The organism is uncultured Shimia sp., from assembly GCF_947493595.1.
Lineage (GTDB): Bacteria > Pseudomonadota > Alphaproteobacteria > Rhodobacterales > Rhodobacteraceae > Shimia.
Window position 1 is genome coordinate 282,081 of the sequence record NZ_CANLRL010000003.1, and the last position, 57,671, is coordinate 339,751.

General features: G+C 56.4%; 46 protein-coding genes, 1 tRNA gene and 1 pseudogene (1 of these 48 only partly in view). 36 read left to right on the forward strand and 12 right to left on the reverse strand.

Annotated features, from left to right (window positions below; all coding sequences use genetic code 11):
- Window positions 1-97 precede the first annotated feature (97 nt).
- A complete protein-coding gene (rnpA, locus tag Q0955_RS10280; protein ID WP_299423943.1) occupies window positions 98-544 on the reverse strand; it encodes a ribonuclease P protein component in 447 nt (148 codons plus the stop codon).
- A gap of 21 nt (window positions 545-565) precedes the next feature.
- Window positions 566-700, reverse strand: a complete 135-nt coding sequence (gene rpmH, locus Q0955_RS10285) for a 50S ribosomal protein L34 (protein ID WP_005980833.1) — start codon at window positions 698-700, stop codon at window positions 566-568.
- Between the two features lie 407 nt (window positions 701-1,107).
- On the opposite strand from rpmH, the gene Q0955_RS10290 reads away from it, so the two are divergent.
- The 4 genes from Q0955_RS10290 to Q0955_RS10305 all read left to right on the forward strand — a co-directional run bounded on the left by Q0955_RS10290 (window position 1,108) and on the right by Q0955_RS10305 (window position 4,816).
- Window positions 1,108-1,848 (forward strand): TVP38/TMEM64 family protein, encoded by a 741-nt coding sequence (locus tag Q0955_RS10290; RefSeq protein WP_299423946.1) that lies wholly within the window; start codon window positions 1,108-1,110, stop codon window positions 1,846-1,848.
- 3 nt (window positions 1,849-1,851) lie between these two features.
- Window positions 1,852-3,270, forward strand: coding sequence for an FAD-dependent oxidoreductase (locus tag Q0955_RS10295; protein WP_299423948.1), 1,419 nt, complete (start codon window positions 1,852-1,854; stop codon window positions 3,268-3,270).
- Between the two features lie 18 nt (window positions 3,271-3,288).
- A complete protein-coding gene (locus Q0955_RS10300) occupies window positions 3,289-4,677 on the forward strand; it encodes a HAMP domain-containing sensor histidine kinase (RefSeq protein ID WP_299423951.1) in 1,389 nt (462 codons plus the stop codon).
- Window positions 4,678-4,739: 62 nt separating this feature from the next.
- Window positions 4,740-4,816: transfer RNA gene (locus Q0955_RS10305), tRNA-Arg, on the forward strand.
- Window positions 4,817-4,917: 101 nt separating this feature from the next.
- On the opposite strand, the gene Q0955_RS10310 is transcribed toward Q0955_RS10305, so the two are convergent.
- Window positions 4,918-5,826, reverse strand: a complete 909-nt coding sequence (locus Q0955_RS10310; RefSeq protein WP_299423953.1) for a LysR family transcriptional regulator — start codon at window positions 5,824-5,826, stop codon at window positions 4,918-4,920.
- Between the two features lie 132 nt (window positions 5,827-5,958).
- On the opposite strand from Q0955_RS10310, the gene Q0955_RS10315 reads away from it, so the two are divergent.
- The 3 genes from Q0955_RS10315 (at window position 5,959) to Q0955_RS10325 (ending at window position 8,101) form a co-directional block, all read left to right on the forward strand.
- Entirely contained in the window at window positions 5,959-6,951 is a 993-nt protein-coding gene (locus tag Q0955_RS10315) for an alpha/beta hydrolase (RefSeq protein WP_299423956.1), read from the forward strand.
- 65 nt (window positions 6,952-7,016) lie between these two features.
- Window positions 7,017-7,484 carry a nuclear transport factor 2 family protein gene (locus Q0955_RS10320; protein WP_299423958.1) on the forward strand — a complete coding sequence of 156 codons (468 nt, stop codon included), beginning with the start codon at window positions 7,017-7,019 and terminating at the stop codon, window positions 7,482-7,484.
- A gap of 29 nt (window positions 7,485-7,513) precedes the next feature.
- Entirely contained in the window at window positions 7,514-8,101 is a 588-nt protein-coding gene (locus tag Q0955_RS10325) for a pyridoxamine 5'-phosphate oxidase family protein (protein ID WP_299423961.1), read from the forward strand.
- Between the two features lie 56 nt (window positions 8,102-8,157).
- On the opposite strand, the gene Q0955_RS10330 is transcribed toward Q0955_RS10325, so the two are convergent.
- Window positions 8,158-9,075: a LysR substrate-binding domain-containing protein gene (locus tag Q0955_RS10330; protein ID WP_299423963.1), complete on the reverse strand. Its 918-nt coding sequence runs from the start codon at window positions 9,073-9,075 to the stop codon at window positions 8,158-8,160.
- A 149-nt stretch (window positions 9,076-9,224) separates the two neighbouring features.
- On the opposite strand from Q0955_RS10330, the gene ugpB reads away from it, so the two are divergent.
- The 9 genes from ugpB to Q0955_RS10375 all read left to right on the forward strand — a co-directional run bounded on the left by ugpB (window position 9,225) and on the right by Q0955_RS10375 (window position 22,125).
- Window positions 9,225-10,532, forward strand: a complete 1,308-nt coding sequence (ugpB, locus tag Q0955_RS10335) for a sn-glycerol-3-phosphate ABC transporter substrate-binding protein UgpB (RefSeq protein ID WP_299423966.1) — start codon at window positions 9,225-9,227, stop codon at window positions 10,530-10,532.
- Between the two features lie 84 nt (window positions 10,533-10,616).
- Complete coding sequence (gene ugpA / locus Q0955_RS10340) at window positions 10,617-11,498, forward strand: sn-glycerol-3-phosphate ABC transporter permease UgpA (RefSeq protein ID WP_299423968.1); 882 nt, start codon at window positions 10,617-10,619, stop codon at window positions 11,496-11,498.
- Window positions 11,498-12,349, forward strand: a complete 852-nt coding sequence (ugpE, locus tag Q0955_RS10345) for a sn-glycerol-3-phosphate ABC transporter permease UgpE (RefSeq protein WP_299423971.1) — start codon at window positions 11,498-11,500, stop codon at window positions 12,347-12,349. Before ugpA ends, ugpE begins: the two co-directional genes overlap by 1 nt.
- 14 nt (window positions 12,350-12,363) lie before the next feature.
- The gene (locus Q0955_RS10350) at window positions 12,364-13,419 is read left to right on the forward strand and encodes a sn-glycerol-3-phosphate import ATP-binding protein UgpC (protein WP_299423974.1); all 1,056 of its coding nucleotides are present in this window, start codon (window positions 12,364-12,366) and stop codon (window positions 13,417-13,419) included.
- Entirely contained in the window at window positions 13,416-14,381 is a 966-nt protein-coding gene (locus Q0955_RS10355) for a glycerophosphodiester phosphodiesterase family protein (RefSeq protein WP_299423976.1), read from the forward strand. The genes Q0955_RS10350 and Q0955_RS10355 overlap by 4 nt, the downstream gene beginning before the upstream one ends.
- Window positions 14,382-14,578: 197 nt before the next feature.
- A complete protein-coding gene (locus Q0955_RS10360; protein ID WP_299423979.1) occupies window positions 14,579-16,225 on the forward strand; it encodes a Na/Pi cotransporter family protein in 1,647 nt (548 codons plus the stop codon).
- Window positions 16,226-16,376: 151 nt separating this feature from the next.
- Window positions 16,377-16,871 carry an ATP-binding protein gene (locus tag Q0955_RS10365; protein ID WP_299423981.1) on the forward strand — a complete coding sequence of 165 codons (495 nt, stop codon included), beginning with the start codon at window positions 16,377-16,379 and terminating at the stop codon, window positions 16,869-16,871.
- Window positions 16,872-17,311: 440 nt separating this feature from the next.
- Window positions 17,312-19,591, forward strand: a complete 2,280-nt coding sequence (locus Q0955_RS10370; protein ID WP_299423984.1) for an ATP-binding protein — start codon at window positions 17,312-17,314, stop codon at window positions 19,589-19,591.
- A 164-nt stretch (window positions 19,592-19,755) separates the two neighbouring features.
- Window positions 19,756-22,125: a Hint domain-containing protein gene (locus Q0955_RS10375; RefSeq protein WP_299423986.1), complete on the forward strand. Its 2,370-nt coding sequence runs from the start codon at window positions 19,756-19,758 to the stop codon at window positions 22,123-22,125.
- Window positions 22,126-22,195: 70 nt separating this feature from the next.
- On the opposite strand, the gene Q0955_RS10380 is transcribed toward Q0955_RS10375, so the two are convergent.
- Window positions 22,196-24,469, reverse strand: a complete 2,274-nt coding sequence (locus tag Q0955_RS10380) for a calcium-binding protein (protein ID WP_299423989.1) — start codon at window positions 24,467-24,469, stop codon at window positions 22,196-22,198.
- An 894-nt stretch (window positions 24,470-25,363) separates the two neighbouring features.
- Here Q0955_RS10380 and Q0955_RS10385 point away from each other — a divergent pair.
- The 4 genes from Q0955_RS10385 (at window position 25,364) to Q0955_RS10400 (ending at window position 28,934) form a co-directional block, all read left to right on the forward strand.
- The gene (locus tag Q0955_RS10385) at window positions 25,364-26,341 is read left to right on the forward strand and encodes a CDP-glycerol glycerophosphotransferase family protein (RefSeq protein ID WP_299423992.1); all 978 of its coding nucleotides are present in this window, start codon (window positions 25,364-25,366) and stop codon (window positions 26,339-26,341) included.
- A 504-nt stretch (window positions 26,342-26,845) separates the two neighbouring features.
- Entirely contained in the window at window positions 26,846-27,709 is an 864-nt protein-coding gene (locus Q0955_RS10390; RefSeq protein WP_299423994.1) for a hypothetical protein, read from the forward strand.
- Complete coding sequence (locus tag Q0955_RS10395; RefSeq protein ID WP_299423997.1) at window positions 27,706-28,362, forward strand: helix-turn-helix domain-containing protein; 657 nt, start codon at window positions 27,706-27,708, stop codon at window positions 28,360-28,362. The genes Q0955_RS10390 and Q0955_RS10395 overlap by 4 nt, the downstream gene beginning before the upstream one ends.
- A complete protein-coding gene (locus tag Q0955_RS10400; RefSeq protein WP_299423999.1) occupies window positions 28,359-28,934 on the forward strand; it encodes a PIN domain-containing protein in 576 nt (191 codons plus the stop codon). The genes Q0955_RS10395 and Q0955_RS10400 overlap by 4 nt, the downstream gene beginning before the upstream one ends.
- A 55-nt stretch (window positions 28,935-28,989) precedes the next feature.
- Here Q0955_RS10400 and Q0955_RS10405 read toward each other — a convergent pair whose 3' ends face one another.
- On the reverse strand, window positions 28,990-29,586 hold the full coding sequence (locus Q0955_RS10405) for a DUF6088 family protein (RefSeq protein WP_299424002.1): 597 nt from the start codon (window positions 29,584-29,586) through the stop codon (window positions 28,990-28,992).
- 244 nt (window positions 29,587-29,830) lie between these two features.
- On the opposite strand from Q0955_RS10405, the gene Q0955_RS10410 reads away from it, so the two are divergent.
- The 5 genes from Q0955_RS10410 to Q0955_RS10430 all read left to right on the forward strand — a co-directional run bounded on the left by Q0955_RS10410 (window position 29,831) and on the right by Q0955_RS10430 (window position 33,110).
- Window positions 29,831-30,085 (forward strand): helix-turn-helix transcriptional regulator, encoded by a 255-nt coding sequence (locus Q0955_RS10410; protein WP_299424004.1) that lies wholly within the window; start codon window positions 29,831-29,833, stop codon window positions 30,083-30,085.
- A 267-nt stretch (window positions 30,086-30,352) separates the two neighbouring features.
- Complete coding sequence (locus Q0955_RS10415; protein ID WP_299424007.1) at window positions 30,353-30,655, forward strand: helix-turn-helix transcriptional regulator; 303 nt, start codon at window positions 30,353-30,355, stop codon at window positions 30,653-30,655.
- A complete protein-coding gene (locus Q0955_RS10420) occupies window positions 30,648-31,868 on the forward strand; it encodes a type II toxin-antitoxin system HipA family toxin (protein WP_299424009.1) in 1,221 nt (406 codons plus the stop codon). Before Q0955_RS10415 ends, Q0955_RS10420 begins: the two co-directional genes overlap by 8 nt.
- A 307-nt stretch (window positions 31,869-32,175) precedes the next feature.
- Window positions 32,176-32,373: a hypothetical protein gene (locus Q0955_RS10425; RefSeq protein ID WP_065322024.1), complete on the forward strand. Its 198-nt coding sequence runs from the start codon at window positions 32,176-32,178 to the stop codon at window positions 32,371-32,373.
- 206 nt (window positions 32,374-32,579) lie between these two features.
- Window positions 32,580-33,110 carry a uracil-DNA glycosylase family protein gene (locus Q0955_RS10430; protein WP_082626229.1) on the forward strand — a complete coding sequence of 177 codons (531 nt, stop codon included), beginning with the start codon at window positions 32,580-32,582 and terminating at the stop codon, window positions 33,108-33,110.
- Window positions 33,111-33,260: 150 nt separating this feature from the next.
- Here Q0955_RS10430 and Q0955_RS10435 read toward each other — a convergent pair whose 3' ends face one another.
- From Q0955_RS10435 to Q0955_RS10460, 6 genes are all read right to left on the reverse strand, one after another.
- Window positions 33,261-36,494, reverse strand: a complete 3,234-nt coding sequence (locus Q0955_RS10435) for a DEAD/DEAH box helicase family protein (protein WP_299424017.1) — start codon at window positions 36,492-36,494, stop codon at window positions 33,261-33,263.
- Entirely contained in the window at window positions 36,491-37,666 is a 1,176-nt protein-coding gene (locus Q0955_RS10440; protein WP_299424019.1) for a restriction endonuclease subunit S, read from the reverse strand. Before Q0955_RS10440 ends, Q0955_RS10435 begins: the two co-directional genes overlap by 4 nt.
- 20 nt (window positions 37,667-37,686) lie before the next feature.
- Window positions 37,687-39,729, reverse strand: coding sequence for a class I SAM-dependent DNA methyltransferase (locus Q0955_RS10445; RefSeq protein ID WP_299424022.1), 2,043 nt, complete (start codon window positions 39,727-39,729; stop codon window positions 37,687-37,689).
- Window positions 39,730-39,807: 78 nt separating this feature from the next.
- On the reverse strand, window positions 39,808-41,511 hold the full coding sequence (locus tag Q0955_RS10450) for an N-6 DNA methylase (RefSeq protein WP_299424024.1): 1,704 nt from the start codon (window positions 41,509-41,511) through the stop codon (window positions 39,808-39,810).
- Between the two features lie 10 nt (window positions 41,512-41,521).
- Complete coding sequence (locus tag Q0955_RS10455; protein ID WP_299424027.1) at window positions 41,522-41,794, reverse strand: DUF4258 domain-containing protein; 273 nt, start codon at window positions 41,792-41,794, stop codon at window positions 41,522-41,524.
- 86 nt (window positions 41,795-41,880) lie between these two features.
- A complete protein-coding gene (locus Q0955_RS10460) occupies window positions 41,881-42,798 on the reverse strand; it encodes a GIY-YIG nuclease family protein (protein WP_299424029.1) in 918 nt (305 codons plus the stop codon).
- Between the two features lie 478 nt (window positions 42,799-43,276).
- On the opposite strand from Q0955_RS10460, the gene Q0955_RS10465 reads away from it, so the two are divergent.
- From Q0955_RS10465 to Q0955_RS10515, 11 genes and pseudogenes are all read left to right on the forward strand, one after another.
- On the forward strand, window positions 43,277-44,155 hold the full coding sequence (locus tag Q0955_RS10465; protein ID WP_299424032.1) for a zincin-like metallopeptidase domain-containing protein: 879 nt from the start codon (window positions 43,277-43,279) through the stop codon (window positions 44,153-44,155).
- A complete protein-coding gene (locus Q0955_RS10470) occupies window positions 44,152-44,331 on the forward strand; it encodes a hypothetical protein (RefSeq protein ID WP_299424034.1) in 180 nt (59 codons plus the stop codon). The genes Q0955_RS10465 and Q0955_RS10470 overlap by 4 nt, the downstream gene beginning before the upstream one ends.
- Window positions 44,332-44,780: 449 nt before the next feature.
- Window positions 44,781-45,089: a hypothetical protein gene (locus tag Q0955_RS10475; protein ID WP_299424037.1), complete on the forward strand. Its 309-nt coding sequence runs from the start codon at window positions 44,781-44,783 to the stop codon at window positions 45,087-45,089.
- The gene (locus Q0955_RS10480) at window positions 45,086-45,289 is read left to right on the forward strand and encodes a hypothetical protein (protein WP_299424039.1); all 204 of its coding nucleotides are present in this window, start codon (window positions 45,086-45,088) and stop codon (window positions 45,287-45,289) included. Before Q0955_RS10475 ends, Q0955_RS10480 begins: the two co-directional genes overlap by 4 nt.
- A pseudogene (locus tag Q0955_RS10485) lies at window positions 45,286-45,474 on the forward strand (hypothetical protein); the annotation flags it as partial. The gene Q0955_RS10480 and the pseudogene Q0955_RS10485, both read left to right, overlap by 4 nt.
- Window positions 45,475-45,496: 22 nt before the next feature.
- Window positions 45,497-45,778: a hypothetical protein gene (locus Q0955_RS10490; RefSeq protein ID WP_299424042.1), complete on the forward strand. Its 282-nt coding sequence runs from the start codon at window positions 45,497-45,499 to the stop codon at window positions 45,776-45,778.
- 174 nt (window positions 45,779-45,952) lie between these two features.
- Entirely contained in the window at window positions 45,953-46,543 is a 591-nt protein-coding gene (locus tag Q0955_RS10495; RefSeq protein WP_299424044.1) for a hypothetical protein, read from the forward strand.
- Window positions 46,530-48,338: a relaxase/mobilization nuclease domain-containing protein gene (locus Q0955_RS10500; protein WP_299424047.1), complete on the forward strand. Its 1,809-nt coding sequence runs from the start codon at window positions 46,530-46,532 to the stop codon at window positions 48,336-48,338. The genes Q0955_RS10495 and Q0955_RS10500 overlap by 14 nt, the downstream gene beginning before the upstream one ends.
- Window positions 48,331-50,229 (forward strand): type IV secretory system conjugative DNA transfer family protein, encoded by a 1,899-nt coding sequence (locus Q0955_RS10505; protein ID WP_299424050.1) that lies wholly within the window; start codon window positions 48,331-48,333, stop codon window positions 50,227-50,229. The genes Q0955_RS10500 and Q0955_RS10505 overlap by 8 nt, the downstream gene beginning before the upstream one ends.
- 250 nt (window positions 50,230-50,479) lie before the next feature.
- On the forward strand, window positions 50,480-53,674 hold the full coding sequence (locus Q0955_RS10510) for a hypothetical protein (RefSeq protein WP_299424053.1): 3,195 nt from the start codon (window positions 50,480-50,482) through the stop codon (window positions 53,672-53,674).
- Window positions 53,671-57,671, forward strand: partial view of a DEAD/DEAH box helicase gene (locus tag Q0955_RS10515; protein WP_299424056.1) — the 5' portion only. 1,906 nt of this gene lie beyond the right edge of the window; the window shows 4,001 of its 5,907 coding nt (coding positions 1-4,001); it begins with the start codon at window positions 53,671-53,673; its stop codon lies beyond the right edge, outside the window. The genes Q0955_RS10510 and Q0955_RS10515 overlap by 4 nt, the downstream gene beginning before the upstream one ends.

Here is a 57,671-nt window from a genome sequence, read left to right on the forward strand (position 1 = left end):
GGATATAAAATTCGTATACAAATGGTAAAGACACAGAGTGCCTTAGATTTTAGGCAATCTGTCTATAGTTTTGGGAAAGCCTTTGGCGCCCAGAGACTTACTTGCGTGGCGTGTGCAATTTACGCAACGCCCATTTCAGATCGCCCTGGAGGGTTTTGAAGTCGCGCGCGTCGGTTTCGTTTTTGCGGCCGATCAAAACGTAGTCCCAGCCGGGCTGCCCAAAGGTCGGGAGAATCGCGCGGGCCACTTCGCGCATTCGGCGTTTGGCGCGGTTGCGGGCGACGGCGTTGCCAACTTTTTTGGAACAGGTGAAGCCCACGCGTACAAGCGATGGATCAACGGCTTCATCGTCGCGGCGTTTGCGGGCCTGGATCATCATCGCCTTGGTACCCTGTTTGCGGGCGCGGGAGGCGGCGAGAAAGTCACTGCGTTTTTTCAGGACGGGCAGCGCGCCGTCCGTTTTGTGGACCAGACAAACGGAAACCGCCGGAGACGATGTCCCGTTGGTGGCTGTGCCATCCGTGGGGGTCTCCGGCGGTGTCATTCCGTCAAACGGTCGGTGAGCTTATGCGCTCAGCGACTTACGACCGCGTGCGCGGCGTGCGTTCAGGATTTTGCGGCCAGCTTTGGTGGCCATGCGCGCACGGAAACCGTGGCGGCGTTTACGAACCAGGTTCGAAGGTTGGTAGGTGCGTTTCATCGCTCCGTCTCCGTCATGTTGTTTCAGCGGGCCCCGGCGCGAGATTCGCGAAGCCTATCTATTCGAAGACCGGTCTTTAGACCTGCCTGCCGAATAAGTCAAACGTCAGATGCGGGATTTTTGGCAAAAAGGCAATGCTTGGAAAGGAAACCGTGTGAATGAGGCGCCGCTTCCTTTAATCGGCGGCATTTTGCGTGGTTTTATGCCTTTCCAAAAGGGGGCTCTGAAACAATCGACCGCTTTTTGAGCGCCTTACAAGCGACAATATTACAGGTCCTAAGCGCCATTGTTACGGTTAACCAAGAATCGCTCACGAAACGTGGCGTTGCGATCAAGCGCCCGTGAGGTCTCTGTTGTTTTGGCGGTTCGTCGGCCATGTTGGAGGGAGACCAAGAAACGGATCAAAGATGTCTGACGTGACTGATACACCTCAAGAAACCAAATCAAAATGGGCGCGCATGTTGCCGCTGGTGGCGCTTGTTGTGGGCGCTGTGCTTGGTGCCTATGCGCTGGGAGATTACCTGAGTTTTGAAGCGCTGCGGGACAATCGCGAAGTGTTGATTGCCTATCGAGATGCGCACTACGCGCTGGCGGTGGTGGTGTTCATGGCGATCTATGTGGTGATTGCCGGATTTTCGTTGCCTGGGGCCACGATTGCCACGCTGACCGGCGGCTTTTTGTTTGGCACCTTTCCGGGCGTGCTGTTCAACGTCGGTGCCGCGACGATTGGGGCCACGGTGGTGTTTTTGGCCGCCCGTTGGGGGCTTGGCGATCGGTTGGCGGCGAAGATGGATGCCGGTGAAGGTAAGATCAAAGCCATCAAAGACGGGATAGATGAGAACCAGTGGTCGATGCTGTTCATCATCCGGCTGGTGCCATTGGTGCCGTTCTTTGTGGCAAACCTGATCCCGGCGTTGGTGGGCGTGTCGCTGTGGCGCTATGTGGCGTCCACTTTCATTGGCATTATTCCCGGTGGGTTGGTTTACACGTCGGTGGGCGCGGGGCTGGGCGAAGTGTTTGCCCGTGGCGAGACGCCGGATTTGGGCATCATCTTTGAGCCACATGTGTTGCTGCCGATCCTTGGCCTGGCGGTGCTGGCGTTCTTGCCGGTTGTGCTCAAACTCATTCGCGGCAAAGAGGCGCTTTAAATCATGGAACAGATCAAGACGGATGTGCTGGTCATCGGGGCTGGCTCTGGTGGGTTGTCTGTGGCGGCTGGGGCAAGCCAGATGGGGGCCAGCGTGGTGCTGCTGGAAGGCCATAAGATGGGCGGCGATTGCCTGAACTTTGGCTGTGTGCCCAGTAAGGCGCTGCTGGCGAGTGCCAAGATGGCGCATCAGCAAACCAAAGGCCAAGCATTTGGCGTGTCCGATCAGGTGCCGCAGGTGGATTATGCCGCGGCCAAGGCACATGTGGCGGATGTGATATCGCAGATTGAGCCGATGGACAGCGTGGAGCGGTTTGAAGGCTTTGGTGTGCGAGTGATCCAGGAATACGGGCATTTCATCAGCCAGTCGGTGGTGCAGGCCGGGGATCATCAGATCACGGCGCGGCGTGTGGTGATTGCCACCGGCTCCAGCCCGCTGGTGCCGCCGATTCCCGGGTTGGATCAGGTGGACTACCTGACCAATGAAACCCTGTTTGAGATGATGGAAACGCCGGAGCACCTGTTGATCATTGGTGGCGGTCCCATTGGGATGGAGATGGCGCAGGCGCATGTGCGGTTGGGCATCAAGGTCACGGTGATCGAGGGCGCCAAGGCGCTGGGGAGGGATGACCCGGAGATGGCGGCGATCGTGTTGGAGCGGCTGCGCGGCGAAGGCGTGGAGATTGCCGAAGGCGCGATGGCGAAGGCGGTGACGCAGAAGGATGGCGTTGTTACAGTTGAGGCGCAGGATGGGCGCAGCTTTAGTGGATCACATCTGTTGGTGGCCGTGGGGCGCAAGGCCAATATGGAACGGCTCAATCTGGAGGCCGCTGGGATTGAGACTCACAAGACCGGGATTTCGGTGGATGCCTCACTCAAGACCAGCAACAAGAAGGTCTATGCGATTGGCGATGTCGCGGGTGGGGCGCAGTTCACCCATGTGGCGGGCTACCAGGCAGGGGTGATCATCCGCTCCATGCTGTTTGGGCTGCCTGCCAAGGCGCGCACGGATCACATCCCTTATGCGACCTATACCGACCCAGAGTTGGCGCAGGTTGGGCTGACTGAAGCCGAAGCGCGGGCGCAGTATGGCGATAAGCTCACCGTGACGCGGTTTGAGAGCCATCACAACGACCGGCTGATTGCCGAGCGTAATGCCTATGGGCTGATCAAAGCGATGGTGGTGAAAGGCCGCCCTGTGGGTGTTTCGATTGTGGGGCCGCAGGCTGGCGAACTGGTGAACTTGTGGTCGTTGGTGATCGCCAATAAGCTGAAGATGAGCGCCGTGGCGGGCATGGTGTCGCCCTATCCCACGGTGGGCGAAATCAACAAGCGGGTTGCAGGGGCCTATTTCTCGCCGCATCTGTTTGATAATCCTAAGGTGAAACGGGTGGTTGGCTTGGTGCAACGCTGGCTGCCGTAACCAGAACGGTCGCGAAATATGCTCAACACGCTTTCAGGTCGGTTCCTGATCCTGACGGTCATCTTTGTGATGCTGGCGGAAGTCCTGATCTTTGTGCCGTCGATTGCACGGTATCGGGAGGATTACCTGTTGCTGCGGCTGGAGCGGGCGCAGATTGCCTCGCTCGCGCTTCTGGCGGATGACATGATTGATGTCGAGCTGGAGCAGGAACTCTTGAAAAACGCGGGCGTTTTTAACGTGGTGTTGCGGCGCGATGAGATGCGGCAGCTGATTCTGAGCTCTCCCATCCCCGAACCCATCAGCGCGACCTATGACATGCGCAACGCCACGGCGAGCGTGTTGATCAAAGACGCGATGATGCAGCTGTTTGAGACCAAGAATCGCGTGGTGCGGGTGATTGGGGCACCGGTACAGGACGCCGGGCTGCTGATTGAGGTGACGATGGACACCGAAGAGCTGCGCATGTCGATGATTGACTACGGCGTGCGCATTCTTGCGTTGTCGGCGGTGATCTCGGTGGTCACGGCGTTTTTGCTGTTTCTGGCGGTGCGGGCGATTCTGGTGCGCCCGATCAAAGGCGTGGTTGGCTATATGCAGACCTATGCCGCTGCTCCGGAAGATGCGCGCAGTCTGATCAAGCCGCAAGCCGGCGTGACGGAGTTGCGCGAAGCGGAAGAGGCCTTGCTGGCGTTGCAGACCGAATTGACCGCGTCGCTGAAGCAGCGCGAGCGGTTGGCACAATTGGGGGGCGCGGTGGCCAAGGTGAGTCACGATCTGCGTAATATCCTGACCTCGGCGCAGCTGTTCACCGACCGCATTGAAAGTAGTGAAGACCCGCTAGTGCGGCGGCTGGCGCCCAAACTGGTGAATTCGATCACCCGTGCGGTGCACCTTTGCGAAAGCACCTTGGCCTTTGGCAAAGCGGAAGAGCCCGCGCCAACACTCACGCGATTTGCGTTGAGCGAGATGGTGGCGGATGTGATTGCCTCTGAACGGCTGGCGGTTGGTGACTTCGATCTCAGCTTTGGTGAGGACATTCCGGCGGGCATGATGGTGCGCGCCGATCCGGAGCAAATGTACCGTGTGGTGAGCAATCTGGTGCGCAACGCGCGTCAGGCGATTGTGGCGAGCGGGCAGTCCGGGGAAATTGCGGTGAGCGCCTCCGAAAATGACGACTCATGGCTGATCACAGTGAAGGACACCGGGCCGGGCTTACCTCCCAAGGCCCAGGAGCACCTGTATCAGCCGTTCCAGGGGGGGATTCGCAAAGGCGGGTCCGGTTTGGGGCTGGCAATTTCACAAGAATTGGTGCGCGGACACGGCGGAATGCTGACTCTTTCAGAGACCGGCGCGGCCGGAACCACCTTTGAAATATGCCTCCCAAAAGGCGAAGTTGCAGTAATCTGATTTTTCTTTGATTTTGCTCTTGCGCCCCCTGAGTGTTCACATTAAACCGCCCCACATAACGCGCTCTGGTAGCTCAGCTGGATAGAGTACCTGACTACGAATCAGGGGGTCGGGGGTTCGAATCCTCCCCAGAGCGCCACTACCTTCCTTCCGGTATAGTGAAATATCCAGCTCCCACTTTTGATGTTTTGGCCTTGTTTTGCAGGCGCTTTGGCCTGTGAATGGCGTGGTTGTTGACGTCTAGGGCAAATCCACCTCAGGAATCATCTGTTTCAGCCGCTCTCCTGCAAAATCCAGAAAAGCGCGGACTTTGGGGGCGACAAGCTTACTCTGCGGGTAGACCAGATGCACCGCCTCTGGCGGCGGCATGTAGGTGGGGAGAATCGGCACGAGCTCGCCGCGTTTGAGCTGATCTGCGACCATATACGAGAGCGCCATGGTGATGCCTTCGCCGGCGGTGGCGGCGGCAAGGGCGGTGGTGGCGTCGTTGACCTCAAAGCGTGGGGTGAGCTGCACATGGCCACGGGTGCTGCCGGATTTATAATGCCAGTCGTGGCCGGGCATAATGCTGGTGAAGCCGATCATAGCGTGCAGTTTCAGGTCCGCCGGTTCATTGGGCGTGCCGCGTCTGGCCAGATAGTCTGGGTTGGCGACAAACAGGCGGCGTACGTGGCCGAGACGTTTGGCCATCAGGTTGGAGTCCGGCAGGTTGCCGATGCGGATGGCCACGTCTATGCCTTCCTCCACGAGATTGGTGACCCGATCCACGGCGATCAGGGACACGGACATGCGCGGGTGGGCCTCCAGAAAGGCGCGCACCACGGGACCGGCGATCAGGCGGCTGAAGGTCATAGAGGAAGACACCGTGAGGTGGCCCTGGGCGATGCCCATTTGCCCCACGGCCTGTTTTTCCGCGTCGTCTATTTCCGAGAGCAGGCGGCGGGTGGCCTCCAGAAAGCTGCTGCCTGCGTCGGTCAAGGAGAGTTGGCGGGTGGAGCGGGTCAGTAATTGCACGCCCAGGCGGACCTCCAGTGCGTTCATGGTGCGGGTCACGGCGGGTGGGGACATGCGCAACTTGTTGGCAGCCTGCACAAAGCTGCCGGTGTCATTGATGGCCGCGAAGACCTCCATCTGTAGAATGCGATCCATTTATTCCACTTTTTGCAATAGTGACTTTCAGGATTGGCATATTCTTCCGGAATAGCAAGGCCGCTATCTGTCCTCTTGTCGAAAGCGACACCGCCACAACCTGGCGCAGCGTTCATAACGAGGGACACAGATATGAAACGGAATGATCTAAAACAGACTTTGCTCACCGGCCTGATCACACTTGGCCTGGGGGCGCAGTTGACGTCTTTGCCAACCTTGGCGCAGGCAGGGCAACCACCGCAGGCCGAGGCCGCAAACGCCGTGCGCTACAACGCGGTCACCATCGAGGGTCAAGAGATATTCTACCGCGAGGCCGGTGAGGCAGACGCACCGGTTGTGCTTTTGCTGCATGGTTTTCCAACCTCTTCTCAGCAGTACCGCAACCTGATCCCCGAGTTGGCGGAAGAGTATCGGGTGATTGCGCCGGACTATCCGGGATTTGGCGCCAGTGCGATGCCGGATCGGACAACGTTTGACTACAGCTTTGCCACCTATGCTTCGCTGATGGATGGGTTCACCGATGCTTTGGCGTTGGATAATTACAGCCTCTACGTGATGGATTACGGCGCGCCGGTGGGCTACCGGCTGGCGTTGAAGGAACCGGATGCGGTTGAGGCTCTGATTATTCAGAATGGCAATGCCTATGACGAGGGCTTGCTGGAGTTTTGGGATGTATTCCGCACCTATTGGGCAGACGGTGGCTCTGAGACACGCGAACCGTTGCGGGATTTTCTGAACGTGACAGCAACAGAATGGCAGTACACCCATGGGGTGCCGCAGAGCCATGCGCATCGTGTGAGCCCGGATGCGTGGATGCTGGATCAGGCCTATCTGGATCGACCGGGCAATCAGGAGATCCAGCTGGATCTGTTTTATGACTATCGCACCAATGTCGATCTTTATCCGGAGTTCCAGGCCTATTTCCGTGCGTATCAGCCGCCCACGCTGATTGTCTGGGGGGAGAATGACTATATCTTCCCGGCGGAAGGGGCTGCGCCTTATTTGCGCGATCTGCCGGAGGCCGAGTTGCACATGATTGATGCGGGGCACTTCATTCTGGAATCGCACGGGCCGGAAGTGGCCGGGCTGATCCGCGACTTTCTCGACAAAGAAATCCAAGACTAACCCAACGCGGCGCGGGGGGAGCCTCTCGCGTCGCATTTCTTTCCCCTGCACAAAGGACTGATCCTATGACAACCCGCCCCCCATTGCCGCCGTTTTCCCGTGAAGATGCCCTCCAGAAGGTGCGTCTGGCGGAAGATGGTTGGAACACCCGCAATCCTGAGAAAGTCTCGCTGGCCTATACGCCGGAGACGCGCTGGCGCAATCGGTCGACGTTTTTGACAGGCCGCGCCGAGGTGCAGGCGTTTTTGAAAGAGAAATGGTCCAAGGAGCGGGAATACCGGCTGATCAAGGAGTTGTGGGCCTTTACTGACAATCGGATTGCGGTGCGCTTTGCTTATGAGTGGCAGGACATGGAAGGGCGCTGGTTCCGGGCCTATGGCAATGAAAATTGGGAATTTGACGAGAACGGGCTGATGCGCGAACGGCATGCCAGCATCAATGATCTGCCGATCAACGAGGCGGACCGGCTGTTTCATTGGCCGCAGGGGCGGCGTCCGGACGATCATCCCAGCCTGTCCGATTTGGGTCTGTAACCTGTCACTGTCAGAGAAAGGTCCGAAACATGGGACATAAGTTTGCAGAGATTGCCTTTACCGAGGCGGTGAAGCGGCACCAGGAGGAGGCTGGATCGCGGGCGTCTTATGCGCGGATGGACGCGCGGGAAGACTACAATAACCGGTTGGGCCCGCATGAGGCGCAGTTTATCGCGGCGCGGGACAGCTTTTATATGGCGACGGTCAGCGAGACAGGCTGGCCGTACATGCAGCATCGCGGCGGGCCGGTGGGGTTCCTGAAGGTGCTGGATGAGCAGAGGCTGGCGTTTGCAGATTACCGTGGCAACCGGCAATACGTGAGCCTTGGTAACCTCAGCCAAAATGACCGTGTGTCTTTGTTTTTTATGGATTATCCCAATCAAACACGGCTGAAACTGTTGGGGCGGGTACGGGTGATTGCACCGGAGGAGGAGGCGCTTCTGGCGCGGCTGTCACCGGATGAGGGCTATCGCGCCCGGGTTGAGCGTGGGTTTGAGATCACGGTGGCCGGGTTCGACTGGAACTGTCCGCAACACATAACACCACGTTATTCCCGCGCCGAAGTGGAAGGCGAGTTTCTGCGGCTTCAGAACCGGATTCGCGAACTGGAAGAATAATTGGCGGGATCTTAAAGTTTGCGATGTGGGCCGGTGGCGAAAGTCACCGGCCTTTTTTATCCGCGTTTTACCTCTTTGGCGGAGGCCACATAGGGTTGCAGGCTTTCGATAAAGGCGTCGACAAAATCCAGCACGACGGGGGAGGTTGGTCCGGAGGCGGGTTGGAGGATCGAGAGGCGGTGGAACAGCTGTGGCTTGAACGGGCGGATCACGATGCCGGTGGCGCGGTAGGCTTCGGCGTCCAGTGCGCTGACCACAGAGGCGCCCATGCCCTGGGCCACCATGGTGCAGGCGGTGGTGAACTGGCGCACTTCGATCAGGCTGTTGAGTTCCACACCATCTTCAGAAAAGGCGCGCGAGAGGTGCTGGTAAAACCGGCTGTCACGGCGGGTGTGGATCAGACGCTCTTGGGCAAGGTCGCGTGGGGTGATGTGATCCTGATCCGCCAGCGGGTGGCCAGCAGGCAGGATGCAGGAAGATTTGATGTGCAGATCCTGACTGCGGGTGGCGGGGTGGCCGAGGAAACCATCGGTGATGCCGCAGTCATATTGTTCGCCGATAATCCATTCCAGAATGCGCTCCGGGCGGTCCGGCTCTAGGGTTACGGTGACGTTTGGGCGCTCCTTTAGGAAGTTGACCAAAACGCCGGGCAGGTGGCTGGTGGCGAAGCCGGGCAGGCAGGCAATGCGGACGTGGCCACCGGTGCGCTCAATCAGGTCGCGGCGCAGATCGTCGAGGTGATCCAACCCGTCCAGAATGCGCTGTACCTCGGCCAAAAGGTAGCGCGAGTCACTGGTGGGTTCGAGCACGCCGCGGTGGCGGGTGAAAAGTTCAATACCGGCAGATTGGGAAAAATCGGAGAGCAAACGGCTAACCGCTGGCTGTGAAACGCCCATGCGTTTGGCAGCCTTGGTCATATTGCCGGTTTCGGCCACGGCACGGAAGGCTTCGAGTTGTCTTAGTTGGAATTTCAATGGCTTACCTCGCGTTTGCCGCGACGCGGCATGTTTACTCTTTGGTTAAACTATAACATGCCATTATGAGTTTTGTTATAAATTCTTCACTTGCATTATGATCTAAACTTTTAAATGATCTGCGCAGCACAGCAGACGGAGGAAATTCTGTGACTCATTTCAAAACAGTTTTGTTTGGTGCCTTGGCTGCCGGTATGACCGCCGGCGTGGCTTCTGCACAGACCGAAATTAACTGGTGGCACGCCATGGGCGGCACCAACGGCGAGCGCGTGGACAAGATTGCGGCGGATTTCAACGCCAGCCAGTCCGAGTACAAAATCGTGCCGTCCTACAAAGGCAACTACACTGAAACCATGACCGCTGCTGTGGCGGCGTTCCGCGCCAAAGAGCACCCACATCTGGTGCAGGTGTTTGAAGTGGGCACCGCAACCATGATGGCCGCCAAAGGCGCGATCTATCCGGTTGAGCAGATGATGAAAGACGCCGGCGAGAGCTTTGACAAAGGCGACTACCTGCCAGCGGTTATTTCTTACTATCAGACGTCCGAAGGCGAGTTGCTGTCGATGCCGTTCAACAGCTCCACGCCGGTTCTGTGGTACAACGCCGACGCGCTGAAAGCAGCCGGTGTTGACGCACCTAAGACCTGGGATGACGTGAAAACCGTTTCCAAGGCGCTGGTCGACAATGGCATGGATTGTGGTGTGAGCTTTGGTTGGCAGTCCTGGGTGATGCTGGAGAACTATTCCTCCTGGCACAACATGGAAATGGGCACCAAAGAGAACGGTTTTGCCGGTTTCGACACCGAGTTCACCTTCAGCAAGAACGACAAGCTGGCCGCGCGTCTGGATGACGTGGCTGCGATGTCTGAAGGCAATCTGTTCAAATATGGCGGTCGTCGTGGCGACTCCCTACCGATGTTCACCAACGGTGAGTGCGGCATGTGGATGAACTCCTCCGCATACTACGGCTCGATCAAATCTCAGGCTGAGTTTGAGTTTGGTCAGACCATGCTGCCGCTGGACACCGCCGCTGCGGATGCGCCACAGAACTCCATCATTGGTGGTGCAACCCTGTGGGCGCTGGCCGGTCACGAGTCTGAAGAGTACAAAGGTCTGGCTCAGTTCATGACCTACCTGTCTTCCCCAGAAGTGCAGGCGTGGTGGCACCAGGAAACTGGCTATGTGCCAATCACCACAGCGGCTTGGGAATTGTCCAAGGATCAGGGTTTCTATGACAGCAACCCAGGGACTGACACAGCGATCAAACAGCTGAGCCTGAACACCCCAACTGCCAACTCCCGCGGCATCCGTTTTGGTAACTTCGTGCAGGTGCGCGACGTGATCAACGAAGAGATGGAAGCGCTGTGGGCCGGTGACAAGACCGCTCAGGAAGCACTGGACGCCGCCGCCGAGCGTGGCAACGCCCTGCTGCGTAAGTTTGAGCGTTCCGCCAAATAAGTGACACTCCCCTGCGCCCGGCGGACCTTAGGTGTTTGCCGGGCGCGTTTCTGTCTAACGACCCCACCCTGACTTGAGGGCCGCATGCTCAAACGCGTCCACTTTCCCACATCTGTCTTGCCCTACCTGTTGGTGGCGCCGCAGATTATCATCACGCTGATCTTCTTTATCTGGCCCGCCAGCCAGGCGGTGTATCAGTCTTTCCTGATCGAAGATGCCTTTGGGCTGTCTACCGAATTTGTCTGGTTCGAGAATTTCCAGATCCTGTTTGAGGACTCGCAGTATCTCGAGACCTTCTGGCGCACGATCATCTTCTCCGCTGCCGTGGCGGTGCTGTCGATGGGCTCGGCCCTGATCCTGGCGGCCTTTGCCGACCGTGTGGTGCGCGGTGCCACAACCTACCGCACGCTGATGATCTGGCCTTATGCGGTTGCGCCTGTGCTGGCCGGTGCGCTTTGGGTGTTTATGTTCAACCCGACCTTGGGCATCTTCCCTTACATTCTTGAATTCATTGGCATCGACTGGAACCATTACCTGAACGGCTCCCAAGCAATGCTGCTGGTGATTTTTGCCGCGGCGTGGAAGCAGATTGCCTATAACTTCCTGTTCTACCTTGCGGCGATGCAATCCATCCCGCGCTCGTTGATCGAAGCGGCGGCGATTGACGGAGCAGGGCCGGTACGCCGGTTCTGGGATCACATTTTCCCGCTGATTTCGCCGACCACTTTCTTCCTGTTGGTGATCAACGCGGTTTACGCCTTCTTTGACACCTTTGGCATCATCCACGCGGTGACCCAAGGTGGTCCGGCCAACAGCACCACAATCCTTGTCTACAAGGTGTTCAACGACGGCTTTGTGGGCCTCGACCTTGGCGGATCGGCGGCACAGTCGGTGATCTTGATGATCCTTGTGATCGCAATGACGGTGGTTCAATTCCGCTATGTCGAAAGAAAGGTGGAATACTGATGGTTGAAAATCGTCGTATCCTAGGGATCATTTCCCACATCGTTCTGATCCTTGGTGTGATCATGGTGGCTTTGCCGATCTGGATCACCTTTGTGGCCAGCACCCATGACGCGGTGCGCATGACGCAGGCGCCGATCCCGATGCTGCCGGGCACGCATTTCTTTGAGAACTTCAAACAGACGCTGTTTGGCGCTGGCCTCTCCGGGTCAGAAGGCGCACCGGTATGGCGGATGCTTTTGAACTCATTGGCGATGGCCTTGATGATTGCCTTTGGCAAGATCGCGATTTCGCTGCTCTCGGCCTTTGCGATTGTGTACTTCAAGTTCCCATTCCGCATGGGGTTCTTCTGGATGATCTTCATCACCCTGATGTTGCCGGTAGAAGTGCGGATTTTGCCGACCTTTGAGGTGGTGGCGAACCTCGGCATGCTCAACAGCTATTGGGGCTTGTCGATCCCGCTGATCGCATCTGCCACGGCCACATTTATGTTCCGGCAGGTGTTTTTGACCATTCCGGATGAGATGCTGGAAAGCGCGCGGATTGATGGGGCGGGGCCGCTGCGGTTCTTCTGGGACATCCTGATCCCACTCAGCCGGACCAATATTGCCGCGCTGTTTGTGATCCTCTTCATCTACGGCTGGAACCAATACCTCTGGCCGCTCCTGATCACCACCGACACAGACATGACCACCATTGTGATGAGCATCAAACAGATGCTGGAGGCGGCCGAGCAATCGCCGCAGTGGAACATCATCATGATGACCGCGCTTTTGGCGATGATCCCGCCCGTGTTTGTGGTTGTTGGCATGCAAAGGCTCTTTGTGCAGGGCCTCACTGAAACTGATAAATAACGGGGATCCTGAGAATGGCATCCATTACACTCAAAGACCTTGTCAAAACCTATGGCGATGTCGAAGTCCTGCACCATGTCGAAGGGGATATCCAGGATGGCGAGTTGATCGTCATCGTGGGGCCGTCAGGCTGTGGTAAGTCCACGCTCTTGCGCATGGTCGCCGGTCTGGAGACCGTGACCTCGGGTGAGATCAGCATTGGTGACAAGGTGGTCAACAAGCTGGAACCAGCCGATCGCGACATTGCGATGGTGTTCCAGAACTACGCGCTTTACCCGCATATGTCGGTGCGCGAGAACATGGCCTATGGTCTGAAGATCCGCAAAATCTCCAAAGAGGAAATTGATCGTCGCGTGCAAGAGGCGGCGGAGATTTTGGAGATTGGGCAGTATCTAGACCGCAAGCCGCGCCAGTTGTCCGGTGGTCAGCGTCAGCGTGTGGCCATGGGGCGTGCGATTGTGCGCAACCCGCAGGTGTTCTTGTTTGACGAACCGCTTTCGAACCTCGATGCCAAGCTGCGGGTGCAGATGCGTCTGGAAATCCGCAAGCTGCAACAGCGCCTGGGCGTGACTTCGATCTACGTGACCCACGATCAAGTCGAGGCGATGACACTGGGTGATCGGTTGATGGTGCTGAACGGCGGCTATGTCGAGCAATTTGGCACGCCGATTGAGCTCTATGACCGGCCAGCGACGGTGTTTGTCGCTGGCTTCATTGGCAGCCCGTCGATGAACTTCCTGCCGGCAACGGCGCGGGATGGCACTGTGACGCTGGGCAACGGCGCGGTTCTTGCTGGCGGGGCGCAGGCCAGTGGCCAGATCACGCTGGGCGTGCGGCCGGAGCACTTGGTTCAGGATGACGCGGGCGCCATCCGCATCATCGTGCAGATGGTTGAGCAATTGGGTGCCAACACGCTGGTACACGGGGTTCTTGAAGGCTCAGAGACTGAGTTTGTGGCCAGTGTGCCTGGGCATGTGACTGCGGATGCTGGCACGTTGATGAGCTTCTCGGCCGCAGCTGAGGATCTGCATATTTTTGACGCGACTTCAGGCAAACGGATCGAGGCATGACGCAGTTTCCTCAGTTAAATGGTTTTTGTGGTGCGCCGGGCTTGGTTCGGCTGATCGGGCACCGTGGCGCGCGTGGTGTGATGCCGGAGAACACACTTGAGGGGTTTGAGTTCACCGTGCGGTCCGGCGTTGTGGCGTTGGAATTTGATGTGGTGCTGACGCAAGATCAGGTGCCTGTGGTGACGCACAATCATCATCTGCTTAATGCGGCGACGCGGGGGGCGGACGGCAAATGGCTGGTCGGGGACGAGCTTAAAGTGTCCGAACTTCCTCTGGCCAAACTACAGACCTTTGATGTGGGCGGTTTGGACGGGCGGACCGTGTATGGGCAGCGCTTTCCGGATCAGGTGTTTATGTCCGGCCTTCGAGTGCCGACGCTGGGCGAGTTGCTGGATATGGGGCTCGCGCCACAGGGGGCGGAGATGCTGTTCCTTTTGGAAATGAAGTCTGACCCGGCGTTTGCGGGGGACACTGCTGCTGCGGAGGCTTTGGTTTCTGAAGCGGTGAAAGCGGTGCGGGCGCGAAAGTTGGAACAGCGCACGGTCTTGCACAGCTTTGATTGGAACCTGCTTGAGGTGTGTGGGCGTATTGCGCCGGACATGCCGCGGTCCTTCCTCACCAAATTGCCAGAGAATGCCGGTGAGCTTGGCGAAGATTCTTCCCGATCTGTGGCTCCAGATTTTGCAAGTTTGGGCATGCCGGTGCCGAAAGCTGTGGCCGAGGCCGGTGGTCAGATGTGGTGCCCCTTTTATGCGGATGTGACACCGGAGTCGGTGGCGCTGGCCCATGAGCTGGGCTTGTTGGTGTCGACTTGGACCGTGAACGAAGTGGATGACATGCACCGCGTGATTGACGCGGGTGTGGACGGGATTGTCACGGACTATCCAGGGCGCGCACAGCGGGTGTTGCTCGAGCGCGGGCTGGTCTGGAGTGAAGACGTGGCGCAGATGGTGGCAGAGTAATCTGCCATCACTCTCCCAATTGCGGGCCGGTCTTGGCGCGCAAGGTGCCGGTTTGTGACCGCGCGTGATCTCGTAAAGCGGGTATTTATGTTGGATAATGCCCACTTAGAACGGGCAGGCGGTTTTGCGGGACGGGACAATACCCCGGCCGAGCGCAGGCCCGACCCAATAAGAAGAAGTGGACGAAGACACATATTATGCTCCTATTCCTGATTAACATTGCAGGTGCTGCGGCGCTTTTGATTTGGGCGGTGCGGTTGGTGCGCACTGGAATGGAGCGGGCCTTTGCGGTGCAACTCAGGCTGTGGTTGCGGCGGTCTTCAAAAAACCGAGGGCTCGCAGCAAGCGCGGGGCTGGTGGTGTCGATGCTGCTGCAAAGCTCGACCGCCGTGGCGATGTTGGTGTCCAACTTTGCCGCCAACGGTGCGGTGGCGGTCCCGGTTGGGTTGGCGATTATTCTTGGCGCTGATGTGGGCTCCGCATTGGTGGCGCAGGTGCTTTTGGTGCGGCAAACTTGGTTGATCCCCTTGTTATTGGTGATTGGCACCGGGTTGTTTCTGCGTGGGCAGCAGCGACGGGTGCGGCAGACAGGGCGTATCTTGATCGGTCTGGCACTGATCTTTGTGTCGCTGGATATGCTGCGGGCGGCGACGGCGCCGGTGATGGAAAGCGAAGCGGCGTTGCGGATGCTGTCCTATCTGGGGGCAGACCTGTTTGCAGCCTTTGTGATTGGGGCGATTTTTGCCTGGATGGTGCATTCCAGCGTGGCGGCAGTCTTGTTGTTTGTGACCCTGGTGGCGCAGGGCGCGTTGCCAACGGAAGCCGCAATGGCGATGGTGCTGGGGGCCAACCTTGGCGGGGCGATGATTGCCTATGTGCTGACCTTGGCCGCAGAACCGGAGGCCCGGCGGATTGTGGTGGCCAATCTGGCGCTGCGCGGCGGCGGGGCAGTGTTGGTGCTGTTGGGGCTGCGTTTTGTGGAGGTGGATTTGGCGTGGCTGGGCGGTTCGGCCGCGACACAAACCATCAACCTGCATCTGGTGTTCAACGCGGTGCTTTGTGTGCTGGCGCTGCCGTTTGTTGATTTGTTTGCCAAAATCGCAGGCCGGTTTGTGGCCGCGCCGGTGGCGGATGAAGCGGCGATTGCCTCCGCTCTGGACCCAAGTGCGCTGGATACGCCGGCGCGGGCGCTGGCCAATGCCTCTCGTGAGATGATGCGCATGGGCGAGCGGGTGGAAACCATGTTGATCGCGGGGCAGCGGCTGTTTGACACATGGAGTGATGCCAGTGCAGACGCCATCCGCGCCAATGATGCGGAAGTGCGCAAGACCCATCAGGAGATCAAGCTCTATCTGGCGGAATTGAACCGGCATGAGTTGGACAAGGCGACCGTAAAGGGCGCGATGGAACTGTCGTTGCTGGCCTCTAACCTTGAGGCGGCGTCAGATGTACTGGCGCGCAATTTGGTGGAATTGGCGCGGCGGATGGACCTGGAAGGGTTGAATTTCTCCAGCGCTGGGCGGCAGGAGATTTGTGATTTCCATGATCGCGTTTTGGCAAATGTGCAGCTGGCGTTGAGCGTGATGATGGCGGGGCAGCCGGATGACGCCCGTGAGTTGGTGGCGCAGAAAGAAAAGGTGCGCGGCGTGGAGCAGAAGCTGCAGCGCAAGCATCTGAAACGTCTGCATGAGGGGCTGTCCGAAAGCATCGAGACCAGCAATATTCATCAGGAAACGCTGCGGGTTCTGAAGCAGGTGAACACGTCCTTTGCTATGGTGGGTTACCCCATTTTGGCAGAGACCGGTGATTTGCTGTCGAGCCGCCTGTCACCCGCTGAGGGGTGAGCGCCAAAAGGCTGGACAGGGACCGCCCGACTTTTTAAGCAGGGGCATGGAATTTTGGGTATTCAAAACGAAGAGCATTAGCTGCCCGGTCTGATTGGTCGGGCCGGGATAGTGTGTCGTTTTCCAATTCCATTTTGACAGGGGAGATCCCATGTCTAAGTCTTCCTTAAAATATCACCTTGTGTGCGGCTATGCCGCTTCAGGGAAATCCACGTTAGCAAAACAGCTGGCGCAGGCGCATGGCGCGGTTGTGTTGTCTGAAGACCAATTGCTCGCCGCCCTTTATGCGGACGAGTTGCAGGGGCTGTCAGACTATCTGCGATCCACCAGGCGCTTGCGCGCAGCGATTGGGCCACATGTGGTGGCCTTGTTACAGGCGGGCCAAGCCGTGGTGATGGATTTTGCCGCCAATACAGTGGAGGCGCGGCGGTGGCTGATCGGGCTTGCGCGGCAAGCTGAGGTGCCCGTCACGTTGCATCACCTGACTGTTTCAAAGCAGCTCTGTTGGCAGCGTGCTTTGGCGCGTAATCAAACAGGCCAACATGAATTTCAGCTGTCTCAAGCCCAATTTGAGCAATTGGCCGCACATTTTGAGCCCCCGGATGCGGCGGAAGGGTTTGCTTTGGTGCGGCACCAAAATGGATAGCTTCAAGGGCGGCGGCGCGACGTCACAGGGTTTCTGAAACTGTTGCGAGAAGAAAAACGCTGGTCCATAGTCCGCGCGACAGCGCCTAGAATGGGCGAAATGAGAGTCGCAATCGTGTTTTTTGGCTGCGTTTTGAGAGGGTTCAAGGCGCCTGCAGCTTGCGTGTTTGTAAGGTGCCAGGTGAGTCGCCAAGGAAGCGCCAACAAGAAAAAGACAAAAAAAGGGGAGAGGTTAGGGACACATTGTCTCCGGTCGCACAGCGGTCAGATTGGTTTTAGTTTCGGTATTGCCCAAGTGGGGCGCCCTAAAAACAAGGCGTTCCTTGCGGCGGTGTGATCCGCGCGTTCATGACTTAGATGGAAATGCGGTGCGTCAGCGAATGTTAACCATTTGGAGGCTTTACTCTCACGCGAAAGCGGAGCCGTAGCCTGAACATCCACATGAAAGACACTTCCACCGTATTTAGCCCGATTGCGAGGCCCTCGGCGCAGGAGTCCGACCTGCGCACGCGGCGCAAGCTGTTGCTGTCTTATGCGGATGAGCGCGTCAGTCGGCTGTCAGTCCGACTGGTGCTCTACACGCTGGGCTGTTCAATTGGCTACTACGCGGTGGATTTTATTCCTGCGCTGCTCAGCTACATCATTCTGCTGACAGGCGATGCGGTGGACTGTCTGGTCTTGCGGACCATTGTGCGACGCCAAGCTCTGGTTGGCAGCCTGAAGCGGGGACAGCGTTGGGCCACGATCACCAGTGCCTTGCAAGGCATAAGTGTGGTGGCCGGGGTGTCCGTCTACTATTTTAAACTCGGAGATGACGCCAATATTCTGTTTGTGATTGGAGCGTTGGGATTAGGGGCCGTGAATGCGGCCATTGTTCTACCCAAGAACCCGCAAGCGGCGTTTACGCGACTGACTTTCTATATATTGGCGCCCTTCTTATATGTGGGGCTGCAGGCGCTTTGGGCAAACAGCTGGACGCCCTTTGTCATGATGGATGTGGCGGGCACCATGTTGGTGTTCTGTATGCTGTATATGTTTTTGGCTTTCACCAAATCGGGGTTGAACAATTTCCGGATCACGCAGGATCTGGAACGTCAAAAAGCCGAGATGAAGGCCATGTATGCGCGGATGGACCGCCATCAAACAGAGTTACAGCAACTGTCTCTGGTGGCGCGGCATGCCAATGACAGTGTGATCATCACTGACCGAGAGCGGCGGATCGTCTGGGTCAACGATGCATTCACGCGCGTGACCGGGTTTTCCTTCGCAGAGGCAAAAGGCAACATCATTGTCGACTTGCTGACGGGCATGGATCAGGCGCTGAAAGCGATCAACACAATTGATTTGGCGGTGGAGGCGGGGCAGCCGTTTCGCGGCGAGGTGCAGAATGTCACTCGGGACGGACGCCGGATTTGGTTGGACGTGAACCTGTTTCCAATTGCCGATGCCGAGGGTGAACCTGAGTTTTTTGTGTCTATTGAGCGGGATGTGACGGAGTCGCGCAAACTGGCAGAACAAATGGGCAAAGCACGGCAAGCGGCGGAAGAGGGCGCGCGGGCCAAAGCAGAGTTTCTGGCCAATATGAGCCACGAAATTCGAACGCCGCTGACCGGTGTGATTGGCATGGCTGATCTGTTGTCAGAAACCGATCTGGACGCGGATCAGGGGCGGTATACAGACACTATCCGCGGGTCGTCTCAGGCGCTGATGGCGATCATCAATGATATTTTGGACCTGTCCAAACTGGACGCAGGCCGGATGGAGCTACATCCGGTCAGTTTTGCGCCGCGCGCCTGTATCCAGGAGACGCTGGACCTGTTGACGCCGGCGGCGCGCAGCAAGGGGCTGGAATTGAGTTGTCACGTGGACGATGCGGCACCGGAGTTCATCAAGGCCGACGACGGGCGCTTGCGGCAGGTGGTGACCAATATCGTTGGGAACGCGATCAAGTTCACCGAGGAAGGTGGGGTGTATCTGACGCTGAGCCATGAGGTGGATGAGACAGGCAACCGGCTGATTTGTGAGGTGGCGGACACGGGGATTGGTATCTCCGAGGAGAACCAAGCGCATATTTTTGATCACTTCACTCAAGCCGAGGCGGCGACCACCCGCAAGTTTGGTGGGACGGGGCTTGGGTTGTCGATTTCCAAACATATTCTGGATGTGATGGGCGGGGCGATTTCCGTAACTTCTGTAGAAGGGGAAGGCGCGACGTTCCGTATGGTGTTTCCCTATGAAGAGGCTGAAGCCTCTCTGGAGGCACCGGGACAGTCCAGTGCCGAAACTCCCACAGCCTTGGTCCCTGGCCTGCGGGTGCTTGTGGCGGAAGACAACAAGACCAATCGCTTCCTGTTGAAGAAATACATGGCGGAACAACCCATTGAGCTGGCCTTTGCCAAAGACGGGGTTGAGGCGGTGGAGCAAGTGCAGAGTTTTGAGCCGGATCTGGTGTTTATGGACATGTCGATGCCGCGCATGAGCGGGATTGAGGCAACGCAAGAAATTCGCGGCCTGAACATTGTGCAGCCGTCCATTGTGGCGCTGACCGCACATGCTTTTGATGAGGAGATGCAGGCCTGCCTGGATGCGGGCATGGATGACTTCCTGACCAAACCCATTCGCAAGGCCGCATTGCTTGAGTGGATGGTGCGTTTTCAGGTGCAGCTTCTAGATGAGGCGGCCGCTGAGCTGGTGGTTCCTCCGATTGAAGGGGCTGCCTAACGCCAATGGCGACCTTTAAAATAAGGGGTTCAACCTTAGGTCGGCGCCATCAAAAATCTTCCAAAAATTGAATTTGTTTTGCCCAAAACCGCACCGAATTTCTTGCCGGTGAATTAACGGGAAGCCTCTAGATCGAGAATCAAACAAGATTCTGGAGCCCGGTTATGGCCACAACTTTTGATGTTTTTTACCTTGGCGTCTTTGCGGACCTCGATCCTGTCGAGGGCAATTATTCTGCCGAAAATGCCGAGAGCTTGGTTGGCTCCACTATTGGAGCGGCCGAAGCTCCGTTGTCTGGAAATCTGGTCACGATGAACCAGTACAACTCAGACTATGGGGAATATTACATTAATAACGCTGAAGGTAATGACCAATTTCAGATTGATGGCAGCGCGGCGCTGACCTTTGACAGCTTGGTCGAGTACAGCGCAACCATCACATACACGGATGGCACCACGGCGAATATTACAGCTGTGGTTTTCCAGTCCACAGATGGGCAGACTTTCCTTGCGCCAGAATACGAAGCCAATGCCGATCAGGACGCGCTTGAGGCCAAAGCGATTCAGTCGCTAACTCTGAACAGCGTCGTCACGGCTGGCGACGACATGTACAGCAGCCGTATGGATGGCGACTATGTTGTCGAAGATGGCGTTGTGGGCGGCACGGAGACCGGAGACGACGTGTCTGCAGGTTATACAGACTCTGACGGCGATCAGGTCACCGATGGTGCCGACAGTATCAGTGCCGCAGGTGGAGATGACACGATCTACGCTGGTGACGGGGACGACACGATTGATGCCGGCACTGGCAATGACGCGGTCTGGGCCGAAGAGGGCCACGATTCCGTGCTTGGGGGCGACGGTCTCGACACGCTCTATGGGATGTCTGGAGATGACACGATCAGCGCAGGCGATGGCCAAGACGTTGTCTATGGCGGCTTAGGCGCAGACGCCATTGAAGGCGGGGCTGGTGCTGACTTTCTCTCCGGTGGCGGCGACAATGACACGATTTTTGGGGACTCCGACAGTAATCCATCCGAAGATTGGCAGATCCATTCAAGCTGGAATGCGTACTACCTTGGCACAGCTGGGGACATGGATGGGGATGAGAGCGCTGGTTACACCAATAACGCGGCGAACATACTTGGCAGCTACGGCGAGGCTGACGATCCTTTGTCCGGCCATGTTGTGCGCGTGGATATCAATGACCTCGACGGGGATGGCGGCGTTGATGAAAATGACGAGATGGCTGTCGGCGCCACCTCGGAGATGTCGATTGATGGTGCGCAGCAGGTCATGGATTCCAATGCCGGATACCATGCGACTGTAACGTTTGAGGATGGATCCACGGGGACATTTACAGCGGTTGTCTTCCAAACGGTGGACGGGAACTTCTACCTCGCGCCTGAGTACAGCAACAACGCCGATATGGAGTTGTTGTCGAGCAAACCGATTCAGTCAATCTCGCTGGACAGTGTCTATACGGACGACAACTATCTGGTGGCGGAACGCTGGGACGAAATTGACCCAGAAGCGGGCGGGGACGACACCATTTACGCCGGTGAAGGCGACGATGTTGCTTACGGCGAAGCCGGGAATGACACGATTTTTGGTGAATCCGGGAACGACACGCTGGATGGCGGAGTTGGCGATGACAAGCTGCTGGGCGGGACCGGAGATGATGTGTTTGTCGTCAGTGGCGGCAATGACACCATCGGCGATTTCAACACTGGTAATACCGGCGCGCTCAACGATGGGGACAGCAGCAACAATGATTTTGTTGATCTGAGCGGGCATTACGATTCCATGCATGAGCTGCATGCGGATATGGCCGATGATGGCCTTCTCAATCAGTCCAACTCGCTGGATGCCAAAGGCAACGCGGTCGACTATTCCGACAACACGCAGTTTGGCGATGGCAGTCTGAGTTTCACCGGAAATGTGCAGCTGACAGCGGACAACACCGGTGTGGTGTGCTTCACCACCGGCACGATGATCCTGACGCCGCAGGGGGAGCGGCCGATCGATAGCCTGAAGCCGGGCGACATGGTCACCACGATGGACAACGGGCCGCAGCCGATTGTGTGGATTGGCAGCACGTCCCTGTCGAGCCATCAGCTGCGCGCGCAGCCGAAGTTGCGGCCAATCCATATCAATGCCGGTGTCCTTGGCGCGGATCGACCATTGTTGGTGTCGCCGCAGCATGGTGTGCTTTTGCCGGGCAGTGACATTCTGGTGCGGGCGACCCATTTGCATCGCTTTATCAGTGGCACGCGGGTGGCGCTGGGCAAACAAGAGGTGACCTACTTCCACATGATGTTTGAGCGCCATCAGATTGTGTTTTCCAACGGCAGCCCCAGCGAGAGCCTTTATCCGGGGCCAATGGCCTTGCAGGCGATGAACGCGGAGGCGCGGGCCGAAATCGACACGCTGTTCCCCGGCGTGTTGGGCGTGTCCGTGCGGGACAAGGTGGCGCAGCTTTATGGCGAGACCGTCCGCGAAGTGGTGCGCAAGCCGGGGCGCGACGTGGCTTGATCTGAAGCAGACGCAAAACGGGCGGCCTTGGAAAAGGCCGCCCGTTTTGGTTTCGCGCTACAGAAAGCGCCTACAACTGAATGAAGTCATCGTTGCCAATGAGCGAATAGTAGATGTCCTCAAAGGTCAGCACCTGGCCATTGTCAAAGCGGACTTCGACGGTGAAGTAGCCAAGTCTCCAAATCGTGGCATAGTTGCCATCGCCGTCGAGGTCGCGGAAGCCATCCGCCTCGACCTTGTCTATGCCGTTTTCGAAGTCAGTGATGGTGTCGTTGCCATCGCCCACGTTAAAGTGGAACACATCGGCGCCGGACCCACCATAAAGATTGTCGTTGTTAGAACCACCGTCGATGAAATCATCACCGCTGTCTCCGCGAAGCGTGTCGTTACCGCTGCCGCCAAACAGGCGATCCTTGCCGCTGCCGCCGTAAAGGTTGTCGCCCGAGGTGCCGCCATAAAGGGTGTCGTTGCCTGAGCCGCCATAGAGCCGGTCGTTGCCGCTGCCGCCGTCGAGCCGGTCGTTGCCGGAGCCGCCGTCGAGTTTGTCGCTCCCGCTGCGGCCATAGAGCCGGTCGTTACCGCCATAGCTTTTCAGAGTGTTGGACCCGTCGGTGCCGTACATTGTGTCAGACCCGGTGCGTGACCCAGAAGCGCCTTCGAAGTTGCGGATTGTGTCGTTTTCGCCCCAAGATCCGGAAACGGTGTTGGCCCGCAGGTCGATGTTGATGCCATTTTTGCTGTCGTAGTAGCTGATGTAGTCCGTTCCGGAGCCGCCATCGAAGCTTTCTTTGCCGCCGCCAACTTTCACATAGTCATTGCCAGAGCCCAGGTCGACGGTGTCGTTGCCGCCCCCCGCATAGACTTTGTCGTTGCCGCCGCCGGAAAAAATCTTGTCATTGCCACCGTAGGTTTTGATCTTGTTGGCGCCTGAGTTGCCATAAATGGAGTCATGCCCGGTTTTGGAGCCGGAGACGTTTTCAAAACCGCTGATCACATCGTTGTTGGCCCAGGAGCCGGACACCGCATTGGTTGACAGATTCACGGTCACGCCGTTGGCGCTGTCGTAGTAGCTGAGATAGTCGATGCCATTGCCGCCGTGGAATTCTTCTTTGCCGCCTCCGGCTTTGACATAATCGTTGCCGTCGCCGAGGTAGACTTTGTCGGCGCCTTTGCCGGCGTAGACTTTGTCATTGCCGCCATAGGTCTTGATGGTGTTGGCGCCGGAGGTGCCATAGATGCGGTCATCACCGGTACGGGAGCCAGACACGCTTTCAAAGCCGCTGATGGTGTCGTTGGCAGCCCAGGAGCCAGACACCTCATTGGTGGCGAGGTTGATCGTCACCCCGTTCTTACTGTCGTAGTAGCTGATGTAGTCTTTGCCTGCGCCACCGTGGAATTCTTCGCGGCCGCCGCCAACGCGGACGTAGTCATTGCCGTCCCCAAGATGCACAACGTCGTTGCCTTTGCGAGCGTAGACCTTGTCGTTGCCGCCGGCGGCATGAATGACATCGGCTTGGCTGGTACCGTTAATGGTTTGGTTGGTGTCGTCGCCAAAGATTTCGCCCGCGGCGGTCACCATCGCGGTGTAAGAGCCGAGGTGGGTCAGATTCAACTCGTCTTCGCCATATCCCCACCGATGTTCCACAGACACGTAGTAGGTCGCGGTCTCGGAGATGGTGAGTTCAATCCTGTTCAATGAGGAGGCGCTGGTGCGGGCAATGACATTGCCGTCTGCGTCCAGAATCGACAAGGGGATGTAGTCCAGGCCGTCACCGTCGCCAGGCGTCACATCGATGGAGTAAGTCTCGCCGGCGGTCAGGGTCACGGCAAACATGTCGACATCGTAGCGATAGTCGATGCTGCCAGAGAACTCGGTGCCCACTTCAGTGGCGGTTGCCTCGGCAATTGTCCCGCCAAGGTCGTCAAAGATCTCATTCACAGTGAAGGTGTAGTCGACCGGTTCGTTGATCGACCAAGAGAAGTGCCGTGCGCTGATGTAATATGTGTCTGTGACATCTGCCAGCAGGGGAATATTTGCCCCTTCTGTCTCATACCACTCTTCTCGGGTATAGGTGTCGGTGTCCGCGTTGTAGCTGTAGCGGTACAGGTCGGTCTTAAAGGTGTAGTAGTTCAGGATCGTGTGGCCGGAATCATCCGTATAGTCAAAGCTGAATTCATAGATCTTGCCAGCTTCCAAGGTGACGGCAAACATATCGGAATCACGTTCTTCAAACGTGCTGGTGACGGTTTCGCCGATATCAATTGCCTGCGCAGTCGCCGGGGTGTTGCCAATGTCCGGAGCGGGCGCGTTCAGGGGGGCGGCCGAAATATTTTCAAGAGTCATGGGGAGCCTGGATCAGTTACGTTCTTTAAAAGTGTTTTCGCGCGCCGTTCTAGCGGGCTTCTTGGCGGCGGAGAGTTTGCGCCGCACCAATCACCCGCAAGATGATCTCTGCGGTCGCTGATTACAAGGTTAATAGATGGTTAACGGAGCGGCAAAAAAGGGAAATGTGGCGAAATACCGCGCGTTGAGGTCTTGAAAACGGGTGTGCTTGTTGTGGGAGCCTTGTTTTCGCGTGGCCAGGGAGGCGCTGTGCTGAGATTCGTTTCTTGAGGACGCGGAAGGGCCTTGCCGTTTGCTGCTCTCAATAGGCGATTCTATGCGGTTTGTCGGATGGCCGGGATATGGAAGTTTGCCAATCGGGTTGACGTATGGGGTTTGCTCATACATCCATAGCGCGAATTAAGCTCGCTTTCAAATACGGGCACCCATTTTTTATATACAGTGATTGGCGTTACGATGAAGATTTGCAGTGATCCAAAGACTATTGAAACACTGCTCTCGTTTTATGAGGGCGACTTACGGGAGGCCTTAAAAAGCGATCTTTCCGCTTTGGCTGTACAGGAAATCCCAGCCAAAAAGAGCGCGGCCGCCAGTCTTCTGAATATGTATCTCTTTGGACCAGAAGTTGCTTATGTATGGGGCGGTGTGCTTGCCTTTTCTCAGTTGGATATTTATCGGCCCTATATCGCGCATTCTCGGCGAAAAAGCGTTATTATTTGCAAAGGTTTAAAGGGACGGGTTATCAGCAAGTTTGCCCCCAAAGGGGTGCCGGTTTTCCATTTCGAAGACGGCTTTACACCCCATCAGTATATGGCGGCTTGTGAGCATTTACACACCGCAATTTACGCAACAAACAAGGTTGATAACGTCAAATACCTACGTGAGAATCCTCGGATGGTGCACATTCTTGGCTTGCACGGAGATTCGGATAAGCCGTCCTCTGTCACGCGATTGAGCTCGATGTATGATTATGTGCTGGCGGCGGATGCCAACGCCACCAATCGGGTGTTGAATTCCAAGCTTCAAATTCAAGCAGACCGGGTTCTGGTTGTTGGTGGATCGCCAATTGAAGGCGTCGAGACAATAAAAGCGCGCCGACCGATCAAGAACATTCTCTACGCGCCAACTTGGGAAGGGTATCAAAACCTCGGCAATTTCAGCTCGCTGAAATCCGTGGCACCGTTGATGCAAGACTATAGTGCAACAGGAAACGTTTTGCGCTTTCGCCCACATCCCGGCACCGGGGCGCACGACAAGCAGTACAAAGTTATCGCAAAAGAGTTGAAGCAGGTTGCCAAGACCAAAGGAAAGGTTGCGGATTTCAACTGGTCGGATGTGCTGATTGCTGACGTCTCCGGTGTGATCTCCGAATATGTTTACTCCCGCAAGCCTGTTGTGGTGCCAGTGGATTTGGAAAACCCAAAAATTCTGGAATACATCAATAAGACCAGTATTCCGGACTATTGTTATCTTTGGGATTTCCGTAGCGTGCCTTTGGCTGAATTCTTGGATAGTATTTCGGCGGATCCTTTGTGGGAAAAGCGGATGGAAAAGCGTGAAAACGCGTATTTCGGTGCCGAAACGCAAGCAGATGTGGCCAACCTTTTTGAGCAGAAGCTCGATCTGTGTGAATCGATCTGGAAAAATCGACTGATGCAAAAAGGGTATCAGCCTTGGATGGGCCGGTCGGAGGCAGACCGAATTCGGTTGCCTGAGGACGGTGCGTTGGCGGAATTGGTGAAATCGGTGATGGCAGGCGAAACAATGCTGGAGTTGCGCGAGCGGCGGCTTGTGCGCAAGGGCGGCATTCGCAAGCGCTCCGCGGCCGCTTTGACCCGTTTGGGCAAACGTGTGTCCAAGGTGCTGAGCTAAGCCCGAGAGGTGGTTCGGCCATACATGCCGCGGGCGAGGCCCGAGAAAGATGTGCGCGGGTAACGGCGTTGGTGATGTGACAGCGAAACTGGCGCCGGGCTGTGTCGCGCAGATTTGCTTATGAACTGAGGTCTTTCAGCCTCGGACGCCGCCTGTGCGCCCATCAAGGCAAGGGGGTACATGCCAAAATGCAATCGGAAGCGCAATAGATACAGCGAAGTGGAGGCGAGTACCGGAATCGAACCGGTGTACACGGATTTGCAATCCGGAAAATTTCGTTGATTTTAAAGGGGAAAATTGTAAACGGACTTGTTTCGTTCAGGGTCACTTTTCAAGAGGTTACGAGGCCCAAGTAAACGGTTTTTCACCGGCTTTTCCTCTGGTGAAAAGGCAAAGAAAAACCGCTGAGGGGGCGGCCACCCACCTCAACGGCATAGAAGAATATTTCCATCTCCAAACATATGGCATTTCCGGTCTGACCTCAACCCAATTGGCGGTGAGATCATGAGCTGGCGCATCGCGAACGAATGCGCCGAGCGCCGCTTTGGCAGTGCTGCGCGCAAGCAGATCATCATGTTCTTGGCCGACAAGGCGAGCGATGACGGCTCTGGGATCTGGTGCTCCAAGGGGACGATCCAGCGTCACACCGAGCTTAGTGAGAGCACGGTGAAGCGCACCATCATCGACTTCCTGCGTGAAGGCATTCTGATGGAGACTGGGCGTCGACACTGCAAGAACGGCTACACCGTCATCTACCGCATCGTTCTGGAGCGCGTGGCCGCGCTCGAACCCACGGCCGAGCCCGAGATTGAGACGGGGGTCACTGTGAACCCCGTCCAGCCTGAACCCGGTACGGGGTCCACGGTGAACGGGGTACGGGGTTCACGGTGGACCCCAAACCATCCTAAAACCATCCATAAACCACCTACGCGCAGGCGCGAGGCGGCGGAGGAGGTTGAAGATCTTGAAGCTGAGAAGATCTTGGCGGCCTATCCAGAGGACAGGATCCGAGACCGGCGGACCAGTCTGCGCTTGATCGCAGCAGCTGTGAAGGCCGGAGTGGAGCCCGATGACCTGAAGCAGGCGGTCAAAGCCTATGCCAAGGAAAGCGAGGGCTACACGCGCAGCAAGGTCTGTTTCTCGGACAACTGGTTCAAGATGCGCCGATGGGAAAAGGGGCTTGCCCAGATACAGGCGGACCGCGAGAAGGCACGAGAGGCCGAAGCCAAGGGGCGTGCCAGCCTCGCCGAGTGGATCCACGAGCGCCACCCCCTCTGCCGCCACATCACCAACCGGCAGATCGAGGACTTGATTGCATCAAGGCTGGTGACGCCTGAGCAGGTTCGCGCTGCGGGACTGCAGGCGTGAGTGAAGAGATGATCGCAGGCGATGCGGTTTGGCTCGGAATTCGAGCTCGTCCCGTGGCGAGAGGCTTAACCAACCTCGGAAGATTTTCATTTTGTGAACGAACTGTTGGTTGCATTTACGTTTATTTCGTTTATTTTGAATATTGCGAATGGGGCGCAAGATCCCGTCGTGTGAAAAGGAGAGAACTCGTGATGATGCAAGCAAAAGAAGCGTTCGCAGAACGTTTGCCGGATCAGGTCGAAATTGAAAATGCTGACAGTCTTCGCCGCATCCTTGCCTCGCAAGTGAACGGTGATGAGGCAGTGGAGCTACGTCTGGCTCTTGGCGGAAAGCAGATCGAACCAGTGACGCTGGCCCCAGCCCTCGCGGCATCCTTGATGGAGTTGTTGCGGTTGGTTTCAAGCGGCAGAGGGTTCCGGATGATCCCTGTGGATGCAGAGCTGACGACCCAGCAAGCGGCCGATTTGTTGAATGTGTCGCGCCCACACCTGGTGAAGCTTCTAGAAGATGGGGAAATCGCTTTCTTCAAGACAGGTCGGCATCGCCGTGTGAAAGCAGCAGATCTGTTTGAATACAAAAAGAAACGCGACACTGATCGCTCTGACGCACTGTCTGACCTCGCGGCAATGGACATGGAGAACGATCTTTTATGAGTGACTATGCCGACCGTTTCACGGCGCTGATTGACGCAAATGTCCTGGCGTGCGCAATGCGCAGAAACATAATCTTGTCGTTGGCCGAGGCCGGTTTTTTCCGGCCCCGGTGGAGCGATAGAATTATGGATGAAACTGCCGGTGCAATCGCTAAGATCACGAAGGGGGGCGCTGACACAATCAAGCAGAGTTCCGCTATGGAGCGCGCTTTCCCTGAGGCATGCGTTACTGGGTATGCTGGGCTTGAAGCGGGTCTGGAGTTGCCCGATCCTGATGACCGGCATGTTCTTGCTGCGGCGATCACAACATCCGCTCAGGTAATTGTCACGGAAAACCTTAAGGATTTCCCAAGCGAAGCACTCGCGCCTTTTGACATCGATGCAATCTCGGCCGACGAGTTTATTTCTGATGCCATCGAACTTGACCCACTCGCGGCTGTGGTTGCGCTGCGGAGAATGCGTGAGCGGTTCAAAAATCCTGATATGGATGCCGAAGCATTATTACAGCGGATCAAGGCTCGAAAACTATTTCAAACCGCTGAAATTTTGCACCAATTCGTAGAACTTCTGTAGCCTGAATAGCCGAGTCGTTCGCACAGAAGATGGCCCCAAGCGAACACGTTGATATCTATCTACGCTCTAAGATCTGTTGCACGACGGGGTGCATCCATGCAGGGACGTGCCTGCTTTGCTTTGCCAAGAGCTTCCGATCATTGTCGTCCAGTGCGCGTGCAAGCCGGTCGACGATTTGACTATCCACACGGTCCTTGCCGACATAACGCAGTGCCTGGAAGACAACCCCGGTTTTATGGCCTGCGCCGACGAGCGTCTTGGAGGACGCGTTCCGGAATTGGATGACTTGCCGTCCAACTTTTTTGGTGCGGGTCGGGCCGTCGGTCATATAGGTCGGCTTGGAGGGTACCTGCGTGGAAAGGCCTAATTGATTGGCAGCCATCGAAGGAGAAGGTTGCAAGATCTGACCATCCTTTCGAGCAATAGCCTTTGCTATGTCTTCGCCGGAAGGCGACAGAAATCCGAAGCGCGGGCTCTTCTTCGGGTAGTCATACAGCCCCCGCATCAGTCGCCGGATCACACCCTGATTTGTAAGGCGTGATAGGGCCTGATCCACGCTTGCGCGGGATCCTATGTCGAGAAAATCGCTCGGTGCATAGATTGCGCCGCGATCTCTTCCGATGATGCGTTGCTTGATGTTTGACGTAATCATGCTCGAACTCCTTGTCAGAAAAAATGGTATGTTTTTCTGAAAGTCAATGGACCATAAAGTAACCCATGGGTAGGTGCGACTGGCATAGGGCTAAGAGAAGCGCTGGTGGGAAATTTACGCTGCAGCGCAAAATTTGGAAAATTACGCCGCAGCGTAAGTTGTCGCGGACTAGACTGCCGCTCCTATGATCTTTAGATCATACAGAGGCATTATGATCTAAAGATCATAGGAGCAGGAGGCAGGCTTGCAGAATTTCGTTCGAATTCCCAGAGATCTTGGGCATGCGGTCCGTCAGGCTCGTCGAGAGAAGAACTGGACGCAGTCCGATCTCGCCACGCGCAGCGGTGTTTGGCAAGAAACGATATCGAAAGTTGAGGCCGGGCGGGGTGGCACAAAACTCGACACGATCCTGGCGCTGCTGGCAGCCCTCGACCTAGAGCTATTGGTCAGAACACGCAGTAAGGGCTCTGCATCTGATTTTGACTACATATTCGACTGAAGTTCCGCGGTGAAGGAGTGACAGCTCTGAAAGCGCAGCGGTTTTTTGTTCTCAGCTCTTGTGACGCAGGATGGTGAGCCCGCAGGTGCAATTGGGTGACCGGGCAGTGTTTCGTAATGGTAACCTTAATGAACTCAATGTTTCCCTGAGATAACTTAAGGTGTGACTGGAGTGGCGGCGTTGGGTTATGGAGCTAGGCGGCGAAATTGACATTAATGTTGTACCAGAGTAACATTTAGGCGCTTAGTGTCGCTTGGAGGTATCATTATGGCAGTTTCGATCAAAATGCCCAGGGCGGCGCGTAAGGAGCTCGCGGCACTTGGCGAAAACATTCGCGTTGCACGACTGCGCCGCAAGTTAACCGCTGAGATTGTTGCGCAGCGCGCTGGCACAACGCGGCAGACCATCGCCAAGATCGAAAGCGGGAACCCTGCAGTCAAGATCGGCACTTACGTGGCAGTACTGCAGGCGCTCGGCCTCTTGAAAGGTTGGGGGGATATCGACGATCCGGTTGGCGAGCAGATGGCCCTGGATGACCTGCCGCAGCGCGCGAGACTGAAAAATGGTTGAGGTCTGGATCGATTGGAAGGGATTAAAACGGGTTGGCACGCTCCACCGCACAGCGGGGCGCGGCCGAGAGCGGGTATCCTTTACCTATCATGACGATTGGCTTGGCGACGAAAATGCCTTCGGGCTTTCGCCGGACATGCCTCTCGTCAGAGGGCAATTCGTGCCGGAAGCGGGGCAGGATATGCTTGCGCCACTCGGGGATTCTGCCCCCGACACCTGGGGCAGAACGGTGATGCGGCGCTATGAGGGGCGCATGGCAGAGGCCGAAGGGCGACGTCCGAGAGTGCTGCAAGAAACCGACTACCTGCTTGGGGTGAATGATGAGACCCGTTTGGGTGCGCTGCGTTTCAAGGTTGAAGGAGGGTTTCAAGCCCGCGAGGGCATTGGCGTGCCTGCGCTCGTGAGCCTCGGGGGTCTGCTGAATGCCTCGCAACGCGTCCTTCGCGGGGAAGAGTCCGCTGAGGACCTTCAAATGCTGTTTGCACCGGGGAGCTCGCTAGGAGGCGCTCGGCCGAAGGCCAGCATCCTTGACCAGCACGGCCGCCTGTCTGTTGCGAAGTTCCCGAAAGAGACGGACACTTATTGCATGGAACGCTGGGAAGCCATTGCACTGGAATTGGCAAGACGCGCTGGAATTACGGTCTCGGATCACACGCTTGAGATGGCGGGCGGCAAACCGGTTTTCTTGTCCCATCGGTTTGACCGGAACGATGACGGCAGGATCCCGTTCATCTCAGCCATGGCGATGCTGGGCGGCAAAGATGGCGAAAGCTACAGCTATTTGGACCTGGCAGATATTATCACATCGGAAAGCGTCACGCCCGACCAAGATCGCGAGGAGCTCTACCGGCGGGTTGCCTTTTCCATTCTCGTGACGAACCTCGATGACCACATGCGCAACCACGGATTTCTGCGTGGACTTGGCGGATGGCACCTCTCACCAGCCTACGACATCAACCCCGTGCCGAACCAGCCGCGTGTGCTCAAGAGCTATGTCGACGATGACAACCCGGATGCCAGTATCGCCCTGCACCGCGCGCAACATGAATCCTATCTTCTCGAACGCGGCGAGGCAGATCGCATCATTGCAGAGGTAGCCGAAGCTACTACGGCTTGGCGTGACGTTGCGCGTGCCCTGGGGGCTCCGGAGCGCGAGATCAGGGAGATGGCAACAGCCTTCGAGCACGAGGAAGCAGATCTGGCGCACGCGTGAACTGGGGCCGCTGTTGAATTGGATTGACCGAAAGCCGTTTGGCTGCAACGAGATTTTGAGGTCCTCGGCCATTCTGATGCGTTACGACGTAGCAGTCGATTTTGTAGTGCCGAACTCAGATCCTCAACGCCGTGTTTCTGATTGCTGAACATAAGCGGGCAGCCGTAGCAGGCGCGGTGCAAGCCCCGCTTCAACAAGAAAATTCCCCTGCGCCAGCGCATTCCTCGCGAGACAAGTTTCTCGCTGACAGCCCCTTGGTGCCAGCTTTGGTCATGTTCATCGAAACACTCAAAGTGAGGATCAAAAGATGGCTACTCAAACTCTGAAACTGAACGTCAAATCCGGCGAAAAAGACGGCAAGAACTTCTGGGACCGCTGCGGCGTGCTCTTCGTCAACACCGACGACAGCGGCAGTATCACTTCGATCAACGTCAAACACAGCATGTTCCCCGACGTCGAAATGGTCGCCTTCCCGCGCCGCGATGAAGATCCGGTCACCGAGTGACCTTAACGCCAGGGCGGGTTTCCCGCTCTGGCTTTCTTCTGGGGCGACAGAACTAAGCTGCAGTTCGGCTTTCAGGTGAAATTTCGTGGGCATGGCCGATTGATTTCTGCCGTATTCACTTCGCTATCGGCTGGACTGTAAGGACGTATTCGCACCACGTCGCCGGTGCCCTTGGGTTCCCGATCATGGTCAGCTAGGCTTTCGAGATGTGTAGGAACGCCGCTGATTTCAGATTTGTCGATGTACATCCAAGAGTACTGCTGGTCGGGGCTTGTCCTGGACGTGAAGAGGAACGGGACGGAAGGCCTTTCGCAGGGCAGTCCGGTCAAAATCTTGAAATCATGCTGCGACGCTTGCAGGTCCTGCATCCGCTGGTTTTTCCATCGCCGCAACTAGATGCCTACAGCTTAGTCAATGCACATTCACTGCCAAGATATCCCGAGCGCGAGGGATATGATGGGAGCACGCAGCCACGCAAACAGGACGTTCTGGCACCCGAGAACCGAGCTAGGCTCATTGCCCGTTTGCAGCGCGTTCAGCCCGAAATCATCGTTTACCTGGGAAAGGCGGCACAGTTCGCCCACGAAGTGTTTGAAGAGCATATTCCTGACATAAGAGCCTACCGAACAGGGCACCCATCAACCCAAGCCTGGAATACTCCGCGCCAATATCGAGGCATGCCGCGAGAAGAAAAAATCCGCCGCTGGGCTGAAGACCAGTTCGCTGCAGTTGAGTGAAGTCGGCGCACGGCCCGAAGCGTGCGAAATTGGGCTGCCTCTGTTCTGAGGTCGAACTCCCGATAGGATCCCCGACGTCGAAATGGTCGCCCAGTGCCCGCTTCCCTTGGCGCATGTTTTTTGGGCCAATCGGCGCTGGAAGAGCTCGATTTACACATCTTCGAGCTCTCCAAGGTCGATATCTTTACCCGCTTTGATCAGATCGTAAATAAGGTTCGTAAGGATGCCGAGGCCTTGTTTATCTTCTTTGAGAAGATGCGTGGCCAAAGCGTTGTTCGAACTCATTGCACGCACCACCGCGCCTTGAACCGCGCCGGGAAGGCTTCCTTTCAACGCTTGGTCTTTAGAGTTTTCCTCAACTTGCGCTCTTACGATGCTGTTTTCACGGGTTATCGAAACGATTTGGTTTACAAAGCTTGCTTGGTCCTTGATCGGAGCGGCTTCACCAAAGATACCGTTCAATCGTTCGATCAACTCCTGTAGGTAGACAGGAAGCTTACCGGGCGCATTCGATCCGCCCGGTCCTGTGGGCTTCAAGTTTGGATCTGGGTCATCACCGTTTTTGCCCTGGTCATCGTTCTTTTTAATGTCGTATCCCGTAAGGGAAATGCCTCTGAGATCTACGTGCTCGGGAGGAATGCCATTGAGGCGGTTTGCCAGAAGTTTTGTGAAAGCGGCAAAATTCTCCATGCTGGGATCCCCCAGATCCAGCAATTGCGCGATGTATGTGTAGGTCCTGGAAAACCTAGCCAATCCCGACTTGAACTCCAGCATCCGGCCGATGCTCTCTTCTATTTGCATCCTTTCATGCTCGGCCTTTTTCGCCGAGGCATCGTCTCCTGCCTCGGTTGCCTTCAGGAATTCAACTTCGCACCGAGCGGCCTCTTCGCGGAGCGCTTTGAGGCGAGCGTTGAACAGGTCTGTCGGTCGTTGGGTGGCCGCAAACATCGCCTTGTGGTGATCTTCTTCACCGGTGTCGAAGGTCTTAGCGGTTTCAAAGCGCGCCACCTTGAACGCCTCGATGTCTTCGTCCGAGTAGATGCCCTGTTCGTCAAGGGTATCCTTCATGTCGTAGATGACATTTGGGTCTTGAACCTCGGTGATTTGCGCGCCGGAATCATATTTCTTGAAGGCCGCTCGGATCGCTTCCGGGTCATTGACGAAGTCGACGACGAAGGTCTCTTCCTTGCCTGGAAAAGTGCGATTGAGTCGCGACAGCGTTTGAACGATTTCGACCTCATTCGCGATCTTCTTGTCGACGTACATAGCGACGAGCTTCGGCTGGTCGAAGCCCGTCTGGAACTTATTGGCGACCAACATCACTCTAAATTCCGGCCTATCAAATGCGATCCGCAGGTCCTTGACCTCGACGCCCGTATTCATGTTGCTTTCAGTGAATTCCGCATCGTCGTCACAAACGAAGAGATCGCCTGAAATCTGCGCGTCATCGGAATGCATGACGTCTTTGCCGCTGAGCTTCCCCGAGAATGCGACCAACGCGCGAACGTCTTTGTACTGCGGGTTCGCAATGACAAAAGCATCGAAGGCCTTCTTGTAGCGAACAGCCGCCGCACGCGAGCTCGTCACAACCATTGCCTTCGCCTTTCCGTCAAGGAGAGGCGAGACGTTGTGCCGGAAGTGCTCCATGATGAACTGCACCTTCTGGGTGACGTTCGTGGGGTGCAGGCTCATCCATTTGGCAAGCGCTCGCTTGGCTGCCTTGCCGTCCACACGCTTTTTGTCTTCCAGTTCTTTTCCCAGATTGAAGGCGGTCTTGTATGAGACGTAGCCCTTGAGCACGTCGAGGATGAAACCCTCGTCGATAGCCTGACGCATCTCGTACTTATGGAAGGCACGCGGCAGGTTGTCCGGACCTGCCGGGCGGGACGTGTCCTGCGGCCGTCCGAACAACATCAAGGTCGAGTGTTTCGGTGTCGCAGTGAACGCGAAGTGGGACAGGTTCTTCGGCCGGGCGCGGCTTTTCTGGATCTCGGTCAAGAGCTCTTCGACCGTCATGTTCGCGGTGTCTTTGGCCGACGAAAGCGCGAGGGTCGCCTGCAGCTTCGACGCCGTGCTGCCGGTTTGCGACGTATGCGCCTCATCGATGATCACGGCAAAGCTACGGTCCTTCAGCGAGGTTTCCGTCAAGATCGCTTCCATGGCGTGCGGGAAGGTCTGAAGCGTCACCACGATAATCGGGACGCCTTTCAGCATCGCTTCTGTCAACTGAGCCGTCTTCGTCTTGGAGCTTGTTTCGCGGTCAATGGCAGCGATCATGCCCTTGCGATGGTCGATCTGCTGAACAGCGTCTTGCAGTTGGCCATCCAGCACGGTCCGATCCGTCACAATGATCACGGTGTCAAAGACGGCCTTACCGTCATCTTGGCGCAGCTTGGTCAGGTCGTGGGCAGTCCAGGCGATTGTCGATGTCTTGCCCGAGCCCGCACTGTGTTCGCAAAGGTAAGCGTGGCCGGGGCCTTTCTCTTTCGCGTCTGCGATCATCTTGTTGACCGCGTCGTGCTGATGGAAGCGCGGGAAGATCAGCGTTTCCTTGACCGACCAGTTGCCCTTCAAGTCCACGACATCCTTCTTCTCGACATAGACGAAGCTGTGGAAAATCCGCAGGAAGGCATCTGGCTGGCAAATCTCTTCCCAGAAATAGGCAACGGGGTATTCGCCGTCATCACGGGGCGGGTTGCCGCCTTTGCCGTCATGGCCACGGTTGAAGGGCAGGAAGAAGGTGTTCTCCCCCGCCAGTTTCGTCGCCATCCAGATCTCGCTATCAGACATCGCGAAATGCACGATGGCCCCGCGTTTGAACGTCAGCAGCGGGTGTTTGCGCCCGGTGGCTGGGTCCTCTGGCAGGCGGTCGCGCTTGTACTGCTCGCGCGCGCTTTCGGCGGATTGGGTGAAGTCGGTCTTGAGTTCGACCGTCGCGACGGGCAGCCCGTTGATGAAGAGGCCCAGATCGATCGCCAGCTCGCGGCCGGGGTGGTACTTCAGCTGGGGCACCACGCGCAGCCGGTTGGCGGCGTAGCGCGCGATGATCGTCTCGTTGCGCTGATCTTCGGGCGCGGCCTCGGACATATCGATCTGACCGCAGCCCGCGATGGAAAAGCCACGGCGCAGAACCTGAATGGTGCCCTGTTTTGCCAAGGCGGCGTCGAGGCGGGAGAGCAGCGTATCGCGGGCGCGCTCGCCGTTCAGCGCGACGAGCTTGTCCCATTTCGGCCCTTGGGTCTCTTGGATCCAGGCCTCCAGATCCTCGGTGTAGACGGCGGTGTCCTGGTCAAAGCCTTTGGTGTCGCCAAGTAGCCAGCCCTGGTCCGTCAGCTTTTTGACGATATAGGCCTCAAGGTGTTTTTCGTGGTGTAAATCGCTCATGCTGCGGCCCTCACATCAATCTTACCCGTCACTGCCGCCGTAATGAGCGCCGCGCGTTTTTCTTTTAAAAGCGCGATGGAGCGCTCGGTTTTTTCAATCAGGCCTTCGATGCGCGCTGTTTCGCGATCGATATGGCTGAGGATTTCATCCTGCTCTGGCAGTGGGGGAAGGCAAACGCGGATATCGCGGAAGTATTCCCAGTAAAGCCGCATGCGAAAATCGGCGATCCCTCTGGAGTATCTTCGTATTTCTTCGGCAGCGCTTTTTGTGTGCAATAGGTGCTCCAAAAACTTGGTTCTGAATTCAGCAATAGGCCGCGCGACAACATAGGCAGGACTAACCAATCCCGACACAGCCACGGCACCAAATGCGCCTTGCCACGCGCGCATCATGTTATAGACAAGGTCGCCCGGTTCAACACCTTGATATTTCGTGCGATCTTCGCTCAAGGCGACTTTGCGGTCACGCTCTTCATCGGACAGCTCGCCATCTGACACGCCGTTGTGGATCGACACGGAAAGCACGGGCAAATCCGGGTCTGGCTTTCGAAAAGCTTCGCGAAACAGCGTAGCGATGCGTGGCGCATCCCAATGCGCTGGGATATCGCCAATCCATTCCACCCGAGAGGATTTCATTTCGGCGCTTGGGTCCATGCCCTTTGTGACGGCGTGGTCGATGACGGCCGCGCGCTTTTCTTTGAGCAGCGCGATGAAGCGCGTCTTTTTCTCGACCAAACCGTCAATTTGGCCTGTCTCGCGGTCAAGGTAGTCGGCAATATCGGATTGATCATCTAAAGATGGGAAGTCAATCGCGATAGACCCAAGCTGGAATTGTGTGAGCTTATCTCTCGTCGAACCATTGATATATTTGGAGTAATCCACCTGGTTTAGAAAATAGACGAGATATCGGTCTTCGATCATCCGGCGGTCTGGACGCAAAATGTGAATGTGATTGTTGGGCCAAATCGGTCCTTCTGAAACGAATGCTACATCTTTGTCGCGCTCGAAGAAGGGTGCGCCATCTTCACCGATCAGAACGACGCGCTCGTCGATAAGCGCTTCATCAACGTAGTCGACGATGCGGTTGGCACCCCAATATGGAACATCGCCCTTGCGCTCGTCTCGTTCGGTGCCGTTCAGAGGAATTCTGATACGGTCCAGATTTTGTGTCATCCAACGGAGGTTTGCAGTTTTCATTCCGTCACCTCTGCCAAAGCTTCAGCGATGGACGCCTCGATGGCCTTCAGTTCCGCATCGATCTCGTCCAGATCGCGCGGCGGCACGTACTCGTAGAAATAGCGGTTGAAGTTGATCTCATAGCCGACAATCCCGATGTCGCCGTCGGTCTCGTCCACGAAGGTCTCGTCGATATAGGCGTCATGGGCGTGGGGCGTGACCTCGGTTTCGAGGTAGTCATGGATATCGGTGCCCATGGGCACGTTTTCGTAATCCGTCAGATCATCGTCGGGGATCAGGTTGCCCTTCTTGTCCTTCACCGGGTCCAGATCTTCATCCCGCACGCCAAAGGTCTTTTGAAACGCCTTGATCAGCGCGGCGTCGGCTTTGCCGAGGCTCGCGTCTTTTTTCGCGGCGGCCTTGGCAAAGCTGTCGATCCAGTGCCAATCATGGTCGGTGCCTGCATGCTCCGCCAACACTTCGCGCCAGCCTTGCCGCTGATCATCGGTGCGCTTTTCCCAAGCCTTGTGTTCGTCCAGCGCCTCGAACCCTGCATCTGACACAATGATCTTGTGGCGCAGCGGGCGCAGAACCTTGATGCGGCGATAGCCAAAGTCCTGCGCGTCGAGGATAAGGCTTTTCTTAGTCGGCTCGAAGTCGGCGTAAAGCTGAACGATATCGCGGATTTGGTCCTCCCCGATCTTGCGCCGCTTGTTGCCCTCGCTCTTGCGGAGCGGTTCATACATCTCGGTCGCGTCAATCAGCTGAACCTTGCCGCGCCGGTCAGCGGGCTTGCGGTTGGACAGAACCCAGATGTAGGTGCCAATGCCCGTGCGGAAGAAAATCTCGGTCGGCAGGGCGATGATGGCCTCGACCACGTCTTGCTCTAGCAGATGGCGGCGGATTTCGGATTCACCCTGACCAGCGTTGCCGTTGAAGAGGGGAGAGCCCGACAGCACGATCGCCGCGCGCCCGCCGCCCTTCGCGGGGTCTTCAAGCTTGCTGAGCAGGTGCAGCAGGAACAGCATCGAGCCATCGCTGACGCGCGGCAGCTTGGGGCCAAAGCGCCCCTCAAATCTCTGGTCGCGGTGTTCGCGCACGACGTCGGCCTGGTCCAATTCCCACTTCTTGCCAAAGGGCGGGTTGGAAACGCAGTAGTGGAATTTGTCGTGGCGGAATTTGTCGGCCGAGAGCGTACTGCCCAGCTTGATGTTCTGTGACAGGTCGCGGCCGGGGTCGGACTTGAGCGTCTTCAGAAGCATGCTCGCCAGACAGACGGCGTGAGTTTCAGATTCCAGTTCCTGGCCGTAGGGAACAAGCGTCGGGGCCGTTCCATAACGATCCTGCAACGACTGCACGTGCTCCATGCCGTCGGAAACAAAGCCGCCTGTGCCGATCGTCGGGTCATAAAGCGTGCGGATGATGCCGGGGTTGTCGATGAACATCTGGTCATCGGGTTCGAGCAAAAGCTCGATGCCCAGGTGGACCACGTCGCGGGGCGTCATGAAATCCTCGGCCGCTTCGTTCACCTCGGCCCCGAACCGGCGGATCAGGTGTTCATAGACGTTGGACATGGTCCGCTCGGGAACGGCGTCGGGATGCAGGTCGATGGCGGCGAAGTTCTGGCAGATCTTGTAGAGAACGCCCTTCTTGTCCATCTGGCTGATCGTGTTGATGAAATCGAACTGTTCGAAGATCACGCGGGCATTGCCGGAGAACTTCGCGATGTAGTCCTCAAGGTTCTGGCGGGTGCGGCCAGACCCGAGCGTTTCCAGGCTGTAGCTTGACGTGTTGTAAAAGGGGTAGCCGGTTGCCTGACGCAGGATGACATCGACGTCGAGCCCGTTTTCGACGGCCATTTTGTGCATTTTGGCGGCTTCTTCACGAGTAGGCTCAAGGACGCATTCCAGGCGGCGGAGAAGCGTGAACGGCAGGATGATCTTGCCGAAATCGACGTGTTTGAAGTTGCCCCAAAGGTCATCCGCGTTCTTCCAAATGAAGTCCGCGAGCGACGTGTGGGTGTTGTTGGCTTTTGCTGTGGTTGATGTCTGTGTGTTCAAGGTTCAGTCTCGTTCTGATTGGGTGCTGCACGCTTGGCGTGAAAATGAATTGAATTGGTTTGGGTTGGAGGCGGGAGGTCAGGGCATGTCTCGGTTCAGCTCTCTGCTAGGCCAGGAGCTTGTTCGCTCGGCTTCAATCTCGGCTAAGATTGTCTCGATCTGAGCATGCCGCTCTTGCCTCCGTTTGAATGTGAGTTCTGCACGTTCAGCTTCTTTTTCGGACGGGATTGGAACTCGGAAGGCCTTCAGATCTTTGATAGCGATGGATTGGATCCCTGAACCGCCAGCAAGTGTACGGAGTGCTTCAACAACAGTTGGGCTTGCCAGGTACTCATAGAGAACAACACCGGAAACTCCCCCGCGTTTTGGGCGCAGGATCATGAAGGATTGGCCTGCTGTCCAAAACCCATCTTCGTCACTTGTCGGCGCATCGGCGGGGACGAGGCCTGCCGTGCCGATCGTACCTTTCACGGACAGGATGACATCGCCAGGAAGCAACCGTTGGTTTCGAGCCTTGCGCATTTGCGCACGTTCTAGCGTCGATATTTTGTGCGGTTGTGTCAGGAGGCCGTGCTGGCTCACATCGGCGGGCGATGCTTCGAAGATAGTGAATTCGCCATCTTCTGCTTTGCCCAGACTTAGAGGGCGGATCAGTTCGACCGCATCTTGCAACTCAATCGTGCGCGAGCGCTCCAGAAAGCCTTCCAGCGCGACTGCCGCTGGCGGGAGCAGATACCGGTTGATGCTCAGGATGAAGTCTTTCTCTTTGATCTCCTCGAGTGAGACGTCCTTGGCGAAGGTTTCATCGGTTGCGGTGCTTTCCTCCAAGTAGCGGGCCCAGTTCGTACCGGGCAGTATTTCAGGGCGACCCCTAACTGTCCTTCCGGAGAAGCTTGGATGAGAAAGATCAAGCATTCTGACCTTGGAACCATCCATGTTGGAAGAGGTGAGAACCAAAACATCGGTGTCCATCATTGTGTTTGGGAAAATCATGCCGCCAGGAACCGCAAGTACGCCTTTCAGGCGGCCGGACGCAACGAGCGCTTCGCGCGCTAGGGGCTCAACGCCAACGCCTCGATACATTAGCCCGTCTGGAACACAGAGGATGGTTTGGCCGGTCGACTGTGCAAGCGCATCGGCTAAAGCGAGCACATCTTCGGTTAGGCGCTTTTTTCCCTCTTCCGCGTCTAATATCGCAAGTGTGCGTCGCGGAATCTGGCTGGTGTTCATGGGCTTGGATCCGAAAGGAGGAAAGGCCACTTCTGCTTCAAATTTGGTGGTATCTGTACGTGCGAGAGGATCGGCGAATTGGACCTGCAATTTGCACTCCAAGAGAACGGCAAGGCTTTGTGCAAAGCCACAAATGTCTCTATTTTGCGATAGGAAGAGCACTTCCTTGCCGCGTATTGCCAGCAAGAGTGCTGTGTGGAGGGAGGCCTCGAACGAGCAGCGTACGGAACTCGCGCTATCAACAAATTCTGCAAAGCGCTTTGCTGGTGTTTCGAGCAGCCATGGATCGTGCCGCCCATGACTAGATGCGATCAATTCGTCAATCGCGGACAGGCGCTCCGTAGGCGAAAGGTCAAGAAGTGCTCGAGTGGCTTCATCAAGAGCTTTCCCGCCTGCATGTTCACTTGCGGCCTCCAAACCAATAGGGGGGGACAACGAGTTTTCAAGGTTCAAACGGGATGCGCCGCTGAATGCCAAAATATGCGCTGCATTTTGGAGGCCGGACACTTCCCGCATAGTTGAGAGGAATTGCCACGGATTGAGCTTGGTCATTTTCAACCCCTTATTTTTTTGACGCCGGACGTGCGAAACTGCCCGTGTTGTATGTCGTCACCTGGCAGTCGCCCGCAACGACGACTGTGATCCCGCCCTTGCACTTGGCGCGCTCAAGGAGCTTCAGCGTTTGGCGAAGTTCGGCCGCGACTTCGTCGCAGTCCTTGCGGCGCAACACGATTTTGTCGCCTTCAAAAACGCCATGTTCCAACGCAAGGTCTACCATCTGCTTGTTGATGCCGCGCTGGTTCATTCTGCAATCCATGTGGTTTGTGACTTGCATCGACTTGCTCCTCTTGATGATAAAGAGATACGAGCTCCTGATTTGAAAATCAACCCCTTATTTTATATTTTTGTCGCGAGGCCCTGTTAGGGCGAGGCGCTAGCTTCAGCTTGTTGCCAGTCGTGATACGTCTGCTTCGAACCCTTGACCTTCCACTCCAGGCGTCCGTTGCTGTTTCGGTCCAGGACGACAGCAGCGGCGGCTGAAGGACTGTTGAATGACCAAGGTTTCGTGAAGCGGAGTTTTTGATTGCCGTCGGCGACCAGAGTGCCGTCGGATATGAGCTTTTCCTTCAAGCTGCCATAGCTTTGTTGGACATAGCCGGTCTCGGTGAGCGCCTCAGACCCTTCCAGTACAACAAATTCACCATCTTCCTCGACAGCGGTCGCTTTGACACCGCTCTTGTGGCGGATCTCAAACTGCACTTCACCTGCGGTTCGTTCGTCGACTGGCTTCGCTGTCTGTGTCACCGCGCGCGGTTGTGGCTTGAGCATATCCAGGCCGATTACGGGCAGGATGATCCGCAGGTTCGATAGAAACTGCTCCATGTTGGCTACGTCGGCCTCGGGCAATCGCCGCCTGCTGGTGTCCGGCTGCGTGCCATTGTCCAACGTGACGCGGCCTGCTTGGGCCGCTTGTTCAATGAGCCGCGCCTCCAGGTATTCCGCGTGCCCTTTGGAAAGGTCATCGTCACTTGTCGTGATGGTGATGGCCGTTTCCCAGAAATCTCTTTTGATCGCGCTTTGCTTGATCCTCTCAGCTACGGAATTTCCGGAGCCAATATAGGTGCGGGTTGCACCGGCTTTTTCGGGATCAGGACCCGATAGGATATAGATACCGGTCCGATCAACTTCTTCACGAGTGGTCAGGTCGCCGAAAGCTGAAGCGCCGCTTACAAAAAGCAAACCTGTCCAACCATGGATTGTCGCTTTTCGTAGCCCAGTTGGCTTTCCGTCGACGAGAAAAAGCTGGATTGTTCGACCGAATGAACCCTCTGCTGGCACGATTTTTCCCCTGAAAACATGATTCTAATAATTTCTTGTACAGCACACTTTAACCACGAAATTACATGATTGTCGTCCCGTCGGGACGGCTTTTGCAAACGGACTGCACCGGAGCTCAACGGGCTGTTGGCCCGCTCACCCCGATCCAGACATCATTCTTATCGCTTGGTCCGCCCAACATCCCTAACCGTGGCGGTCAACCTTAGTCCATCCCCAAAATCAGCCACCAATTTCCCCTGTCTCGCAGGCGAGCCATTCCTCGCGAGGCAAATTGGCGTCTGATTTTGGCGCAGACATTTTCTTCGCAAATGTGGCCGATTGACAGCCCCGTTCAGGGCCGTGGGTCGGGCTTTGCCCTCTCCCACTCTGTTCCGCCGAATACATGCGTATTCGGTCAGATCAGGTGGCCGAGGCGCAGCCCATCGGCGGAAGGGGGCGCGAAGCCTCACCCGCGTCACTTTGATCGAGGAGGCCACAAATGGCACCGAAGTTTGATGTTTATGCCCATGTCACCGACACTATTATTGCAGAGATCGAGGCGGGCACGCCGCCATGGCGCAAGCCGTGGACCGGGAGTGCGTCCGGCATTGCCCTGCCGACGCGGCACAACGGCGAGGAGTATCGCGGGATTAACATCCTGATGCTCTGGGTCATGGCGGCCAAGCATGGTTATGCGTCCAGCCGCTGGATGACCTACAAGCAGGCTCAAGAGCTGGGCGGCCAAGTCCGCAAAGGCGAAACGTCGTCGACCGTGGTCAAATACGGGACGTTCACCCGAGAAAATGAACTGGGCATTGAGGAAGAACTGCCCTATGCGCGAGCATACCGCGTCTTCAACGCGGATCAGATCGAAGGTTTGCCGGAAGACTACTACATCCGTCCCGAGGCCCCGCGCGATCTTGGCACTGAGGTTGATCCCGAGCTTGAGGCGTTTTTTGCTCGCACGGGTGCGGAGATCGTGACCACCGATGAGCCGCGAGCCTATTACAGCCCGGCCAAGGATCACATCCATATGCCGCCCGTGGCGACCTTCCTTAGTGCGAAAGGGTATTTCGCGACCCTTGCCCATGAATCAATCCACTGGACCGGTAGCGAAAAGCGGCTTGAGCGGATCAAGAAATTTGCGAACCGCGAGGCCTATGCCTTTGAGGAGCTGGTGGCGGAAATTGGTGCTTGTTTCCTTGGTGCTCAGATCGGCGTCGCGCCGGAATTCGACCAAAGCGCCGCCTATGTTGAAGGGTGGTTGAAAGCGCTCAAAGAAGACAAACGGGCGATTTTTCGCGCGGCGTCCGAGGCACAGAAGGCAGCCGATTTTGTCCTGGCAGCCGCAGGTCAATCGAAAGCGGCGGCAGCATGAACGGCCCCGCAATTCTACCCCCGATGACGTGCCGCAAATGCGGCGCGTCAAATCCGGTGATCTTTCTTGCGCCGGTCATCGTGAAAGGCAGTTGCACCTGCATTTGCTTGGATTGCGCAGAGGCGCGCAAATGGCTGGATCCTGACGGCAACTTGAAAGCCGGTGTTGAGCTTTGAGCACCTACGTCCCGCCTCATGTGGCGGGGCGTAGGCCTCGGGCGATGAAATGAGAAATTGAGGCCCGTGCTGCTGCGCACAGGCCGCTCTGAGAAACGGACTGTGCGGAGGATCGGCTGGCTTTCAGCCCGCTCACCTCCTTCAGGCTTCATTCAATTTGATTGGTCCGCCCAACATCCCTGTCGCGCCCCGTCAATGGGCAAGCGCCGCGCGGGCGCGTCGTCAAAGCCTGCAACCCGTGTCCTCGCGCGAAGGCGCGCTGCGGGCCGCACCAGTTGCTGGCTTCGACCCATTGACTGGCCGCTCCAGGGCCGTGGGTCGGGCTGTGCCCCCACCCACTCTGTTCCGCCGAATACATGCGTATTCGGTCAGATCAGATTGGCCGGTGTGCAGCCCATCGGCGGAAGGGGAGCCAAGCCCCAAACGCCGCACCCAAGAGGAGGCCACAAATGGCTCACAAATATCAGCCCCCGAAATTCTGGACCTGCGACTGTGATCGCACGACCGGCGGTCACATCATCGACGGGACCTATAGCACCTGCGTCTATTGCGGGAAGCATCGGCACGAGCTGAGGGAGATCGTTGTTCCGTCAGGTTTGGGCGGCGTGTTCTGTGTCGAGATCCTCAGCGTCGAGGATGATTGCGCCAAGGTGAAGGTGGTCAAAAGCTCGAACGGCTTTGACGCGCTGCCGCCCTTTACGGTGCCGTTCAAAGACATCGCCCCGCGTTGGAAGCACAAGGCGGGAGAAATCCGATGATCCCTGACTATCACAGCGATGATTTTGCGACGGCGCGTCTGGACGATACCGTCAGCTTGCGAAGCGCCGCCCGCGAGGCCCGCGCCACGCTTTACGCGGTGTTGAACCGGCTGGAACTGAATGATCTGGAAGGTGAAGAGCAGCCCTATATCGACGATTGTCTTGGGGCTCTCGCAATCCTTGAGGAGGCGTTGCGATGACCTTGGAAGACATCAAAGCAGCAATGGACGCGGGCAATCGCGTTCATTGGGTCAACAGCGGGTATGTGGTGACGCGTGATGACCTCGGGCAGTATCTCATCACCTTCACACGGAACGGGTCGGCTATTGGCTTGAACAGTCGGGATGGCACCTTCCTGAACGGCGAGCCTGACGAATTTTTCATCGAGGAAAGCGCCGAGGATTGCCATGAAGTATTCTGACATCAAGCAGGCGGCCCGAGAGGGCCGCGCCAGCGTGCATCTGCATGGGTTCTGCAATCTACCTGATGGGGGACAGGAGTATTGTGATGATCCAGCACTGATCGATGGCTGGGCGATCTATGTCCGGGTCGAGACCCCGGACGACCCGCAACAGCCCTTTGATCTACACGAGCTGCTCGATCATAAAACCTATGCCAGCGCCGAAGGCGCAGCCCGCGCAATAGCGCTGCAATTGCTTGGCGATGCTGAGGCGTGGAACCACGATTAGTGGTGCCATGCCTTGCGCATGGGGCCGGGCTTTGCCCTGCGGTCGCAGCCTATGGCTGCTCCAAACGGAATACAGACAGTTGATGCAATATTATAATATTGAATCAATTGTGGCGAAATGCCATAACAGGGCTGCCTGTATGATGCTGGCAAGAAATAGGGGTGATTACTTCACATGGTCCGACCGCGCGCACCACGGCACAAACGACTGACGCAAAACCAGCGTTTTGCTATCGTGCGCAAGCGTGCAGAGGGCGTCCAAATCGAGGATTTGGCCCGTGAATTCGGCGTCACGCCCCGCAGCATCTTCTACACATTGAAGGCCGATCAAAGTCGCAAGCTTGATGCGCGCGTGCGCTCTGAGCTGGTGAATGTCCGCCTCACACCAAAGGAGCTGGCGGGCTTCGATGCGGTGTTGACGCGGCATGATATCGCGAGCCGTGCGGAGGGGCTGCGGCGATTGATCCATGCGTCGAACGATCTCTTTGTTCCCGACGATGAACTGGCCAATCAGATGCAGGGGCTATCGGCCTCGCTCAATCGGACCGGCAACAATATCAACCAGATTGCGCAGCGCCTGAACGAAGCAAAACGTCAGGGCAAGACGCCGCCCTATGGCAATTCCGCCCATGCTCAGGTGCGCGCTTTGGCCGGGCTGATCTTCGGCATCGCGGACCAGGTACAGGACATGGCGCAGCGCCGCCGCAGCGCGCTGTCTGGCGAGGTTGCCCGCGTTCTAGGAGGCTTTGCCGATGGCCCGGAATAGCGCCGTTTCTGCCGCGCAGGAGGCCTTCTTCGATCGCGACTGGAGCCGCATTCGCGGCAGCGTGCCGCGTGCCCGTGCCAAGCAAATGGCGCGCGCCGCCATGGGGCATTCCCCCGCGATCTTCAAAGCCATTCGCGACGGCGGCACGCACAACAAAGTGCAGCTGCGCAACCAGCTTGAATACCTGACCACCAAGTCGAGCTTCATCATCGACAGCCGTGGTACCTATGACGGCCAAAGCGTTCTGTCAGCCAAAGAGATCGAGCAGGTCACGCGCCGGTTTTCAGCCCAGTGGAATGAGGGGTTTCATCCCAAGCTTGGACATACTTCGCATCTCTTGATGGCCTTCCCGATTGGCACGCGCGGCGAAGATGTCGCCGAGATCACGCGCGAGATTTGCGAGCGCTTCTTTCAGGGCGAAGGCAGCCACTTTGACTACATCGCCGCCGTGCACGAGGACCGGGACCACCCGCATGCCCACATCGTTCTGAACCGGCGCAGCAAAGATGGGGAGTTCTTCTTTCTGAAAGAAGGGCACCACTTCAACTACGACAGTTTTCGCGAAGCGATGGTGGAGGTATCGGACCGCTATGGGCTGCGGCTTGAGGCGACGCGAAAACTCGAGCGTGGGATCACGACGAAGAGCCCAGGCGATGTAGAACAGCGTGGCGCGGAAGCCACGGGCCAGAAATTGGCCGAGCGTGAGCGCGTGGGGCCAGAGCTTGACCGCGCAATGGCCGAGGTGGCGCAGAACGCGCGGCTTTATCGCGGATTGGCGGCCGAAGCCTCGCGCGAGAACCAGCATGACATTGCAGCAGCCTTGGACAAGGCCGCGACGCTTTTGGCGCAGGGCAAACCGATTGAAGCAGATGGAAAGGTATATGGCATGGCCGAAGAACAGCATTCGTTTGATGAGGTCGTGGATGCCTTTCACGACAAGATCAATCAGGCCGAACGCATTGTGGCGGACGCTCCAGTGGAGCGGCGCGCAGCGCTCGAGCATGAGCTGAACGACATCTATCGCTCTTTGTCGCATCTCAGCCCAATGGGAACGCAGTCCCACACCTTGCTCGAAGATGCGTCCAAAAGTGGGATCTATTCTGCCGCGAACATTCAGGCCGACGCCCAAAGTGCATTGCGGGATACATCTCTTACCGAACGTCTTCAGCAGGCTTTGAAAGGCACCGGCATTGATGCGAAGGATGTGACGCGTCGCGTCGAAATCGGCGCGGGCAATGCCGCGCTGGAGCGGCAATGGCTTGGACAGGATCTGAGGGCGATTGCCGAGAAGGACGGCTTTGACCTGTCACGCGCCGATGAGCTGGAGAAGGCGATCGACCGCCTCGACCAGGTGCACAGTGATCTGGGTCGTTTGTTGGCCGATGCTGAGGTTCTCAAAGACAGCGGGACGGTGGAGATTGACCGGCAGGAAAGCATGGACGACAGGTTGCCGCCGACCATGGCTGATATCCTGAGCCGAATGAGGGAAGACCCAACCGCAGATCCTTTCCGCAGCGATCTGGAACGCGAGACCTTGCGCTCCGAGTTGGAGGAACTGGTCGGTGAAGAAAGCACCCCGGACTTGGCGATTGGCGATGAGACCGCGCTGGAGGAACATATCGAAGACCGTCTGGACCGGCTCTATGCGGCCAAGGCCTATCTGCAGAGCGATGCCGCTCTGGCGAACAGTGTGGCGATGGAGCATGTCCTCGATGAAATCGCCAATGAAGAAATCGACGTTCAACGCCAGCGGCACGTCGATGTCGATGGCGAAAAGGGTGTAACGCATGGGTAAGGCGCGGATCGCACTCGGCGTCATGAGCTTTGCTCTTCTGGGCGCGGTTCTTGGGTATGTCCTGGCGTCGGCCTTTCTGACATTCCGATGGTTCGGGGTTGGGGCGGATATCGATTTTCTGATGCTAGCGCGCGGTTACGGGGTTCTTCGAGCAACCCATCCGGCCGAAATGCAGATCGTTCACTTGATCATGGGGACCTGCACGTGCGCGGGTGTTTTGCTCAGCGCTGTGTTGATGAACGACGCGCTGACCAAATTCGGTGAAACCCACTGGCAGCACATGTCCGAGATGAAACGGAACGGCTTTTTCGGCAAGCCCGGCCAAGGCTTTGTTCTCGGCAAAATGGGCACGCCCAAGAGCCGCAAACCTTTCGTGATGTCCAAGGTTTTTCCCCATGCCCTGATCGTGGCTCCGACCGGGCGCGGCAAGACGACGGGCTTCGTCATCCCGAACCTTCTGACCTACCAGGGCAGTGCCGTGGTGCTGGACGTAAAGGGCGAAAACTTCGAGGCGACGGCGCGCCACAGGGCCACGCAGGGCGACAAGGTGTTCCGGTTTGCGCCCACTGATTGGAAGGACGGTCGCTCGCATCGCTACAATCCTTTGCTGCGCATATCTGCGCTGGAAAACGTGGACCGCCAGCAGATGGAGCTGCAACTCCTGGCATCGCTGTTCCTGCAAGCTGATAACGACCGTGTCCAAGGGCTCCTCGATGGCGGTATCGATCTGTTTGTGGCGGCGGGACTTTTGGCTTTCGAGCGCAAGCGGCCGACCTTGGGCGAGATCTACCGGATCACTGCATCAGGCGGTGACAAGCAGAAGGAGTACCGCCGTCGCGCCGACGAAGTCGCCAACCCGGCTGCCAAGTTGATTTTCATGCGCATGGCTTCGACTAACAACGATACCCTGACCTCCTATCTGTCGCTTCTCATGACCTCGGGCCTCAAGCAGTGGTCAAACCCCGCGATCGACCGCGCAACCGCAACGTCAGACTTCGATTTCCGCGACATCCGAAAGACGCCGTTTTCGGTCTATCTGGTGGTCGAACCGCTAATGGTAAAACCCCTCGCGCCACTGATCCGTTTGTTTTTCTCGGACTTGCTGGCATCGCTGCAGGACCATGAACCTAGCAAAGACGAGCCTTGGCCGGTGATGATCATGCTCGATGAGTTTAACCGCCTTGGCAAAATGCCGATCGTGCTCGACAGCATCGAGACCCTGCGCTCCTACCGCGCCAACCTCGCGATCGTCACTCAGACGATCCCGGCGCTAGATGAAATCTATGGCGAGAACGCTCGGCGTGCCCTACAGGGCAACGCGGGTATCAAGCTCTATCTGACCCCGTCAGATGAAAAGACCATCGAAGAGCTCAGCAAAGCCGTCGGCAAAACAACCAAGCGCGTTGTGACCCGCTCGCGATCGGTCGGCCGAAACCCCTTCGCCGGGCGCAGTATGTCTGAACGGACCGAAGAAACCGCCTTGCTGCCAGAGGACGAGGCGCGGCGCATGGATCTTGATGACATCGTTCTAGTGGTAGACGCGCAAATGCCCGTGCGGGCCAAGCGGATCAAATACTACGAAGATCAGTTCTTTAAGCAGATATTCGACAAGCAGACCGGCGATCTGCCATATCCGTCAGCTGGTGACCAGATGCGCGGGCTGCAAGGGCAGATCAAGGCGCTGGAGGCTAAGATTGGGGCGCTTGAGATACCGAGAGCGGTTTCAGGTGATGGCGCTGAAATTGACGGGACGCGGCGCGAGGAAATCGATTATTTTGCCGGTGACCATCGAGGTGCGGCCATAGACGAAAAGCCTAGTCTGGACGAGTATCAGGCAGGAACGGAGAGGATACAGAGATTCATGGAGGAAGCCTCTGTGAGGCGAAGGTGAGAGCTTTCGTTCGATTCGAGTTGTGTTAGCAAGTGGGGTGCGCTTTGATTTGAAGTTGGATTGTTGGGCAACTTTGGCACTTTGTAGGGACATATTTGCGTTTGACGCGCCTCTCGAGCCAGCTTGTGGTTGTGGTTGTGGTTGTGGTTGTGGTTGTGGTTGTGGTTGTGGTCGGGCAATATGAAAGCCTGAAATTTTTGTATTATATCTAGGTATTTAGAATTCAATGCGTCAGCAAGAGTCAGCGCCGATGGACCCTCAGGTTTTACTGAGAACAAAAGATTTCCTTGTGAATCGCGCCCAGAAATCTCTGAATGCGCCACCTTTCTTGGCCCTCGCAATTGAACTAAGCCATTTGTCGGACACGAGAATTGCACTTCAAGCTTTGGTGAAAGAAGGATATACGCCTCAGAAATTGCTCCATAAATTTCCGAATGTGACAGCATGGGCAATATGTGCATCGTTGCTTGAGAATTATGGTCAAGGAAGCCAAGAAATATGGCCGCTGATTGGTCGATTGTTTGGCAAGGAACCGTCCCTAGCAGCGCGTACGGAAATCGTCGCTTCATTCAAATCCGTTTGTCGCAAGATTGGACTAGTGACGGACGGCTTTGATCGTAATGTTGATGTTTTTCTGATCCATGTCGGCGTAGCGCGTGGACAAATGGGTCATGTTGCAAAGGCCTTCTTGCAGCAGGAGGCTGCCAACGGCCTGCCATCTTCCGATGATGTAGTTCAATTGAACCGTTGGGAAGATGATGCTGTTTTAACGTTCCTACCGGTGGGCGTACATGTTCCTGAGCGCCCTATCTTGCACGACGAAACGGCCTGGATGGCGGCACTCTTTCTAAAATGGCGTGGCAATCCTACAGAACTTCGAAAGCAAAGCACTTTTGCCGCGGAGTTCGCGGAAACTCTGGACAAAATTGAAAAAGATGTTGGCTCGTCAAAGCTGCTCGCTTCTCAACCTTCGCCACGTTTGATTTGGCTGGATGGTCGCCCACAATTGCAGGTGCCGGCGGGTGCTGGAAGGCTGCAGGTTAACATCGGCTCGCAAACACTCAGGCTACGGCGTGGACAGACATGGCCTCTAACTACCCCGCTTCCCTCGGAGCTAACTTGGATCGCAGATGGGGAAGACCGCTATTTACCGTTATACAACTCAACTTTTGTCATCTTCGAGCCAGAAGATGGTCGGCAGCTTGTACCTCGCAAAGGGACCACGGAATGGATTGTTCAGACAAGTGTGGCGACGGTAACCTCAACTCGGGAATTCACAGTGAATGGGGTTCCGGCCGACCTTTTTGGCCCTGATCTATATGTCGCTCAAGTGAGCTTGCGGGACAAACCCGCAGAACTTCGATCCTCCAACCGGAACGTCGTACTACGCGGCTCCAAAAGAACAAGAATAAGCATCGAGGGTCGCCCAATTGCGGTGCAATCGGGCAAAGCTGGCAGTTTGTGGCCCGGTGACGCGGATATCGTGCTGGAAGCCGCGCTCTATACAGATCGCCTTGTGACCCTGAAGGCCGAGTGTGGTGAGAAATCAGAGCTTGTCCACTGTGAACTCGATGAGAACGACATTGGCAGATTGTCGGTTAACGATATTCTAGAAAAGCTACATCTAGGCCAGACGGGAAATCCCATCCGTCTCGTTTTGACGATGCTGCGAGACGCGGATGGTCAACTCATCGAGACGCGAATCAGACGGGAGATTTTCGTTTGGCCGACTTACACCGGCTTGGACGGCGTCACGTTCCTGAGCGCGATGCCACCTTCAAATTTTGTATCAGCATCATCCAAACATGTTTCGTACGACGAATCCGGCAATCTGTGTTTGGATCGTAGGGGCGGTTACGACAAAGCCCTGATTGGGTTCGAGATTGATTCAGAAACCCGTCAGTTTCTCGTAGATTGGCCCGAGATTTCGATTGTCTTGGAAAAAACAAACGGCACACGTGAGCCCCTGATTCTTGGGAGTGCAATTATTCTGGGCCTTGACGATTGGAACAGTTCACTTGTTGTCCGGTCCCCAAATCGCCGCGCAACCTTGACCATTGCAGGTCGGTCGTTGGATCGGCCTTTCGCCAATACGGGAAGTTGGGCAATTCCGCTTCGTCAACTTCACAAAGCTCACGACAACCAGATCTACCTGGTCAACGGTGCCGCACGCACCTTGCTGGCGCGCATAGAGACCGTTGCAGCTCCGAAAGAGCTCGTGGTGAACCACCGCGCTGACGGTGTCACCGCACGGATCCGCGCCCCCTTTTCAATCGGTGGGGTTTTGATAGCTGCCGAAGACGAGGGTGGTCAAGTTGTTACCAGTGAGTTTAGCTTCGATCATTTCCCGACAGACGTGCCTGCGGATCCAAAGATCAGTGCACAGAAAGCAGCCGATGACAGGGTTACGATACTGCTGAAAAATTCCCGCAGTTCCGAAATGCTGCGTTTGTTTGACATAAGTCTACGCGATGTCGGTAATCGCCGTTGGACCCGTCTCTCAACAAATCGAGGAGACCGAATAGCGCTCGCCGTTCCAGCGTCCGAGCCCGCAGAGCCAACGGTTGAAGCCATGTCACGTATTGATGGTTGGATAAACCAATGTTTCGCGGCTGAGTGTTGGGATGGCGGACTAAACAGGCTGTTGACGAGCCGCTGGGCAGAAGTTGTCCGCGCAATTGATCATCAAGCTGGTGGCCGTGCAGCAATTCTCAGCCTCGTACATGCGGAAGAAGAAGACTCTAACTGGCTGCCTATGAAGCATGTCGTAGAGGTCGTACCTGAACTTCATTCAGCCGAGGCCTTCGAATACTCAGCTCTTGGAGCGATCGACTCACAAATCGGAAGAGCTCTCTCGCGCCTCAACTCAATCGGACGCGGTCAGATCCGACAAAACTCAGCCATAGATCCCCGCGCGCTCCTCGGCTTCAAGAACGCTCGGTCAGCAGATCGTCTCGGCGAAGAACTATCCGGCTTTTCGACGCTTCGTCTCATCAATGTTCTGCAAATGCTTGGCACCTCTCGCGCGTTTTGGGATGGCCGAACTGTGCTCGGACCAGAACATCGACAAGCAGCGATGACCGGCTTGATAGAGCGCTGTGAGGATTTCCGATTGTTTTCCGAAGACGCGGCTGAGGGACCAATGAGCTTAAGAAGCGCCCGTCTTAACCAGCTTATGCAAGGTGTCATCAAAAATGCCCCAGACATCCCTAAAGGTCCGGAGCACGAAGAACAGGAATATGTGCTTTGGATAGATCAAACCCTCATGGCATATGCCAGTGCAGCGCGCCGCAATAAGGTTGTAGTGTTGTTTGACAAAGTCGCACAGTCAACGGGCTTTTCACTTGCCGAAACCAAGAGATTGTTTGGCGAACTTCTACGAATAGCGCCTGAATTGCTTACGTTTCACTTATTATGCCAAGAGCTAGAAAGGCTGCGTTCATGAAGGATCTGCCCGAGCAAAACGATGATCTCGATCCCGTCGCTTTCAAGAAAACGTTGGCCGACCGCCTGCGCGATTTCACGTTATCTGCAGCATCAATTTCTCCAGTGCATGCGCCGCGCCTTGCGTCTGCCGTTGAAACTCTGATTTCGCACCATCCGTTCGTCAGCGGTCCTTTCGTAGAGAGCCTTCCCGACTTCGAGAAAGGCGAGTCTATCGCAGAACTTGTTGCCTCTGATAACCTTTGTGATGCTTGGAAAGCGATGCAGGAAAAGGCTCCTGCGCTGTTTGAGCGTAAACTCCATCTTCACCAAAGAGCGGCAATCGGCCGAGAAGAAAACTATCTTGTGGCAACTGGCACAGGTTCGGGCAAAACAGAAGCTTTCTTGTTCCCACTTATCGATGCGCTTTTGCGTTCTGGCGTCGGCAATCCAGGTGTGAAGGCGATCCTTATCTATCCATTGAACGCTTTGGCGACGGACCAAATGCACCGCATCTCAAAGCTCTTGTTCAAAGAGCTTGGCGATCCCGGATTGACCCTTGGTCGTTTTACCGGTCAAACGAGCGCGCGCGCTGGTAGGGCTGAAATCGAGCGGGAGATTAGTGAAGCACCGAGTTTTCAATCTGCTTTTGGATATGATGAAAAGGTGCCCAACAACTGGCTCTTGTCGCGCAAGGAGATGTTGGAGAACCCACCTGATATTTTGATCACCAACTATGCAATGTTGGAGCATATTCTACTTTTACCCAAGAACCGTGCTCTCCTCAAAGGGGCTGATCTACAATGGATCGTGCTTGACGAATTGCATACGTATACTGGCGCTCAAGCAATTGAAGTGGCGTTTCTGCTCAGAAAGCTGAAAGCAGCGTTAGACATAAAGCCAAACACCCTGAAATGCGTTGGAACATCTGCCAGCCTCGATCCGTCTAGAAAGGACGAACTTGCAAGATTCGCAGAGGACCTATTCGGCGAACCTTTCGGCGGGGGTAGCGAAGCAATCATTACCTCAAAACGCGAACTTCATCCTGAACTGAAAATTGACAAACCAATACGGTCACTTACAGCGGAACAATGGATTAAGCTTGGAGAAGGTCTAGTTGAGTTAAAACGAGATGGCGCGCTCCACCCCGATGAAGCTAAAAACCATGTTGAAGACTGGAATGATGTCTCAGGCGGCATATTGGACCTAGAGGATGGGCCACACCTTGGGAGCCGTCTTTCGGAAGCGCTGTCCTCTCTTTCCGAGGTACGACAGACCGCCCACCTTCTTTTACCAGCCGAAAATGCTGGCGCTAAAATTCTGCCGTTAGGTGTTTTGGCGACCCAAATTTTCCCCGATGCGCCGCCAGATGTATCTACCAAAGCCATGACCGCACTAATTTCAATCGCTGTCTTGGCGGTCCCCTCAGGTGTTGACGGCTACCCATTGCTACCGGCGAGATACCATATTTCTGCGAGCGCTACTGAAGGCATTTTGGTTGGACTAGATCCAAGCAACGACGAGAGCTGGGCAACACCCGAGATTGGTCGGAATGGACGAGATGCAACTGACAAGACACCCGCTCTTTGGCCCTTACTTGTTTGCCGTAGTTGTGGGCAGCCATATATCGAAGGTTTCGACGATGGATTGAAAATAGCACCAACTCCAATCCGAAATGGGTCGTCAAAGCGCATCGTTTTGCGGCTTGGCAAAAGCGGAACAGCAGCAACAGACGATGTCACAGACGATCTATCGGAAGTTGATCTCGAATACCTGAACCCTGTCGATGGCCAAATCATGGACGGACCGGACGATGGTGTGATTGAACTTCAGGTGGCCAGCACTGAAGAAGACGACCGCGACCGCAAGCCTTACGTGAAAAAATGTCTCGCGTGCGGGGCAGGAGCTGGAAATTACGCTGAACCAGTCTCGCATATTCACCCCGGCGATGAGGCCGTTTCTGCCATGGCCGCCCAAGCGCTGCTGGAAGCACTTCCGCCGAGAGAGGAGTCAGATGGCCCGATGGGGGGGCGCGCGTTGCTGGCCTTCTCGGACAATCGGCAAGATGCTGCATTTTTTGCGCCGTTTTTCGAACGTACGTCTCGCCTAGAAGCACTTCGAGGGGCAATTCTAGATTCCATCTGCGGCGAAGGCGAACCGATGGGAATCCGCGATCTTGCAGACTCAGTCGCGAGGCGATTGCGCAAGCACAAATTCGCTCTCTATGATCGCAGAGACTTGGAACGCCCTATGAAGGGCGATCAGTTCAAAGACAGATTGTTAGCCTTGGTAGTCGCAGAGATGACGCTCGCTGCGACTGGTCGGATTTCGCCGGAAGCATTTGGACTTTGGCAGGTTAACCACGCAAAGCTGGATCAAGTCATCAAGAAGGCGCAGGGCGAGCTTCCGTCCGAAAAGCTGAGTGCGCTTGTTCCAGGAACTCTCAAGCTCATTCTATTGATGATGAGGCAAAACAGGGCAATCAACGATCTAAGTGGCATCATCGATTTGTCCGACGAGGCTGTATGGGGGAGAGGGCGCGGTTCCGTTGAGACGGCGTATGATTTGGATCGAACATCTGAAGGTAAACGTCTCAGAACTCTTCTTCCCTCCAAGCCAACGACGCCCACGCGACTTACTTGGGTCCTGTCAGAAAGGCTTGAACTAAGTTTCGACGAGACCGCCACCTTAGCAAGAGCCTGTTGGGACGCGCTTTCATCACGGCGAGCGGGCATCTTGCAAAAACACAAAGCAGGGTTGGTCATTGATCTGGATGGGCTGCAAATTGAGAAAGGACGCGACCGCTTCCAGTGCGAAAAATGTGGCCGTGTGGCTGGATTTGACCTTTCGGGGGTGTGTCTTGCGTTCAGGTGTACTGGTGCAACCAAACGCGTCGAAAGTAACGATTCAATCAGTGAAAGTTACTACGTTCAACGCTATCAGGCTCTTCCGTCGGCGGCAATCGCGCGGGAACATACCGCTGCGATCGGCCCAAGCTTGAGGAACGTGATTGAAGGTGGATTCAGGGAAGGCCAATTTAACCTCCTTAGCTGCACGACTACCATGGAAATGGGTGTAGACCTCGGCGATTTGGAAGCGGTAATTTGTAGGAATGTTCCTCCTGGTATCGCAAATTACCAACAGCGCGCAGGACGTGCGGGACGCAGAGCGCAGGCAGCGCCTATCGCTCTGACTATTGCACGCGGCAGCCGATACGATCAGGCCACATTCAGCGCTTTCCCAGAATACTTGGCGAGCATGCCGTCTATGCCATATATTTCTTTGGACAACGCCCGATTTTTGCGAAGGCATCAGGTGTCGTGTGTATTAGCAAGCTGGCTCGATACGCGCCTTGCTACCAGTGACCGAAAAGGTGCTCCGCGCCTACGCGACGTCTTGGCGGATCGCCTTGATGCTGAAGAGACGCGCAGTTTGTTGCATGATTTAGATACATGGCTTGCTAGCGACCATGGTAAATCGGCTCTTGATCGCGCGAAAGAAATGTCAAAAGGCCTGCCCGCGGGCACGGCCTTGCAGGGAAGCGAACTGGTCGCCCATGTACGCAATGAAATCGGTGGTTGGCTTGAACAAGTAGCTGGGCGCTGGTCCAGTATTCAGCATCGGTACGAACTTGCTGAAGCGGAACAATCGCAGGCAGAAACTGAGGAGTTGAAATCGCGGGCTCTTGGGCGGATGAAATGGGCCGACGGAGAGAAAAAACGCTACCTTGATCGCCTGCTTGTTGAAAGCCTTTCGCGGGCAGCTGTTATTCCCACCTATAGCTTTCCTGTGCATTCGCTGACGCTCGAAATCGTTCAACATCGGGACACGCAAGGGCCCAGTGAAGGCGAGATTGAGCTGAGCCGCGACGCAACGTTGGCCATCTCTGAGTATGCGCCCGGCGCTGAGACCGTCGCGGCGGGCCGGATCTGGCAAAGTGCTGGTATCGCCAAAAGACCTTCCAGAGTATCTGGCGATGCATGGCTAGAAGAAGGCTTCATTCGTATTTGCGATGCGTG

Excerpts from the sequence above, each read along its gene's own strand:
- rnpA (WP_299423943.1), bottom strand. The coding sequence starts at position 544 with ATGACACCGCCGGAGACCCCCACGGATGGCACAGCCACCAACGGGACA.
- rpmH (WP_005980833.1), bottom strand. The coding sequence starts at position 700 with ATGAAACGCACCTACCAACCTTCGAACCTGGTTCGTAAACGCCGCCAC.
- Q0955_RS10290 (WP_299423946.1), top strand. The coding sequence starts at position 1,108 with ATGTCTGACGTGACTGATACACCTCAAGAAACCAAATCAAAATGGGCG.
- Q0955_RS10295 (WP_299423948.1), top strand. The coding sequence starts at position 1,852 with ATGGAACAGATCAAGACGGATGTGCTGGTCATCGGGGCTGGCTCTGGT.
- Q0955_RS10300 (WP_299423951.1), top strand. The coding sequence starts at position 3,289 with ATGCTCAACACGCTTTCAGGTCGGTTCCTGATCCTGACGGTCATCTTT.
- Q0955_RS10310 (WP_299423953.1), bottom strand. The coding sequence starts at position 5,826 with ATGGATCGCATTCTACAGATGGAGGTCTTCGCGGCCATCAATGACACC.
- Q0955_RS10315 (WP_299423956.1), top strand. The coding sequence starts at position 5,959 with ATGAAACGGAATGATCTAAAACAGACTTTGCTCACCGGCCTGATCACA.
- Q0955_RS10320 (WP_299423958.1), top strand. The coding sequence starts at position 7,017 with ATGACAACCCGCCCCCCATTGCCGCCGTTTTCCCGTGAAGATGCCCTC.
- Q0955_RS10325 (WP_299423961.1), top strand. The coding sequence starts at position 7,514 with ATGGGACATAAGTTTGCAGAGATTGCCTTTACCGAGGCGGTGAAGCGG.
- ugpA (WP_299423968.1), top strand. The coding sequence starts at position 10,617 with ATGCTCAAACGCGTCCACTTTCCCACATCTGTCTTGCCCTACCTGTTG.
- ugpE (WP_299423971.1), top strand. The coding sequence starts at position 11,498 with ATGGTTGAAAATCGTCGTATCCTAGGGATCATTTCCCACATCGTTCTG.
- Q0955_RS10350 (WP_299423974.1), top strand. The coding sequence starts at position 12,364 with ATGGCATCCATTACACTCAAAGACCTTGTCAAAACCTATGGCGATGTC.
- Q0955_RS10355 (WP_299423976.1), top strand. The coding sequence starts at position 13,416 with ATGACGCAGTTTCCTCAGTTAAATGGTTTTTGTGGTGCGCCGGGCTTG.
- Q0955_RS10360 (WP_299423979.1), top strand. The coding sequence starts at position 14,579 with ATGCTCCTATTCCTGATTAACATTGCAGGTGCTGCGGCGCTTTTGATT.
- Q0955_RS10365 (WP_299423981.1), top strand. The coding sequence starts at position 16,377 with ATGTCTAAGTCTTCCTTAAAATATCACCTTGTGTGCGGCTATGCCGCT.
- Q0955_RS10370 (WP_299423984.1), top strand. The coding sequence starts at position 17,312 with ATGAAAGACACTTCCACCGTATTTAGCCCGATTGCGAGGCCCTCGGCG.
- Q0955_RS10375 (WP_299423986.1), top strand. The coding sequence starts at position 19,756 with ATGGCCACAACTTTTGATGTTTTTTACCTTGGCGTCTTTGCGGACCTC.
- Q0955_RS10380 (WP_299423989.1), bottom strand. The coding sequence starts at position 24,469 with ATGACTCTTGAAAATATTTCGGCCGCCCCCCTGAACGCGCCCGCTCCG.
- Q0955_RS10385 (WP_299423992.1), top strand. The coding sequence starts at position 25,364 with ATGGTGCACATTCTTGGCTTGCACGGAGATTCGGATAAGCCGTCCTCT.
- Q0955_RS10390 (WP_299423994.1), top strand. The coding sequence starts at position 26,846 with ATGAGCTGGCGCATCGCGAACGAATGCGCCGAGCGCCGCTTTGGCAGT.
- Q0955_RS10400 (WP_299423999.1), top strand. The coding sequence starts at position 28,359 with ATGAGTGACTATGCCGACCGTTTCACGGCGCTGATTGACGCAAATGTC.
- Q0955_RS10405 (WP_299424002.1), bottom strand. The coding sequence starts at position 29,586 with ATGATTACGTCAAACATCAAGCAACGCATCATCGGAAGAGATCGCGGC.
- Q0955_RS10415 (WP_299424007.1), top strand. The coding sequence starts at position 30,353 with ATGGCAGTTTCGATCAAAATGCCCAGGGCGGCGCGTAAGGAGCTCGCG.
- Q0955_RS10420 (WP_299424009.1), top strand. The coding sequence starts at position 30,648 with ATGGTTGAGGTCTGGATCGATTGGAAGGGATTAAAACGGGTTGGCACG.
- Q0955_RS10425 (WP_065322024.1), top strand. The coding sequence starts at position 32,176 with ATGGCTACTCAAACTCTGAAACTGAACGTCAAATCCGGCGAAAAAGAC.
- Q0955_RS10430 (WP_082626229.1), top strand. The coding sequence starts at position 32,580 with ATGTGTAGGAACGCCGCTGATTTCAGATTTGTCGATGTACATCCAAGA.
- Q0955_RS10435 (WP_299424017.1), bottom strand. The coding sequence starts at position 36,494 with ATGAGCGATTTACACCACGAAAAACACCTTGAGGCCTATATCGTCAAA.
- Q0955_RS10440 (WP_299424019.1), bottom strand. The coding sequence starts at position 37,666 with ATGACACAAAATCTGGACCGTATCAGAATTCCTCTGAACGGCACCGAA.
- Q0955_RS10450 (WP_299424024.1), bottom strand. The coding sequence starts at position 41,511 with ATGACCAAGCTCAATCCGTGGCAATTCCTCTCAACTATGCGGGAAGTG.
- Q0955_RS10455 (WP_299424027.1), bottom strand. The coding sequence starts at position 41,794 with ATGCAAGTCACAAACCACATGGATTGCAGAATGAACCAGCGCGGCATC.
- Q0955_RS10465 (WP_299424032.1), top strand. The coding sequence starts at position 43,277 with ATGGCACCGAAGTTTGATGTTTATGCCCATGTCACCGACACTATTATT.
- Q0955_RS10470 (WP_299424034.1), top strand. The coding sequence starts at position 44,152 with ATGAACGGCCCCGCAATTCTACCCCCGATGACGTGCCGCAAATGCGGC.
- Q0955_RS10475 (WP_299424037.1), top strand. The coding sequence starts at position 44,781 with ATGGCTCACAAATATCAGCCCCCGAAATTCTGGACCTGCGACTGTGAT.
- Q0955_RS10480 (WP_299424039.1), top strand. The coding sequence starts at position 45,086 with ATGATCCCTGACTATCACAGCGATGATTTTGCGACGGCGCGTCTGGAC.
- Q0955_RS10490 (WP_299424042.1), top strand. The coding sequence starts at position 45,497 with ATGAAGTATTCTGACATCAAGCAGGCGGCCCGAGAGGGCCGCGCCAGC.
- Q0955_RS10495 (WP_299424044.1), top strand. The coding sequence starts at position 45,953 with ATGGTCCGACCGCGCGCACCACGGCACAAACGACTGACGCAAAACCAG.
- Q0955_RS10500 (WP_299424047.1), top strand. The coding sequence starts at position 46,530 with ATGGCCCGGAATAGCGCCGTTTCTGCCGCGCAGGAGGCCTTCTTCGAT.
- Q0955_RS10505 (WP_299424050.1), top strand. The coding sequence starts at position 48,331 with ATGGGTAAGGCGCGGATCGCACTCGGCGTCATGAGCTTTGCTCTTCTG.
- Q0955_RS10510 (WP_299424053.1), top strand. The coding sequence starts at position 50,480 with ATGGACCCTCAGGTTTTACTGAGAACAAAAGATTTCCTTGTGAATCGC.